Source organism: Vibrio sp. 1-2 (7-a), assembly GCF_013048515.1.
GTDB lineage: Bacteria > Pseudomonadota > Gammaproteobacteria > Enterobacterales > Vibrionaceae > Vibrio > Vibrio diabolicus.
Map to the genome: position 1 here is coordinate 519,044 of NZ_VHSQ01000002.1, position 57,671 is coordinate 576,714.

Genomic DNA, 57,671 nt, shown 5'->3' on the forward strand with positions numbered 1-57,671 from the left:
TGAACGCCTCTCTCGCGACTGCTCGCTCCAAAAAGCCAATTTTTCCGCCCAGAGCCAGCAAGGTCACGATGGCAAACGTCATTAAACCTAGGCCACCACATTGAATCAGGAAAGCAATAACCACTTGCCCAAAAGGCGTAAACGCCGTACCCGTGTCCACCACAACTAATCCCGTCACCGTAATAGCCGATGTCGCAGTAAACAAGCTTTGAATCCAAGTGATGGGCTCAGTGGTGGCAATCGGCAGTTTGAGTAAGACTGTGCCGAGAATGATCAAGCAGGCAAAGCTGAGGCTAAGTATCAGCGGCGGTGCGCCCAACAGTTTTTTGCCCGCTTTGGGTTTTCGCTCGATTGGGATAATAGAAGGATGCCACAAAACCATGTTACACCAACCTTGGAGCGACGTATTTCAGCTCAGCGCGACTACCGCAAAGCAACAGCGTGTCGAACTCATTAAGCACAAACTCATCATTGATATTGGTGTAGACGGCTTCTTCGCGCTTCACCAATATCGGCTGAATGTTGTAACTGCCTCGGCTGATCAACTTAGAAAGCGGCGTATCGTGCAGATTGGATTTAACGTGGATTTCCACCACATACAAACCATGCCCCATTTCCAAATAGTTGTTCACCATCGGATAGTTGAGTGCCTGCGCGACTCTTACGCCCATCTCCTCTTCCGGATGAATAATGCGTTGTACACCCAGCTTAGATACGATGGTGTGGTGTGCTTTGGTGCTCGCTTTGACCCAAATAGATTTCACGCCTAAATTTTTCAGCGCCAGCGTACACAACAAACTGGCTTGCATGTCTTCGCCAATCGCCACCAACACCACATCACTGTTCGCTAACGCTAACTCTCTGAGTGCGCCTTCGTCTGTTGCGTCACATATGACCGCTTGCGTTAACTCTTCGACGTATTTTTCGACGATTTTCGGGTCGCTATCCACCCCCGTTACGGTGTGTCCAAGATGAATAAGTTCTAAGCTGGCGGCAACGCCAAATCGCCCTAAACCAATTACTGTAAAGTGAGCCATATCAATCCCTAACTGTGTTTTATGTATAGAAAATGCTAATGCGTTAAGGGTTAGACTGATTTTCCGTCACGGAAAATAGGCAACACGAATCCTGTTCGAGTGCCGATAACCAGCACTAAACCTTGGCATTAACGTTGATTAAATTTGGAATTTAGTGGTGCTTGGACGTCTCAAGCACTAAACGATAACCCAGCCCCGGCTCGGTTTTTAAAAGTCGCTGTTCGTCAGCACTATCGTTCAGTTTTTTGCGTAGTTGACTCACTAGCACGCGTAAGTAGTGAGTATCTTCGACATGACTTTTTCCCCAAATCACCACTAGTAAATGAGTTTGCTCAATGAGTTTTCCCGGCTTGAGAATCAACTGTTCAATGAAAGAAAACTCTTTCTTGGTGAGTGGAATTTCCCTCTGATCCAACCAAAATTGGTGAGTACTTTTGATGATTTTGACTCTGCCAGCCACCAGCTCATCAGCGACGGTTTGCTCATCCACCAAATCTCGAACCAGCACTTTGATGCGCGCAATGAGCTCTTTTACGCCAAAAGGTTTGCTCAAGTAATCATTCGCGCCCGCTTCTAAAAGGCAAATTTTTTCCTCTTCTTGATCACGAGCTGTCAGCACTAACACTGGCGTTTTATACGTCTGACGAAGCGTAGTGAGGAACTCCGTCCCATCGCCGTCGGGCAAGCCTAAATCTAGCAGAATGACGTGCGGCGAATGCGCTTCGAAACACGCTTTGGCTTCTGCAATGGTACTCGCGCCAATGTAATCAAACCCTTCAGCAGACAGCGAAATTCGAATAAAGGTATGAATGCGAGGCTCATCGTCCACGACTAAAACTTTGTAACTCACGCCTGCTCTGCTCCTTGATTGAGTGGAAGTCGAATGCGGATCAGCGTCCCTTTTGATACTGGCATAGATTGAATCTCACCTTGGTGTGCGGTGATGATGCCTTTGGCAACCGCGAGTCCCATTCCGGTGCCTGAATCGGCCGATTTGTTGTTCGCGCCAGAATAGAAAAGGCTGAATATTTTTTCCGCATCTTCAGCTTTGATGCCAATCCCCTTGTCCCGAACATCAATCACGCACGACGAATCCTGCTTAGAAAGAGAAACCTCAACAGATTCATTCTCTGGTGAAAATCGCATGGCATTATCCAGCACATTAAAAATCGCTTGTTCGATGAGCGAACGACTTACTGACAAATAGCCAACGGCATCATCCATATTCATGGATACTTTCTCGGTGTAATTCGGCAAACGAGAAACCGCATCCCGCACAATATTCGCAATAGGCTCATCTTTTTTGGTAATTTTTAATGTGCCGTGTTGGAGCTTAGTCGCCTGTAAGAGGTTCTCTATATATTGATGCAAGCGGTGGCTTTCTGAAGTCGCACTGTCGAGCAATTCTTTCCGCTCTAAGTCATTGAGCTTGGGCATGTACTCGTTGAGAGTGGTCAGTGTTCCAATAATGGTTGCCAGCGGCGTGCGTAGGTCATGGGACACCGATAGGAGGATGCTGTTTTGCAGCTTGGTTTGTTTTAACTCGCCCTGCTGGCGACGATAGAGATCCGCAAAGGTGCTGGTGATAAATGCCACCACCATAAACACGACTAGATTAAAAATGTCTTCCGGACGAAGCATCTGCAAAGAGTAACGAGGCGTCGTGAAAAAGAAGTTGAAGCTCAACGCTTCGATCACCGCCGCCGCATAAGCGAATCGCGAGTTGCATTGAAACGCCACCACCACAACTGCTAACTGCAAAATCAGCAGGACCGCAGCTGTAGAGCCAAACAATTGGTCCAACAGCCATGAGGCCACAACCGCGCCAACAATCACGATGGCAGAAAAGAGAAATGTGTTATCTCGCCAATGAGCAAACATAAAGTACATCAACCAAAATTCGATGCAGAAACTTTAGCAAAAGCCCATTCGGAGTTCGCGTAAAAAAAGCGTAAAAAATGCAAGAACGACAGTGAGTTATAGACATAACCATCATTAAGTTGGCCTAACTTAATGAATAATCACAAGTAAACGTCACCCATTGACGCCTACTCACTCGGTATAAACGGCAGACATAAAAAAGAGGAGCATTTGCTCCTCTTTCGTGTAGCGTCATATTAGATGACTTGCAGTTGAGCATCACCTTGCTCAGACAAAAAGCCGCCGGTTTGATGCTTCCACAACTGAGCGTAAACACCACCCAATTGCAGCAGCTCGTAATGCGAGCCTTGCTCAATGATTTTGCCGTCATCCATCACAATCAAACGATCCATCGCGGCAATCGTTGATAAACGGTGAGCAATCGCAATCACAGTTTTTCCTTCCATCAGAACTTCAAGGTTTTCTTGAATTGCCGATTCTACTTCTGAATCAAGTGCAGACGTTGCTTCATCCATGATCAAAATTGGCGCGTTTTTCAGCAGTACGCGAGCAATCGCCACACGTTGACGCTGACCACCAGACAGCTTCACACCGCGTTCACCCACTTCAACGTCATAGCCAACGTTACCTTGCTCGTCTCGTAGAGATTGAATGAAATCATGAGCATGTGCTTTCTCAGCAGCTGCGATAACGGCATCCATTGAAGCATCTGGATCACCGTAAAGAATGTTTTCCTTAATTGAGCGATGTAGCAAAGAGGTGTCTTGCGTGATCATACCGATGTGTTGGCGCAGCGACTCTTGTTCGACTTGAGAAATATCCTGTCCATCAATACAAATTTTCCCCGTATTTACGTCGTAAAAACGCAGCAACAGGTTAACCAACGTGGATTTGCCTGCCCCAGAACGACCGACAATACCGACTTTTTCGCCCGGTTTGATGGTCAGATTCAAGTTCTCAAATACCGCCTTTTCATCACTGTAGTTAAAACCTACGTGATCAAAGCAGATCTCACCTTGAGAGATTTGCAGAGGCTTGGCATTTGGTATGTCTTTCACTTCAACTTCGTTTGAAATCGTATTAATACCGTCCACTACCGTACCGATGTTTTCAAACAATGCGCTAACTTCCCACATGATCCACTTCGACATTCCTTGTACGCGCAACGCAATACTAATGGCAATCGCAATAGCACCAATTGTTACAGCGTGATCTAGCCATAGATAAACCGAAATGGCACTGATAGACATCAGCAGTAAATAGTTGATGGCATCGACACTAAACAGCAAACAAGTCACCATGCGCATTTGGCGGTAAACCGTCACCAAAAATTGCTTCATGCTGCTTTCTGCGTATTCCAACTCTCGCTGTGAATGAGCGAATAGTTTTACGGTAGAAATGTTGGTGTAAGAATCGACAATGCGTCCAGTCATTACAGAGCGAGCATCCGCTTGCTCTGTCGCTACTTGTTTCATTTTAGGGATAAAGTAGAACTGGATAACCGCGTACATTCCTATCCAAATCACAATAGGCAACATCAGCAAACCATCGGCCTCGCCCATCATCCAAAGCATCGAAAGAAAATAAACGCTGATATAAACCAGTACATCCACCAACTTCATGACCGTTTCTCGTACCGCTAACGCACTTTGCATCACTTTGGTCGCAACTCGGCCTGCAAAGTCACGTTGGAAAAATCCAACCGCTTGTTTTAGCAAGTAACGGTGAATCAACCAACGGATAGACATCGGGTAGTTACCCAATAACGTTTGGTGCATCACCATTGAGTGGACAAAACCGAGAACTGGCATCACAACCGCCACTAAGAACAGCATCATTAGCATGCGATCACCCTGGTCTTGCCAGAATGTTGCGCGATCTTGATTAGAGAGAATATCGACGAGCTCACCCATATAACGCAACAGCGTTACCTCAGTAATGGCAATAAGCGCACTGAACACAGCCATAACAAGTAAAGGGGCTTCAAAGCCACGAGTGTAAAAGCGACAGAAGCCAAAAAGTGTCTTCGGTGGCTTTTCGGTTTCCATCTGGGGAAAGGGTTGGGTCAGTTTTTCAAACCAATTGAACATAACAACGACTTTAAGTACCGCGAATGAATTTGCGAACGTTTTACTATCTTTTGATACAAAAGTCAGTAAAATACCGAAACAAAAGTTCAAATGATAATAATTACAATTAAGCTTAGCGTTAATCATAATTGTCGGGAATATATTTATGACAAAGAATAACTTACTGACCATCGCGATCCGTAACGCGTTGGTCTGTGCTTTGGCACCAACAGCAGCAGTGGTTGCATTCACAGCACAAGCTCAACAAGACGTTGTACAAGATGACATTATTGCAATGGAGACCATTACGGTCACCGCGCAAGCACTTAAAGTAGAAACCCCTGCGGCAGAAACACCACGCAGCGTTTCTATTATCTCTGAAGACGAGCTTCGCGTTCGTGCACCGCAAAAGTTGGACGAAGCATTACGCTACACATCTGGCGTAACCGCTCAGCCTTATGGCGCAGACAACGACACTGATTGGTTCAAAGTTCGTGGATTTGATGCAGCGACTTACCTAAACGGCAACCGCCTATTCCGCGATGGTTACTACACATGGTTGGTCGAACCTTACGGCCTAGAACGTGTGGAAGTGGTTAAAGGCCCATCAGCTATTCTGTTTGGTGAATCGGCACCAGGCGGTATCGTGAATGCTGTACAGAAAAAACCAACGTTTACGCCTCAAGGCGAAGTAAAAGTCGAAGTAGGCAACAACCAACACCAGTCTGTAGGTTTTGACATTGCTGATGAAGCAAACGACGCTGGCACAATCCGCTACCGTTTGGTTGGCCTGATGACAAGCCAAGATGGCGAACTGGACGGCACTAACAACGAGCGTTTTTATCTAGCGCCAAGCGTCGAGTTCGACATTTCTGACCGCACAATGCTGACCGTTTTGGCCACTTACCTTCGTGATGACGGTGTGCCAACCAACCCATTTTTCCCAGCGGCAGGCACTCTGATTGGTTCTAACTTTGGCAAAATCGATCCTTCGACTAACCTTGGTCAGCCAAACTACGATAAATACGAACGCACGCAGTTCTCTCTAGGTTATTTGCTAGAGCACGACATCAATGACACGTGGTCATTCTCTCAAAACCTCAACTACGGCTCCAATGAGTTGTACTTGCGCAGCTCTTACGCATTCTCAAACAACGATCCTGCGAAAGAAGAATTAGCGCAAGGCATCGTATTCCGTGACGGCAAAAACCAGAGCATCACATTCGACAATAACGCTGTCGGCAACTGGATGACTGACAACGCAGAGCACACGGTGCTTGTCGGTATGGATCTGCAATTCCACAAAACCGATGGCGACGAGCAGGACAACTACGCGTTTGGCACCATCAACCCGTGGAACCCAGTTTACGGCAACTTCACCCCTCTTGATCCTGCCAACAACGTGAAACGTGAGATTGAGAAATCTCAAGCAAGTGTCTACTCACAATACCAATTGAAACTGCATGAACAGTGGATTGGTAACATCGGTGCTCGTTACGACTGGGTGAAAACAGAAAACTCTGGCAAAGGCGCAGGCGTTGATCAAAACGAATCTCGTGATGATGGTCAGTTGTCTCTCAGCGCGGGTGTTATGTTCCTTGCAAACAATGGTCTGTCACCTTACGCAAACTACTCTCAGTCGTTTGAAGTGATCAGTACAATTGATACAGCAACCAATGAACTATACAAACCGCTAGAAGGCGAACAAGTAGAAGTAGGTGTGAAGTATGAGCCAGGCTTTATGGATGGCTTTATCAACCTTGCATGGTTCGACATTACGCAAAAGAACGCGTTGGTGACTAACCCTTCAACATGGATCGCGACACAAACGGGGGAAGTGACTTCTCAAGGTATTGAGCTTGAAAGCACGGCGCAGCTAACCGACGATCTAAAACTGATGGCAAGCTACACCTACACTAAAGCGAAAACAGATGAGAGTTTTGGCCAAGGTAAAAAACAAGCCGCACTTATTCCTGAACACCAAGCTTCAGCATGGGTAGACTACAGCGCCTACAGCCTGATTCCAGGCCTCAATATCGGTACTGGTGTGCGCTACGTAGGTGAGTCAAAAGATAACCCTAAGAGCTCGAACCTAACTGTTCCTTCAGTCACTCTTTGGGATGCGTCAGTCACTTACGACATCACTTCACAGTGGCAAGCACAGCTAAACGTTAACAACATTCTGGATAAAGAGTTTGTTTCAGGTTGCGATTACTGGTGTTACTACGGCCAGTCTCGCTCTGTCATGCTAAACGCAAACTACCGCTGGTAATTGAACTTTCTACTCCCCTCTCTTGAGGGGAGTTTTCTCCTAAGAGTCATCCATGTTTCAACTGTCTAATATTGAGATCGTTCGAGGTGGACGTCAGATCCTCGGCATCGACCAACTAAACATCCCAACGAATGAACTAACTGTCGTTTTGGGCCATAACGGTTCAGGCAAATCGACACTGGTGAACCTGCTTTCTGGTCAAATGTCACCAGATAAAGGCACGGTAGCATTAAACGACACTTCCCTTTCATCACTCAAAACCAAAGAGCTGGCAAAGCAGATCGCCTATTTGCCACAAAAGCTGCCCTCCTCGGCTGGTTTAACAGTAGAAGAGCTAGTGCGCTTAGGTCGCTTTCCGTGGCGTGGCGCACTTGGTCGCTGGAAACCTGAAGACAAACAGATCATCGCAGAAGCCATGGCTCTCACTGGCGTAGCTCCGTTTGCTCAAGCATTAGCGGACGATTTATCGGGCGGTGAGCGACAACGCGCTTGGGTGTCTATGCTGTTGGCTCAACAATCACCGATTTTGATCCTAGACGAACCGACCTCCGCGCTCGATGTTCACCATCAATTTCAACTGATGGCGCTACTTGCAGAGCTAAATAGAACCGAGAACGTAGGCATTATCGTGATCCTGCACGATTTGAACTTAGCACTGCGCTATGCAACCCACATTGTTGCGCTCAAGAAAGGTCAAATTGCGTTCGAAGGCAACGCCGACATGTTGCTAGATGAGGAGCGCCTTTCTGAGTTGTATGAGTCACCGATTAAGCTCATTGATCATCCAACTCCAGCCAACACATTGGCGAGCCAAAAGGTGGCTGTTGTATGCGCATAATAGCTCGTTTACTTACTGTGGTTACACAATCTGCTTTTCTGTTGGCATTTTTTATGACTAATGCAAATGCAGTCATCACCGTTACCGATGAATATGGTGAGCATAGTTTTGAGCAAGCGCCACAACGCGTTGTTGCCTTAAACTGGGACATCTTAGAACAAGTTTTGGCGCTAAACGTAGAACCAATCGCAGCCCCAAATTTACCAGGCTACCGCCAATGGGTGGTTAATCCAACTGCACCAGAGTCAATTGAAGATATTGGAACCCGAGCAGAACCCAACTTAGAAAAAATAGCCAGTTTGAAACCAGATGTCATCCTTGCTGCGTCTCCACAGCAAGACTTGATTCCGTTACTCAAACAAATTGCTCCTGTAATCTATTTACCTAATTTTTCTGAAAGTGAGGCCGCAGCTGAAACGGCAATTCGTCACTTTCGTACGCTCGGCAAGCTATTCAATAAAGAGGCGCTTGCTGAACAGAAACTGGCAGAATTAGATGCTTCATTTGCGCAGATGCGCCAGCGAATTAGCCACTATTACTCTGAGCCGCTCAGTGTTCTGGTGATGCGTTTTTCAACCCCGAATACGGTGTTTCTTGCAACCGAAAATTCCACCACAGACTACGTGGTCAGAAAGCTGGGATTACAGACTCCAATTAAAGAGGCTCCGCGTGCGTGGGGGGTAAAGCAAGATCGGATTAATCGACTTCAAAACCTTCACAACAGCTACGTTCTCTACGTACAACCTTTCCCAGAAGAACGCAAACTGAAAGATTCGCCACTTTGGCAAGCGATGCCGTTTGTAAAGAAGCAGCGGGTAAATTCAGTCAGAGCAGTGTGGGCGTATGGCGGTGCTATGTCTTTGCAATACACCGCTGAAGCGATTACCGACAGTCTAATAGAGTTGGCACCAAAGCAATGAGAACGAAACATTATATTGGTTATCTGGCGCTGATTACGTTACTTAGCGTCTTTAGTCTACAAATTGACACTAATTTATCACTCTTCGAACAGTGGCAATTATTAACAAAACCAGAGGTAGCGAGCGAATTTCGTGACGTATTTTTTACGCAAGCTCAGCTTCCTAGGTTAAGTATTACTCTGCTTGTTGGTGCCATGCTTGGTCTCACTGGCAGCTTAATGCAGCAGTTAACGCAGAATAACCTCACCTCGCCGTTGACTCTTGGCACCTCTTCTGGGGCTTGGCTTGCATTAGTTGTGGTAAATATTTGGTTCGTCGATTGGGTAGCCGATTACTCTGCATTAGCCGCAATGGCGGGGGCTTTAGTGGCGTTTGGCCTGATCGTATCAATTGCCGGTGTGCGTAATATGACAGGTTTGCCGTTGGTCGTTTCGGGGATGGTGATCAATATCTTGCTCGGTTCTATCGCCACAGCCATTATTATTTTAAACGCTCAGTTTGCACAGAATATTTTTATGTGGGGAGCAGGAGACCTTTCTCAATACAGCTGGGATTGGTTTGAGTGGTTATTGCCTCGCTGCGCTATCGCAATCGTAATTTTAATCGTCGCACCACGTATTCTGACTCTAATGAAACTAGGGCAAGAAGGCGCAGCAGCCCGAGGCTTAGCGGTATTACCTGCTTTTGGCACGTTAATGGTGATGGGTATTTGGCTGGTATCTGCCTCAATCACCGCAGTTGGCATTATCAGCTTCATCGGATTACTGACACCCAATATTGCCAGAGCGATGGGGGCAAGAACGCCACGTGACGAATTGATCAGCAGCATGCTAATGGGCGCAATGCTATTAATCATCACCGACTCTGCCGCCATCTCGCTAAGCTTATGGTTAGAGGAAACCATTCCTAGCGGCGTAGCGGCTGCAGCTATTGGCGCTCCCGCTTTAATTTGGTTTACTCGTAAAAAGCTGACGGCAACCGATCAACTTAACCTTTCAATGAGCCAAGGAAAAACGGCGCTTTCTAAGCGCGCAGTTTGTAGCATAGTGATAATGAGCATCGTCGGGGTTCTGGTTTACTCATTCGTTACCCATGGTATAAACGGGATCCAATGGTCCGTGCCAGGGGAGTTCCAATGGCAATTACGCTGGCCGCGAATGCTAACCGCACTTTCTGTCGGTATTGCGCTATCCGTTGCCGGAATCATTTTGCAACGCATTGTTTACAACCCTCTGGCAAGTCCCGATATTCTCGGTGTGTCTTCCGGAGCCACGTTTGCCATTATTACGACAGGAGTCATCGCTGGGTCACTTCTCTCCGCATTTAACTGGGGGATCGCTTTTTTCGGAAGTATGTCCGTATTGATGTTATTGCTGATTATCGGTAAACGAAGCCATTTTAATCCATCTAACTTCGTGTTGTCCGGCATCGCACTAACGGCACTATTAGAAGCCCTTGTTCAATTTTCGCTAGCTCAAGGTTCTGGTGACAGTTACAAAATTTTATTGTGGCTAACTGGTTCAATTTATCGAGTCACAGCCGACACCGCACTGATGCTATGTTTGGCAATAATGGTTCTGCTTACCGCTGTATTCGCGATTTCTCGCTGGCTAACATTAATTTCCATCGGACGACAATTCTCAAATGCACGAGGACTTAACCCCACCGTAGCCAATACGCTAATGCTCACCATCGTTGCTTTATTATGCGCCTTTTCTACCGCTACAGTTGGTCCGATATCTTTTGTTGGCTTGGTCGCTCCCCATATGGCGATGATGTTAGGAGCAAGAAAAGTGAAAGAGCAACTAAGTGTCGGAGCCTTAATTGGTGCAACCCTAATGTTGTGGGCAGATTGGCTGGGACAAATCGCTATTTATCCAAGTCAGGTGGCAGCTGGCACATTGGTCGCTATTTTAGGCAGTACTTACTTTCTGTTTTTAATGCTGAAAAGTAAATTCAGCTAAGTATTCAGGGAATATAGTTAGAGCTGGAAATACCGTTAGAAAAACAAACCCCGCTATGTTTGATAGCGGGGTTTGTTTTAACTAGCGTACGACACTTCTCTATTTTTCAATCACCACAGGAAAGCGCTGCTCATAAAGTTCCATAAAGTCTTTACGAATCAAATGCTCCAAGTGGTTAGCTTTATCGGTCGGGCAGAAAATCATAACATGCAAAATCTGCTCACCATTGATATTGCTAGAAATATGCATATGTGGCTCTGCACCGGGAAGATCGACCCCAGCGTGTTTTTCAATCATCGCATTGTAGCGATGTGCAACATCACTGAAGTAGCTACAATGCTCTTCAATCTTGTCGGTCAAGATTGGTAACAGAGGATACAAATTAACGAAGTCTTTCACCACGATAGAGAAATTGTGGTAGACGTAGCGCTTCATAAAATTGAGGTTCTTTACTGGGTAAGTAAAAAACATACTATTGGGTAAGGTCGCGGTTTTTCCGGTGTAGTGATATTGCCCATGGTGCAGGTCGATCTCTTGAATCACCGTCGCCATCATATTGTGCTCGATCACTTCGCCGCACAGTTTACCGACCTCAATCCAGTCACCGACACGAAAAGAACGTGAGCTTGCTCTTTGAATCGAGCCTGTAAAACACAAAATTATCTCTTTGGATGCCACAACAATGGCAACCGCTATCGCCGTGACACTTAGAGCAAACTCGTTTATTTCTGATTGCCATAAAATAAATAAAATCAGTAATGTAACGGCAAAGGTGCCGTTCTTAGTTCTGGACATCCAGCTGCGCTGATCTTCAGAAAGAAAGGCATGATCACCACGAATCATCGATAAAATCGTACGACGAATTAACCACATAATCACAAAGATCAGTGCGGTAAAAATCAGTTTATGAGTGAGAAGAAAATCGACGACCGACTGCACTTTCTCCATTCCACGGCTCCCTTAGAATTAAAATACGGCCTAGTAACGGGTAACCATAACAAATTATTTTGTCAGTTGTCCGTGTTCACTCAAGTACTTTTGAGATTACTCCTCTCTAAAGGCGCGATTCATGCTTTCAGTGATTGGCTTTATTAAATAACTTAAAGGCGTTCGCGGTTCAGATAAAATAAGCACTTCCGCGTTCATTCCTGAAGTTAAGCGGTGTTTGGCTACATCTTCTTGCGAAATTGCAATTCTAGCGAGGTAAAAATCCTCTTGGTTTTCTTGTGAAAGCTTATCCGCAGAAATCGTTAACACCGTGCCGTCTAATGGTGCCAACGTTCTAGCATTCAGAGCGGTCAGACGAACATGCGCCTGCTGACCTGGGTTAACTAGATCGATATCCTGAGGATTCACGCGAGCCTCGACTAACAACTTATCGTCTTGAGGAACCAACTCCAATAGCGTTTCACCCGAACCAATCACACCTTTTTCAGTAAACACCTGCATGTTGACCACACGGCCTGCAATAGGTGCATTGATGGTTGTTCTCGCTACAATATCTTGTGCTGAGCGATACTCTTCACGAATGGCGACGATTTCCTTTTTGGTGTTTCGTAGCTCCTCGACAATCTCATTCAGTCTTTCAAGCTTCAACTCTTCAATTTGCGCTTGGTTTTCATCCAACCTTTTGCTTACTGTGAGTGATTGTCTATCTAACTGACTTAAGGTACTCCGCACTTCCGCCGCAAGACGTTTGAGTTGAAGCAAGGTGGATTTACCCGAAAAGCCTTTTTGAACTAGAGCTTGGTTACTGTCTATTTCTTCGGCGATAAAATTGAGTCTTTCTCTCTCAATTACTTTGGTTTGCTGGAGGTTTTCCAGCTCCAAATTTGCCCCAGAAATACTCTGCTCAATGATGCTCAGCTTACTATCAAAGAATCGCTTTCTCGCTTCAAAGATCTTGTTTTGAACCAGTTGAGCTTCTTGGACGATATCGACGCGAGGAATACTTTCAAGATCATCAGACCATACGATCGTTGGCAATTCATCTAGTTCTGCACTTAGACGGTTTTCCTTCGCTAGAGTATGAATAAACTGACCACTTAATGAATCCAACTTCGCCATAGCTTGTCGCTTAGAGAGTTGAATTAATAATTGACCTTTTTCAACTAAGTCCCCCTCCTGCACGTACAGCTTTTCAATAATGCCGCCTTCTAGATGTTGAATTTCTTGGCGCTTAGTGAGAACAGACAAATCGCCATAAGCAATCGCAGCACTCTCTAATTTCGCTGTCGCAGCCCAGTAGCCTAGACCGCCAAGAAAAACACTTAGCGTCACCACACCAAGTAAAATTGGCTTTCGAAAGCTTAGTTTCGCTTGCGGACTAAAACGATAAACGGTTTCAGACGGATGCTGATTAACGGCTGGCAGTTGATTGCTCATTTCTTACCCTTGGAATATCTGTTCTTTCTTCGCCCATCAAGCGTTTTAATACTTCATCTTTATCACCGTATAATTTGACTCGACCTTCAGCCAAATACAGCAATCTATCCATTTGTCGTAATGTACTCGGATTATGGGCAATGACGATAATCGTTGATCCTTGCGCCTTTAAATGGGCAATCAAACGTTGATATGCAGCCTCTCCTTCACCATCAAGGTTGGCATTAGCTTCATCGAAAATCACAATAGATGGATCGCCATAAACGGCTCTTGCAAGTGCGATTCTCTGCCTTTCTCCTCCAGATAAACCACGGCCATTTTCGCCAATAACGAAATCATAGCCTTTGTTTTTCTTGAGTATTAATTCATGACATCCTGCTAGTTGCGCCGCCTTAATGACTTTAGCGGGGTCTTCTTCTTTGAAGCGCGCGATGTTCTCCCGAATTGTGCCAGGAAACAACTCTACTTCTTGAGCGAGATAACCAAAATGGGCGCCGCGATCTTCCGATGCCCAAGTAGACACTTCCATACCATCAAGCGTAACCTTACCTGCTAATGGCTTGATCGTACCTAATAACAACCGAGCAAACGTCGATTTACCAGTACCAGAAGGGCCAATAACTCCGACAGCGACTCCGGGAGGCATAGATAAGTTGATCGATGAGAGTACAGGCTCTGCTGTGCCAGGATGGCGATAAGCAAGTCCAGTAAGTTCATAGTGCCCTTTTGGCTTTGGCAGTGGCATATTCGATTCATCTTGGCGCACGATTGCGTCGATTTCTTTTAGTCGTTTATACGCGCCTTTAGCAGACATAGCACTTCGCCATGTTCCAATCGCCTGCTCCATCGGCGAGAGTGCCCGACTCATTAAAATGGAACTCGCGATCATCGCTCCCGCAGTAATCTCATGTTGGATCACTAACCATGCTCCGCCTCCCAACAAAAAGATCTGTAGTGAACCACGTACAAACTTAGAAAAGTTAGCCATGTAAATGGACTTACCTGCCACTCGCTCTTCGAGCACATTGACTTCATTCACGCGCGACTGCCATTTCTCTAAAAACGCGTTCATCATCCCCATCGCAAGAATTGAATTGGCATTTTGCGTGGCTAGCTCGGCGTTGTTGATATGAGAGATCGCCCTAACTTCACTTTCTTGCATGGTTTTACGCGTCATTAGCTCATTGAGTAGCCCGAGACTAAACAATACGATAGACCCGAGTAACGCGATGTGACCCAATACTGGGTGCAATAAATATACGAACAAAATAAACAGCGGTGTCCAAGGCGCATCCAATAGTGGATAGGGTGCTTGGCTGCTCAAAAAGCTTTTGATGTTCTGAATATCTCGCAGCGTTTGCGAGGTGTAACTCTTCCCTGTGTGCGATTGGTATTGAATGCTGCGCTTAAGCATAAAAGTGGACAGTTTGGTGTCCATCCAATAACCAAATGATTTACTCATTTGCGCGCGAGCGATATCAATAATCGACATGGTTAGTAACGCGACAATCACGATAATAGTGAGCAAAAGTAGAGTATCGGTTGAATAGGAGGATATCACTCGGTTGTACACTTGAAGCATGTACAAGGGAATCGAGAGGACTAGTATGTTGATAAAAAGGCTAAAAGCGATTAGCAAGCCCGCAAGCGTGCATAGTTTTTGTCTCACTTCTTTGAAAACCGTTTTTTGCACGACTATTTCCGTTTAAATTGAAAATGTAGGCGCCAGCAAAAGCTAGCACCTAACTTAAGACAGTCTCAAATACACTCTAGAATGACCGAGTTAGTTCACCTCAGCGTGACAGAGCCACACAAACTAATCCCATTCTGAGTGATTTAAGTCATTTAGATTGCAAATAAATCCGCACCGTAAGTATTGATGTCAGTTTCGGTAACGCCAATGAGTTTCACGGTTAGATCAGCACCATCGGTAAACACGGCATTACCTACAGCATCATAGCTAAAGCTTAAATCACCGAAGTCTGTGACCGAGTCGCTAATAATGTGCAACGAATCTTCACCAATGGTGAAATCCACAACTTTTGCTTCACCATGGCCACCAAACTTATCCGTGAACACAAACTTATCGCCATTGCTGCCGCCAACTAGAACATTATCACCAGAACCAGCTACAAGAATATCTTCACCGACGCCGCCATTTAGTTTGTTGTCACCCAACAAACCCAAAAGCAAATCATTACCTGTACCACCGCCGAGGTAATCGTTTCCTGTACCAGCCCTTAGGATGTCATCACCAGCACCACCAGTTAGGCGATCATCACCGTCGCCGCCGATCACATAATCGTTACCGCCACCGCCAACAAACGAATCATTACCACCAAAACCAATAAACAAGTCATCGCCGCCATCGAAATCAGCAAATTGGTTATTTACACCTGCATCGCCTAGATACGTGTCATTGTCACTTGTGCTCATTTTTATTCCCTCTTGTCTTAATAATTGAATAGACCTTTTATTCTATGTCTGAGTAGATTTGTAACAGACATGAGAAGTCTAATAGTCAACCGAATAGGAATAAGTTTGAATATGGGATGATATTTCAGACTGACATTTTAATAATAAATATAAAACTTAGTACTTTATAGAGTATTTTCTTTTTATTACAGTAAGTTAATACTAGTACTACAGATTTCGCCTAGCCCAACTTGTTGCTTGCGTACGGTTCTTTACTTCTAACTTTCTAAAAATATTGTATAGATGTGATTTAATAGTATGCTCACTGATAAATAAAGAATCAGCAATTTCCATATTTGAACCTCCTTCTTTCAACATTTTTAAAACTTGAATTTCACGCCGAGTAAGCTCAACCTCGATAGCAGGCTCAATAATGCTATTCGCTTCTTTTCCTCGATAATAATTAACCAGCTGATCCAGTAATCTTCGAGACAGCCAATTATCTCCTTTTATTATTGCTTTTAACCCCTGACACACCCTGTCCATGGAGTCTCCCGGACCGAATATACCCTTTACATGCGGCCATGAGGCGAGTTCTTCTGTGTCTAAGTCATAACCTAAATTAAGCATTATGGTTCCTAGCACTTTATTACTATCTTTTAAATAAACTAAAGTTTCGGATGGAATCTCAACTGAAAAATCAACAAGCAAAAAGTAGCGTTCCGGAATGAGTTCGTGATAACTAGGGTTTTTAGTATCTATGATCGTTATTTTAGTTTCTATATTTTTAGAAAGCATTTCCTTAAAGTTTTCACTCTGTAAACTTTGTTGAGTGAGCATTAGGACTTCAGGCTTTTCCATATACTGTTCCATAATGTTTCTCATACTTTCAGTGACTTAACATTCTTAAATTAGTCGTTAATCGTCCGCACTTAGTGTGATATGTAAGTGCTAGTCCACAGAGTAAAGTTATTTGCTACTTTTTTAAATTCCAAAGTTATTAAAAAGAGAATCAAAAAAAGTGTTTCTCATAAAAGAAACACTTTTAACACATTTAGGTCACAGCAATGATTAAGAATTCACTAAATTAAATAACGTAATATTTCAAGGAGATTACACTGTTAACGAGTTATCCGAAATATTTTCTTTCGCCCAAATAAGTGCTTGGACTCTATTTTTTACTTCAATCTTCTTGAAAATATTGTGTAAATGAGTCTTTACCGTATTCTCGCTCACAAATAGTTGTTCGGCAATTTGTTGATTGGAAGCCCCCATAGAGAGAAAGGTAATTATTTGTTGCTCTCGTTTGGTCAAAATAGCGGGAACATTCTTATTTATAGGTTTGCAGTGGCGACGAAGGTGAGTAATGTATTGCTGAGAAAACTTACGGCTGAACCACATATCCCCCTGAAGCACCTTACCAATCCCAACTTGCAGCGTTTTTATATCATCAGAGGTATAGAAAATACCTGCTAGAGTACGCCAAGCAAAAAGATCTTCAGTCGAAATGGATTGATCACAATTAATTAAGATTTCGAGCGTATCTTTCTGTTGCGATTCTTTAAATTCCGAATAACGCCGAAATATTTCATCAGTGATCACGCTGCAATCAACAACAATGGCTGACGCTAAAGGCAAATCTAACGCTCCTTTAATAAGAGAGTCTGGTGTGATTAGAGCAACACTAATACCGAGTTTGGTCTCCAATACATCTTTCAGCAGAGATGACTGCAGACTGCCCTCCGTGATTAAAATGACATTTCTTGTTTTTTGTTGCTCCATCCTGATCGCATTCCCTTGGTCGCTTTTATTGAAATACGCAATAGATTTAGATAGAGCAGTAGTATTGTCAAGTATGAAAATAACTAGTACTAATTAATAACTCATTGAAGTGTCAATAATTTTTAAGTGGCAAGTATGTAAGAGGTATTAGCATTTTTCAGGCATTAAAAAAGGGAGCATACACTCCCTTTTTTGTATTTGAGTTGGTGATTTTGTCGCGCCCGTTAGAACCGAAACCTCACCCTAGCTTAGTGAACTGGAACAGAGTTTTTTTGGTTAAATTTACCAAAGTGTTGCTCTAACACTTCTGGCGTCAACTTACCTTCTGCTTCCAGCTTTTTTAGCTCAGCGACGATCGCTTTTTGCTCTTCTAGCGACGGCAGTTTTACTTCTGGCTCCTGAGCGGCTTCCTGAGAAATCTGCTCTAGTTCTTTTTCGAAGTCATTCATAGTACTTCCCTAAATTTAGTTAGTGAACTTTTAAACTTCGGCTATTCTATCCAACTCTATAGCTTGAAGCTACCAACCATCTTGTCCAGACGTGAAGAGAGCGCTTGAAGATCACGACTTGCATCCGCCAGCTCTTCTGCCGTTGCCGTTGTCATTTCATTGATCGCGTTGATTTCTTCAATGTTTTGGTTAATGGTATGCACCACTGTGGATTGCTCTTCCGTCGCCGTCGCAACTTGCGTATTACGATCAGAGATGTCTGTAATTCGCTCAGAAATATTGACTAACACTTCCACGGCTTCATCGGTTGAAGCGACCCCTTCAATAGTGACCGCTTTACCCGCTTCCATCGCACTTACTGCGTCTTGTGCGTCACTTTGAAGTTGGTTGATCATCCGTTGGATCTCTTCTGTTGAGTCAGCTGTGCGTGACGCTAGGTTTCTGACTTCGTCAGCAACCACCGCAAAACCACGACCTTGCTCTCCAGCACGTGCAGCCTCAATCGCGGCGTTCAACGCAAGCAAGTTGGTTTGTTCTGATATGTCACGAATTACGCCCAGAATCGAGCCAATATCTTTAGTTGTCGATGCCAGCTGCGTGACGACAATATTGGTCGTTTCTACGTCATCAGCTAGGCGGCTAATCACCTCTTTGGCTTTCATAACCACTTCACGACCCGTTTGAGTATTATCAGAAGCCTGATTTGCCGTATCAGCAGCAGTAGCCGCGTTCGATGCAATTTCGCTGATGGTCGCACCCATCTGGTTAATCGCCGCAACAACTTGAATGGTTTGATCACGTTGCTCTTGGCTGTTGTCATGTGTGGATGTTGCTTTCGTCGAAACACTTTCTGCCGCTTGACTTAATGAGCCACTGGTTAAAGCAACTTCTTTCATTGTGGCGTGGATCTTCTCAATAAATCCGTTGAAGCCTTTTGAAAGCTGAGCAATTTCATCATTACCCTGAATTTCAATGCGCTGCGCCAAGTCGCCTTCACCTTGCCCAAGATCGGTAAAACGATCAGCAATCAGTCGAATTGGTTTAGTAATACTATTTGCCAACCATACGCCCATAAGGATGAATACAACGGCAACAATGATGGTCGTAAACAGCATTTTTTGCGCAGTAGCATTTAGGTCCGCGAAGACTTCATCGACAGGAACTACACCAATGACAAACCAGTTCATTGAAGGAACATACAAACTGGAAACAAACGTGTCCTGCCCTTCAAAGTCCACATTAATCAAATTGAAGCTGTTTTTATTCAGCAGTGCACTCGCATCACTACCAAATAGCTTGGTGATAGAAGTTTGGTTTTTACCTTGTTGACGATGTATTTGAATCTCACCCTGTTCGTTAGTGAGGAACACATAACCCGTATCTTCAATTTTAAACCCATTGAGCAGCGCAACCATGTCGTCCATCGACTTTGAAAGACCTGACATTGATGTACCATTTAAGTCTTGGTAGTTGGCAAACATTTTTACTTCGCCGTTTGCCTCTTGGAAAACGCTCACTGACGTTTCTTGACCAGAAGACGTAAAGCCAAAGAACCAAGCATCTTGAGTTCGATTCAGCTGACGCAAAAACCCGTTTTGATTCCAGTAATATGCCGTTTGACGATTGGCTACCGACGCATCATTAAGTCCGTACTGGGATTTAACGTTATTGAGCTGCTGAACTAACTGAACTTCTACCGACGGGTCGCGGTCTGTATTAGATAGGGCTTCGACAATAAACTCGTTTGTTGCGAGCTGTTTTGCGGCTTGTTGCATCTCTACAACTTCGCGGTCAATTTCTGTATTGATTTGCTGCAGCATCGCAGGTAGTTCGATATCAATAAGACGGTGGCTCAACACATCTCTTGCATGACGCTGAGCCATAACACCAACGATAATTGTTGATGCTAAAACAGCAAACGTAATACCAAGTACAACCTTCTGTTTGATGCTCAAGGAATGAAGTTTCAACATATTCGGACCTTTTAAAAGAATCACTTGTTATTGGCCCCATAAGGGGAATCTGGTGCATATCTCATGACACGCACATCACAGAAACTTTATCGGCTCACATATACAAAACTAGAGGCATTTCTCACTATATTATGAAAAATAAATGTAACGCTCTGTCAGATAAGAACTTTCAGTGATAGCAAGTACTTGCAATTCTCTGCAGAGTCCCAATATTGAAAAGATAAATTGCGAAAGCGCATTGGAACTTTTTCCATCTGGAAAATGACCAATACTCAACACAAAAATCAAATGGATATCGAGAGTCCAAAGCATGCATAAATCTAACTTCGAAACTCTTCAGCAATACCTAGAGTCGCAGATCATTGGTCAGCAAGATCTAGTTAAACAACTGCTTGTTGCCCTTTTAGCAGATGGACATATTTTGGTTGAGGGCCCTCCTGGGCTGGCAAAAACCCGTGCAGTAAAATCGCTCTCAGATTGTGTTGAAGGAGACTTCCACCGAATTCAGTTTACCCCTGACTTGCTGCCAGCCGATTTAACCGGCACTGATATCTTCCGCCCTGAAACCGGAGAGTTCACTTTCCAATCTGGTCCTATCTTCAATTCTCTTATTCTTGCGGATGAGATAAACCGTGCACCGGCCAAAGTACAAGCGGCGATGCTTGAAGCAATGGCAGAGAAACAAGTAACAGCAGGTCGTCATACCTACCCGTTGCCAGAGTTGTTTTTGGTCATGGCGACTCAAAATCCGATTGAACAAGAAGGGACTTATCCACTACCTGAAGCGCAGCTAGATCGCTTTTTATTACATTTAGAAGTGGAATACCCAGATGCGGAACATGAGCTATCTATCTTGCGTATTAACCGCGGTGAAGCAAAAGGCGAAACTACCGTCGAGCGCCCAATGTTAAGCCAACAAGATATATTCACTGCGCGTAAAGAAGTGTTGGATATTCATATGGCAGAAACGATAGAGCAGTACATCGTCCGTTTAGTTATGGCAACACGTCGAGCCAGCGAATATGACACTGAGCTGGATAAGTGGTTGTCAATGGGCGTTAGTCCGCGTGCCACCATCGCTCTGGATCGTTGTGCCCGTGCGCACGCTTGGCTTGCAGGTCGTGATTTTGTGTCCCCAGAAGATGTTCAAACCATGGCTTATCCGGTTTTGCGCCACCGTTTATTACTGAGTTACCACGCTCAAGCGGAAGGCATTACGGCAAACCAAGTCATTGATAAGCTGCTAAACCTCGTTGGCAGTGCATAAGACGAGGGAGTGATATGTCCACAACGCATCCACTGCCACCTCATGCGAATGGGGTGACATTAACCCTTGAAGAGCTGCTGCAATACCGCACTCAATCTGTACGTTGGTTGCCACCAGCACAAAGTATCTGGTCGCAAATGAGCGGTAACCATACCAGCCGCCAAAAAGGGCGAGGCATGGATTTTATGGAAGTACGCCAATACCAACCTGGCGATGATATCCGCAGTATTGATTGGCGGGTAACTGCTCGTACAGGGAAAGCGCACACAAAGTTATTTGCAGAAGACAAAGAGCAAGCTGTGATTCTTTACCTTGACCTGAGTTCTAGCCTGCATTTTGGGTCTAAGTATATGCTGAAGTCGGTTCAATTGGCCCACTTTGCCAGCGTGTTGATTTGGCTCACTTTGGCTAAAAAGGATCGCATCGGTGCGGTGATTGACGATGGACATCAATGTTTTGAGTTTCGCCCTTCCTCTCTACAAAAACAGGGGCTGCGGATTCTTAATGCTATCGTCGATACACATAACGCGCAGGTGGCTCGTACTGCCAACAACGAGGCTCGTACACTGCCGTATACTCAGGTGTTAGAAACACTTCATACACTGACACCTAAGGGCAGCGAACTGATTATGCTCAGCGACTTTGCCCACATAAACGCGGCAGAGTTGACGCAGTTACGTCGACTAAAACAGCACAACAGTGTGAGAGCTATTCAGTTTTATGATCCTTTAGAAAGAGGTGAAACAAACTTTAGAGGTCAAGTAAAAGCCTCGGATGGACAACGTAGTCAATGGTTCAACTTTGGCTCCAAGGGCCAAAGAAAGGAACTCGAAACACACTTTACTCAACACCAAGAAACCATTAAACAGCAATGCCATTCGATGGCGATTCCATTTAACACGCTATCAAGTGGTTGGCCCTTGATTTCACAATTAAGCTAACAAACTGTACAAGCAGCATTTATTAAGCAGTAATAATAATGACAACAAACAACCAAAGCCTAGACCTTGAACCTCTGATTTTACCAAACGCTCCGGATTGGTTTCCGCTCGCTTGGGGATGGTGGGCAGTGCTTGCGGCCACCGTACTTTTCGTTTTCAGCATTTATCTTTATACGAAATGGCGTAAAAAACGCCTACGCGCGCAAAAGGCAGCCTTAAAACTTTTAACTCAATCTGTCACACCTCATACCCCTTCCTCTGCTCTAGAAATATTGCGTCAGGCGGCATTGAGTTACTTTCCGCGTGAAGAAATCGCACCATTAACTGGAATCGCTTGGTATGAGTTTCTCGATAGCCATACCAAAGAAACTCGATTCGTAGACAAACAACATCAGTGGCAAGAAGCGCTGTATCAGAAATCCTCTCAAGAAAATCATCAAAGCTTGGTCGATGATTGTGTCTTTTGGATAACTCACGCTTTGCCACCAAAGAAAAAGGCAAATAACCGTGACTGAGCAAACACTCATAACCGAACTTGCCCAATGGCTAAACATTGAATTTGTCTGGTGGTGGGCACTATTTTTGCTGCCTGTCCCCTGGCTGGTATACAAGCTCCTGCCACAAGAGTCTCAACAAGCCGAGATCAAATTGGCGTACTTACCAACTAATGAGAATGGCAGCAAGCCTAGGCAAGCCCTGCAAAAATCACTATCAATGGCGATCTGGGTTCTTCTTATCATTGCTTGTGCGCGTCCAGTTTGGTTTGGTGATCCAGTTGAGTTCCAACCCAAATATCGGGACTTGATGTTAGTCGTCGACCTATCTGGCTCGATGCAGCAAGAAGACATGGAGCTCAACGGCGAATACATTGACCGCCTCACCGCTGTCAAAAAAGTTCTATCGGATTTCGTGGCAAAAAGAAAAGGTGACCGTCTCGGGGTTGTTTTGTTTGGCGATCACGCGTATTTGCAAACGCCACTCACTGCAGACCGTAAAACCGTCATGCAGCAGATTAATCAAACCGTCATCGGCTTGGTTGGTCAACGAACCGCCATTGGTGATGGCATTGGTCTAGGCACGAAAACCTTTGTAGACAGTGATGCTCCGCAACGAGTCATGATTTTGCTTAGTGACGGCAGCAATACCGCCGGTGTGCTCGAACCGCTCGAAGCAGCGGAAATCGCAAAAAAATACAATGCGACCATTTACACCGTAGGCATAGGTGCTGGTGAAATGATGGTGAAAGAGTTTTTCATGACTCGCAAGGTTAACACCGCAGCCGACTTGGATGAGCAAACACTAACTAAAGTGGCAGAGATGACTGGTGGACAATATTTTCGGGCGCGAGATACTGATCAGCTCGAAAAGATCTACGACACCATCAACCAGCTCGAGCCCGTGTCAAGCGACACGCAAACTTGGCGTCCGCAGTCAGAATGGTTCCCATACCCATTAAGCGCTGCATTCGTACTGTCGGTATTGTTATTCCTACTGAGGAGAAAGCATGGCTGAGTTTATTTTCCTTAACCCTTCTTGGCTTTGGGGGCTCATCGCAATCCCTATTGCGCTCTTGCTCAATCACAAATTTAGAGCAAAAAAATCGACACTGATTGCCCCCCACCTAGCTAAAGTGCTCGGACAAAATACGCAGTCCAAACACTATTTTATTCTCTGGGGCGTAGCTTGGGCGGTTGCCTGTATTGCGCTAGCGGGACCAAGCTGGCAATCCAACGCTCGCCCAAGCTTTGAGTTAAACCAAAACCGCATTTTAGTGCTTGATATGTCTCGCTCGATGTTCGCTACGGACATCAAGCCTAATCGACTCGCGCAAACACGTTATAAGGCGCTGGACTTACTTCCTAAATGGAAAGAAGGGGCTACGGGTCTTATTGCTTACGCTGGCGATGCCTATAACTTAAGTCCACTGACGACTGATTCCAGTACGCTTGCCGGCATTATCGAGAATTTGTCACCAGAGCTAATGCCTTTTCAAGGGGCAAACCTGCCTTCCGCAATTGAATTAGCGCTCAACCAGTTCTCTCAAGCAGGTGTGCAACAAGGCGACATCATCGTGTTAGCTGATGACCTTGATGAGTCAGAACTGTCTCGGACGTTGAATTTGGTCGAAGGTAAAAACATTCGCATCTCAGTTCTCGCAGTAGGAACCGCTAATGGCGCTCCCATCGCCCTACCCGATGGTTCTCTTTTAAAAACTGCACAAGGCACAACAGTCGTAGCGAAAACAAATCTGAAGAATTTACAAATACTAGCAAAGAAAACAGGTGGAATTTTTGTTCCTATTCAGCACACCAATCGCGATGTTGAGAACATTTCAGCCTTTACGAACAACGTTGGCAGTCAACTTTCGGCCAAGCAGAGTGAAGAAGTGAGCACTGACTCTCGCTTAAACGGTGGCTTTTGGTTGCTTCCGCTGTTACTTCTGCCTGCAGCTTTACTGTTCCGACGCGGCCTGATTTGGATGTTTGTGGCAACAATAATACCGATGACTTGGACACAACACGCCGAAGCAAATCCGTTCTTAAATGCCGACCAACGAGGAGCGGAACTCTACAAGCAAGGTGAGTATGAACAGGCGCAAAACCTATTTACAAACCCAAGCTGGAAAGGAGCCACCAGTTACCAAAAAGGTGACTACGAAGCCGCTATCGAAGCATTTTCTCATGACGCCTCTCCTAACGGCCGCTATAACCTTGCCAACTCTCTGGCGCAAAATGGTCAATTAGAAGAAGCAGCAGAGCTTTATAAAAAACTGCTTGAAGAAAAGCCCAACTTTGAAGCTGCAAAGAAAAACTTGTCGGTTGTGGAACAGAAGCTGAAACAGCAACAGCAACAGCAACAGCAACAGCAACAGCAACAGCAACAGCAACAGCAACAGCAACAGCAACAGCAACAGCAACAGCAACAGCAACAGCAACAGCAACAGCAACAGCAACAGCAACAGCAACAAAAGTCTCAAAACGGTGAGAAGGAAGAGCAAGGACAACAGTCACAAAATCAGCAAGAATCTGAAAATAAAACAGAAAAGCAAAAAATAGAGCAACATCGACCAAAACGAGGTGAAAAGCAGGCTCAGGAACAAGGTGAACCAATGCAGGCTCAAGTGCAGCCAAAAAACACGCATCGGAATGATCCTGAATTCCGTCGTCTAGAAGCAGTCGAAAGCGCTCGCGATCCAAGCTTTTTGATTCGTGCACAAATGCAGCTTCAAGCTCAACAAAAACAACCTCCACAACAATCTCAAAAGGAGTGGTAAGCCCGTGATGAACAAAGGCGTACAACTGATCTTTATTCTTGTGGCCAGCCTATTATCCAGCTTCTCGGTGATGGCACAGACGCTTCAAGCAAGCGTCAATAAAACACAAGTTGCTAAGAATGAAGTGATCAACCTCAGAATCATGGCAGATACTGAGCTCAGCTCAGATGCAATTGACTTTAATGTACTTGAGAACGACTTTTTCTTGGGTCAACCTCGTTATGGGCGCTCCAGCAATAACATTAACGGAAGAAAATCTGTACGTACTGAGTGGAGTATCTCGATTGCGCCGATGAAAGAAGGTGTTCTGACTATTCCGAGCTTTTCCGCAGATGGTATGAGAACGGAGCCAATAAAGCTTCGTGTCACCGCAAGCCAAGCTGAACCCAATCTCGATGACCTATTTAGCTTTAATATCAGTGTCGACAACAGCACGCTGTACCCTCAGCAATCTGCGACATTACGTATGCAGCTTTTGATCAAAGCAGATACCCGCCGTCTTGATAACCCACAAATTGTGCCTCCACAGATTGAAGGCATGAAGCTTGAAGCTATTGGTGGCTTACAGCAGGGACAAAAGATCTTAAATGGATTAGAAGTAGCGGTCATTGAACAGTCGTTTCGCTTAACGGCGAATCAGCCGGGTACTTACACCTTGATAGGTCCTAGACTGACAGGCTCTTACATTTATGGCGACAGCTTGACGGGCTCTACCAAGATCATGCCAATCAACACCAAAGCTGAGCAAATGCCTATCGAGGTAAAACCAATTCCAAGTGAATTTGAAGGGGAATGGCTTCCAGCTTCAGCGTTAGAAATGACGCAGAGCTGGCAAGACGATCAAGGTAATCCACTGTCGGTTAATGCGCTCAACACTGTCAAACAGGGCTCTTCACTCACTCGAACCATTCAAATTAAAGCTCGCGGAACACAAGCCGAATACCTTCCACGAGTAAGTATTGATTATCCAAGTTCGCTGCGGGTCTACCCAGAACAGCCTCAATTCGACAGCGCGAGAGATGGCACCGTTATCATGACAGTGAAGCAAGTCATTATCCCCACTGAGGCTGGGTCATATACCTTGCCGGGATACCATTTGAACTGGTGGGACAGCCAAAATGATGAAGCGAAAAAAGCGACGTTACCAGAGCTACAATTAGAAATAGAGCAAAGTGACACCGGGCTTATCACGTTGCCGGAGTCGCCTCTGCCAACACCACCTGAGTCATCCATCAGTCCCGAACCAAACGGTGGAGTGAGCAGTCTCTGGCAAACCCTGACCTTTGTTTTCGCTGGACTTTGGGTGGCGACGTTAGGAGTCGCGATTTGGGCATGGAAGAAGCGTCCTATGACGGCGAGTAAAACGGTTTCGAATACCGAGCAACCTCTTTGCGTTGATGCGTTGAAAAAAGTCATCAATGAAGGGGACGCTGCTAAAATTGAACGCTCAGTAAACGAGTATCTAAACACTCACCGAGACAGGTTAAGCCCTGGTGATGCGCAAGCCGTAAAACAAGAGCTTGACGCCATGAACCAAGCGCGTTTTAGTGCCAATCAACAACCTTGGCGTCCAGACTCGCTACTGGCAAAAATTCAAAACCTTGGCAAAGCAAACGTAACGAAAACCGACCACCAGCTAGAAAAACTATAAAGAAAAATGGCAGCTCAAGTGAGCTGCCATTTTTCTTGTGCGGACCAAACTCACTTTAGCAGTTTTATCTAAAAATCAACCAAACTGTCTCAGTAACTTTGATGTTATGAGCATCACTTATTCAACAAAAGCTTGATGCTCGTACTCATATCGCCTTACGCAATTTCGACCATGACTCTTCGCTTGATAGAGAGCCTTATCCGACAACTGGTAAAGATGGTCGAAATTAAAGTCTTTGCCTTTCGTTTTGTAACAAGAATAACCGACTGACACGGTGAGCAGCTCACCTTCTGGGTTGTGTTGGTGTTTGATGCCTTCATCTTCAATGCATTGACGAATACGTTCTGCTCTCTGCTTTACCGCCTCTTGATCAGAGCCGATCATTAGTAACACAAACTCTTCTCCACCAATGCGACAGAAAACCTCGTCTTCACCTTTGGTATGATGATCCAAGATATGACCCACGCGCATTAGTGCGATATCCCCTTCGAGATGGCCATAGTGATTGTTAAATAACCCAAAGTGATCAATATCAATCAGGATAAGACCAAAGGACATCGCTTCCTCACACTCTAGCGCGCAATATTTCTGCATCACATGTTCTAACATACGGCGATTGCCAAGACGTGTCAGAGGGTCAAGTTTAGAAAGCACCTCAAGCTGTCGGTTGGCTTCTTCCAACTCTTTGGTTCGGTTTTGTACTTCTAACTCCAGGTTTTCGTTTAATCCGCGAATCGCCTCTTGCGCTTGAGTGCGCTGCAAAACCTCCGCTAGACTGGAAGCGAACATACGAATCACTTCACGTAGCTGAGAAGTCAGCGGCGCGCGCGTCAATAAGTTATCAACAGCAATAAAGGCGATGGGCCCGCTGCTGTTCGAAGTCAAAACCGTCATCGCAGCCCAGCCAAAGCCGACAATATTACAGTCATGATAAATAGGAACGGATTCCTCAAATGCAACTTCACTAGGTACGGCGCGAGCTAAATTGATCAACGAAAAGTCTTGTGTCTCACCAAAGAAATAAGACTCATCCACCACATTGCCTTGAATGTCAGTCCCCCAAGTACCTTGCATGTATGAGCAGTTTTCATCGGTCAAAAACACCGCCATCCGATCAATACCAAGATTTTTGATGGCAAAAGTGACGGCCGATTTACATACATCACTGACGGTTGTACAGCGTGATAGCTCAACCATGCTTGAATGCAACATACGCACGTTCTGCTCTTGGCGCTTTCGAATGTAAATTTGTGAGAAAAGGGAGCCAAACGAGTCCAACATCTGTTTTTGATACGCTGTTATCGGCTTGCGATGAATAAAGTTATCAAGCGCGAACCAACCAAATGGCTCATTGCCATCACGTAGAATCAACATCGCGTTCCACCCCTGCCCAACCACTTTACCAGCTGTGTATATCGGCGCATCTTCCACGATCACTAGGTTGCTCTCAAGGCTTGACAGCGCAGCGATGTATTCTTCGCTCAGTTGGTGTAAATCGTATTGCGTGTGGAACTCATCAATGGTGATGCCTGATTCATCCGTGCCGTATGTTCCACTGAAACTGCGCTTTTTCATATCTAGAAGCATCAGTGTGGAGCGATCAAACCCCAACCGTTGACGTAGCGCTTCGACGGCTTTGTAATACAAATCTTTTAAGGAATCAGGGTTGGAGATCTCGAGAGCAACTTGCTGAACTAACTTCATGTTCTCGATAAAGCGCTCGCGTTGGTTAATTTCATCGACATATTGCGCTTCACGAATATCTCTGTGTCTCATCTCTTGCGACGCATTTTTCTCGGCGCGAATGCACTGCCAACGCGCCGCTGCAAGCTGCATTGCATCATAGCTTTCTTCATAGATATTGTGTGCCGTGCGAGCATGAACAGATTGAATCAGTAGGTAGGTGCGTTTGATAGGCGTGTTATCGAGCATCATTATGTAACTATCTCCACCTAAATCTTGGGTGTGATTCCAGTTACAAGTATTGATCGCCAGAGGAATGATGCTTTCAGAAGTGTCAAACTGACTTGCCCACTCCCAGAAGCTGTCAGGATAGCTTTGGATTGGGTAAAGCTCCCCGCGAGAGAAACTCACAGAATAACGGGGATTGATTGAAGGATCTTCAAAAATGGCTAAGGCTTGAGGGGAGAACAAACTCTCTAAATGATCAAATATCGCCTCCGCTAATAAGCGATGATCCCTCGTTGAAGACACTTTTCTTGTAAAACTTCTTAAACTCACCCTACCAACCTAATCTACTTTTTTATTCTCGATAAAAAACTACTTAGGCCATCATATGCAATCAATACAATCAAATTTGAGCTGTTAAGTCATTCGCAAAATTATCAGACTTAGTTTCACATTCGAGAGCTCTTCAGCACTTTTATAACCGTATTTCACATAAGTTACATGTTCTATAAAAAGGGGGGGTATTTGTGCTTCCTTGCAAGAATTATTGGTATAGGTTGGTGTTATAAATGTGCAGCTTGAAAAGAAAAAGGCCCCTCAAAAAGAGGGGCAAAGTTACCATCGCTTATAGTTATTTAGTTATGCTTGTAAATATGGCGAATTAACCGAAATCACCATTTACGTAGCCTTGAGTACGGTCATCTTGAGGGTTACTGAAGATCACTTGAGTATCGTTATGCTCAACCAGTTCACCCATTAGGAAGAACGCAGTACGGTCAGAGATACGACGCGCCTGTTGCATTGAGTGAGTCACGATAACGATGGTGTAGTTCTTCTTCAGCTCTTCCATCAATTCTTCGATTTTATGTGTCGCAATTGGGTCAAGTGCCGAAGTTGGTTCATCCATCAGAATCACATCCGGTTCCATCGCGATCGTACGTGCGATACAAAGACGCTGTTGCTGACCACCCGATAGACCAAATGCGTGTGACTTCAGACGATCTTTCACTTCGTCCCAAAGTGCTGCGCCGCGTAGTGAACGCTCTACCACTTCGTCAATGTGTTTCTTGTCTTTGATACCTTGAGCACGTAGGCCGTAAGCCACGTTTTCGTAGATGCTCATCGGGAATGGGTTTGGCTTCTGGAACACCATGCCAACCTTGATGCGAAGATCCGCGACATCAATGTTGCCGTAAATGTCTTCGCCGTCCATCGCCAGTTTACCCGTGATTTTCACGCCTTCGATTAGATCGTTCATGCGGTTCAAACAACGTAGAAGCGTTGATTTACCACAACCTGACGGGCCGATAAGCGCCGTTACTTGGCGAACTGGAATTGGTAGGTTGATCGATTTCAGTGCTTGGTTTTCACCGTAGAATAAGTCTAGGTTTTCAATATCAAATTTGTTCATTTTCTTAATCTCTTAAATCTTGAATTCGTGTCTTTTAACGTGCGTTCTTAATTAGTGTTGTTAGTAAGTTGCGGTGTTAAAACGTCTAGCAATCAGTTTCGTTACCATGTTGATCAGAAGAACAACCACGATAAGCACTGTTGCGGTACCGTAAGCCTGATTCCATTCTTCAACGGTAAACAGTTCGGTAGTCAGTTTGTATAGGTGAACGGTTAATGTACGACCGGAGTCCAACAGAGAATCTGGAATACGAGCAACCATGCCTGCTGTCAGAAATACAGGAGCAGACTCACCAATGACACGACCAATACTTAGAATGACCGAGGTTAAGATACCTGGCATTGCGCTCGGAAGAATCAAACGCCAGATAGTGTAAATTTTTGAAGCGCCAAGGCCGTAAGAGCCTTCACGATACGTTTGAGGCACTGCCATTAGTGCTTCTTCCGTAGTACGGATGATCACTGGCAGAATAAGAATACTTAGAGTCAGTGCACCCGACAGAATCGAGAAGCCCAGACCAAGAATTGCCACGAAGAACGTCATACCGAATAGACCGAAGATGATCGACGGGATACCCGCCAACGACTCAGTACAGAATCGGATAATTTTTACCAATCGGCTACCGACTTTCGCGTATTCGGTTAAGTAGATTGCCGTCATGATACCCAGTGGCGCCGCTACCGCGATGGATGCGATAACCATGTAGATGGTCGAGACGATCATCGGGAAGATACCGTGCTCTTCACCAGTACGTGTGTAGTTATCAGTAATGAAGTTCCAATCTACGTGTTGTAGACCATTTGATAGGATGTACCAGATAATCCAGAACAAAAAACCTACCGTTAGTGCTGCCGAAATCCAAACCAAAGCGTTAAAGACGTTATCTTTGAACTGGCGAGCTTGTTTTAGTTTTGCGCGATCCATAATAGTCACCTTTAACGAGCGATTACTTCGCTTTTTCTCGGTTTAGGTAAAGAAGTACAGCGTTCAACGACATGATGAAGACCAGAAGTACAACACCAGTGGCGTAAAGAGCGTTGGCGTGAATACCACTTGCGTAAGACATTTCAATCGCGATGTTTGCGGTTAGCGTACGTGCCGAATCTAGAATGCCTTCTGGCATAGCAGGTGCATTACCCATCACCATGATGATCGCCATTGTCTCACCTAGAGCACGGCCAATACCCAAAATCACACCCGTCATGATCCCTGAACGAGCCGCTGGAACGAGCAATTTGAAGATTGTGTAGATTTTCGAAGCGCCAAGTGCCAAAGAGCCTTCTTTGTATGCACGAGGCACAGCTCGAATAGACGTTTCAGATACCGTGATTACGGTCGGTAGAATCATCACCCCAAGCACGATGATACCTGCCAAAATCGTGTTACCCGCAGGGACATTAAAGATGTTTTGAATCAGCGGTACGATGATAACCAAACCAAAGAAACCATAAACCACAGACGGGATACCTGCCAAAAGCTCAACTGCAGGACGAATAATATCCGCAAGACGCTTTGGTGCAATTTCGGCAATAAAGATAGCCGTCAGCACACCAATTGGTACACCGACGATTACCGCACCTGCCGTCGATACAATAGATGCCACAATCATTGTCGCAACACCGTAAAGTGCAGGCGGTAGCCAGTTTTGTCCAAGAACGATGCCCGATACACCAGCTTCTTGGAATGCTGGGATACTCTCTCGAACAATGAAGTATGCAATAACGGCTAATGAGACGATGCCGATAACGGCACTGGTTAGGAACAAGCCGTGGAAGATACGCTCTTTCCAGTCTACGCGACGTTTCTCGCGCAGGCCGGGCTTGCTGATAGCTTTAGCGTCAGTATTCATAAGCTTTTCACTATTTGTTGCGATGGTCATTTAAAAAATCTCACGGTTCTGGGCGTTTTGCCGGTGAACACTATGGATAGAAAAGGCTCAGCCCTAAATGGTGGGCTGAGCAAACTTAAGAGTCCCGATAAAATTAGTTAACTGAGATGTAACCGTTTTGGTCAACTAGCTTTTGCGCATCTTCAGTTAGCATCCAGTCTAGGAATTTTTGCGTTTCAGCTGATGGCTTGCCTTCTTTGTAAAGCACAAGGAATGGACGAGCTACTTTGTAAGAACCGTTTTTCACGTTAGCTACCGTTGCATCAACGCCGTCGATTGCTAGAGCATTAACAGTGTTGTCTACAGTACCAAGAGAAATGTAGCCGATTGCGTATGGGTTAGATGCAACCATTGTTTTGAGTGCGCCGTTACCATTTGCAACTTGAGCACGTTGAGAGATAGCTGATACCTTCTTACCAGAAATCTTCATTTTAAGAGACATGATGTCTTCAAATGCGCCACGAGTACCTGAAGCCGTGTCACGAGTAATTGCTACGATTGGCTTGTCTGCACCACCGACTTCTTTCCAGTTTGATACTTCGCCTTTGTAGATTGCAGTCACTTGCTCTGCTGTTAGGCCAGGCAGTTTGTTTTGTGGGTTAACAACCACTGCGATACCATCACGAGCAACCACTTCTTCGATTAGTGTTGATTCTTTTTCAGAGTCTTTTAGATTACGAGAAGACATACCAAGGTCTGCTGAACCATTTTTTGCTGCTTTAACACCAGCTGAAGAACCAGGGCCTTGAACTTCGATAAATACGTTAGGGTTCTTCTTCATGTACGTTTCAGAGAAAACTTCCATCAGTGGAGTTACGCTGCTAGAACCCACTGCAGAGATAGTTTCTTTAGCAGAAACAGGAGTCACTGCCATTGCGCCTAGAAGTGCGATTGCACCGATTACTGTCTTTTTCATCACAATTTCCTTAAGTGGCTTTATTGCCGTTGTGTTTCACTTGAACGGTGCTCACTTTAGAATTTGAATATGACAGTTGTGTTTCACTTAGTTGAACCCTCTATGACACGTTGTCATTTCTAACTATTAATTCCGCGACTTATCCCTCTCTCAATTTGAACGTAACGTTTTTATAAGTTGCCTCATGTTCAAGATGATAACCCCATCGATTTTGGTACATTTCATAACAATTAGATATGAGTAACTCATTGATTTGACGAATGTGGCAATTAAAATCGAGATGCTTATTTATAAAAAAGATAATAATCAAACCGATAGAGGGTCAATCATGCGTCAATTTCTTAGTACGCTTTCTATTAAACTTCAGGTCTTTTTACCTGTTCTATTCACCGTTGTATTACTCGTCATTGGATTGAGCGTCGGAATCGGCAAGCTCGACCAAGCATTCAATAAGGTTTCCACTTCCACCAACAAGCTGATCATTCATAAAGAGGAACTCAGCGCCATCGTAGACAACACCTACGCCATGCGCATCAAAGCCATTTACAGTCTATTTAGAGCCGAAGATGTCCAATCTCTCAACCAAGAACTGTCTGAACGACAAAACAAAAACCGCGATTTTCTGAATTCCATCGATAGCCTCCCAGGCGTTCAAACCGAAGTGCATACTATGCGCAAAGCCATGGATCACTATGTTGATTTCACGCGCGTCACCATGACACCTCTGCTCACCACCAAACACTCTTCTGGCTACACCACATCCGATTTCAATCAAAAGTACGAATCTGCGATGGCAGAATATCGATTGGCTGGCGAAGCAATGATCAACGCCATCGACAACCTGTCTAAACAATTGAATCAAATCGTCACCGATGAAGTGGAAGCGAATGGCGAACAGCATTCAACCACGCTCACTTACAGTGCGGTTTCACTTGCAGTGATCTTGATTGCTGCTTCGCTTATTAGTTGGATACTAGCCAGCTATATCGTTGCACCGATTCGTAACCTTCAAGGAACCATGCAAGAAGTCGCGAAGGGAAATCTATTGGTTAAAGCCGAAGCCATCGGAAAAAACGAAGTGTCGCAACTGGCTCAGGATGTAAACCAAACCATCGACAAACTGCGTGAAACCGTGAGTGCATTAGTTCGAATTAGTGAAGATGTGGCATCAGCATCGACCGAGCTAGCGACTGTTATGACTCAAAGCAGCGTTAACTCAGATCAAGAAAAGCAAGAAGTTGAGCAAGTGGCTTCGGCAATCAACCAACTAGAATCGACTGCAGCTGAAGTGTCGACCAATGCACAAGAAGCCGATAGCGCATCAAATCAAGCACGCATGCTTACCTCACAAAGTCTGAGCATGTTTGAGGAAAGCACTCGCGCAAGCGAAAAAATGGCAGAACAACTCAACGAAGCCGCAGCCGTCGTGACATCGCTGAAAGATCAATCAGAACACATTGGTCGCGTGATCGAAGTGATTGAAGGCATTTCTGAGCAAACCAATTTGCTTGCACTGAATGCAGCGATCGAGGCTGCACGAGCGGGCGAAAGTGGCCGAGGCTTTGCGGTAGTCGCCGATGAAGTACGTATGTTAGCGGCGCGAACTCAGGAATCGACAAAAGAGATCCAGACCATCATTGAAGAGCTTCAACAGCAATCTGGTCACGCGAATGAAAGCATGCACTCTAGCTTAGCCATGTTGTCAGACAACCAAACTCTGGCACAAGAAGTTAGCCAATCACTTGTTAATATCAGTAACGCTATCGCCGATCTGAACTCAATCAACACGCAAGTGGCGACCGCATCAGAAGAGCAGAAACAGGTCACGGCTGATATCAACAACAACTTAACGAACATCTATGAGCTGGTGAGCCAGAACGTAACTGGCATTACGCAATCCGCCGCTGCCGCTCAAGAACTGTCTGGTTTAGCAGAAAACCAAAAACATCAGCTTAAGCAGTTCCAAGTTTAAACATTCTGCTCAACACGATAAGTGCCAAAGGTTAGAAAAGAAAAAAGCTCCGCACTGGCGGAGCTTTTTATAAAGGCAAAGCTATCAATCTTTATTAACGTAATAAGTATTATTCATCTGTCACTAACAAGAGAGAGCTTTTGAAACTTGAGTCTAATGGATCTCTATTGAAAACCTCACCATTAGTCGTATCAAGAGTAGCAACATGCTTACCGTCACCATTAGGTGTGTTACTCCAGATATTACGTCCTAAAATATCGTCCTTGTCTGTCAGTGTATAACCGCTCGCAAAGCCTGTACCATTCATCGCTGGGCTATAGCAAGCTTGCTCCGTTAACGATACCAACTCTTTAATGTTTGCTAGTCGCCAATTCTTTTTGCCAGCAAAGTTGTGTAGAGGGTGGTTACCGGACGGATTACGAATTTGTTGGGCCGTAGACAGCGCGAATTGCCATGACATCGTAGCTCGCGTTCCGGTGCATTCTTCGTTTGCTGCATTCCATGTCATACCGACTGGACAGCGCATCCATGTAAGACCTGTTTTTAAGTCAGTTACAGTTCCCTTATCTGAATAAGTGTAACGTGTATTAGGTGCTGTTTTAGCAAACTCAGTCGAACACTCTTGTGCTGCCATTGCTACTTGAGAAGCCAACACAAGAGATAGCGCGGTCATTAGTTTCTTCATCTTATTGTCCCTTAACTGCTACTAGACGGATTGGGAATTGGTAGGAATCATAGGCATCTTCACTTGTACTGCTTGAGCGAATCTCAACGAATGAAGTGGCCCCTCTATCTGCGCCCCGAGAGACAATTGCGGGGAAATAAATCTCACCATCCATGAGCTGTGATGATGTTTCCGTAAACCTAAAACCATCATGCCAAAACGCACCTTTTTCTAAATAAGGGCTGCCTAAAGTTTGCTGTGGGAAGTATTTGACATTAAAACCATACACATTGTTCGGTTCATATTCTGTGCTCGGCGCAAATAGTGTCTTTTCACCGAAATCTAGTAAGTCATAAGTTTCACGGTAAGTAGGCAGGCGCCAACCAGTGATTCCACATAACGATTGTTTGTTTATGTACTCAACGTATTGGCTCGTAGTACAAATTTCATCGCCCACCTCTTTACAGCCCGCAAGATCTACATCTTTGCTAAATGGCTTAAATGTTTCAGACTCAAACGCAAATAGGCGGTCTTTAAATTGAATAGAGCTCGCATCCGCACTCTTGTTTTCCCAAACAAGACCAGTACGCTCATCCAAAGTGCAAGCCCACTCAGTGGCATCTGCAGCTAAAGCAGCGCCTTGTGAATCTAGCTTAACGAACTTAAAGCCCGCGCCTGTCGACGTTTGCTTGTCCTGTTTGTCGAAGCCGTATTCCGCATCTTGACCAGGGTAAGAAGCTTGGACCTCTGCAACGTCTGCAGCGCCATCAGCAAAGTGAAGAATGGCACCCGTATCGTTACTACCAACCGTTTGTTCAGCAACCGCTGCAATTTCTTCAGCAAATGCACTCACTTCCGCTTCAGACAGAAGATCAGAGGCTAGCGATTTACCTTGGAAGCTAAGACTTTGAGCAAGCAGCGCTACGCCTTTGGTCATTTGTTGTGGTTGCATCGCAGCTAATAGTGCAACCGTGTTTTGCTCTAGTTTGTCTAGCTCGCTGGCTTCTGCGTTAGACATTACCGTACCAGATAGAGAAACGCCGGCATCCGTGAGTTGCGCTTTAACAATCTCTTCAGCTTGAGCAACGGTTTTACCGTCAACCACAAGACCTGCGAGCAATGTTGTTACACCATTTACTGTGTTACCCGTGGCTAAGTTTTGGCCTGGAGCTGCAAGACGCAACGTTTGGTTTGAGCCTTGATCAACTTGAGCAAGAATCGTGCTAGTCAAAATGTTCTTGTCGCTTGACGTCAGGGAGAACTTACCAGCATTATCCGTTTTAGCACTCGGTTCAGTAGTATCACAAACGTAGTTCTGGTTTAAATCGATACATACTGGCGTATCAAGAAGTGTACCTGCAGAAACGATGGTGCCAGCTACATTATAGGTCGGTGTTGACGTGTCACCACCAGAACCACCGCCACAACCAGCTAGGGCTAGTGACATAGCAACGAAAGAATATTGAAACTTCATAAATTTTGTCTTCTTTAGATTTTAATTAACGAGAACGAATCACTCTCACCATTGAAAGCAGGAAAAGTCCTAACAAGGTCCAAGGCGAACCACTGCCACCTGAACCACCACCACTGCTTTCTTTAGTGGTATCAGCACTACACTGATACTGAGCAAAGTGACTAACCCCCCACTCTTTCAACACCCCAGAGTTCCCTGACACGCGGTCAGATACTTCGAGACGCCAAGTACCCCAACTCGGTTGACCGACAAGTGCTTGTAACTCCTCGTCATACTGAGCGGTGAAGTAACCTTCAAACCCATTGGTATTGCTTGATTGATGGCTAAGTAGCACAACCGATTTACCTTGTGGAGACACAAGCGTCACTTGCAGATCCTGCAGTGAGTCATGTTCGATGTTCAGGTAAACCGCAAACGAATCATCAATCGTGCGTGACTTGTCCGATAGCGTCTGAGAGAACAATCTGTCACCCTGCTCCGGCAAAGCGGAGTTCACTGGTTGAGGCTGGATATCGAGCTCTGGCGTACCATTAACCAGCATCACTTTTTCGCTCCACTGGTGAGTCTTTAATCCTTCAGCAAATTGGTAATCCAATGAAATAGAGGAATCGAATTGCGTGCCACATGTCAGACCGCTTGGTAACGCCACCTTCATTGAGGTCGAGTCAGAAAGCGTTTCATCAAAATCGAAAACGGATTCGTTGCTTAGCTGCCATTGCCCTTTGATGCTCGCTTCACGGCCAGTTTGGCTCAGGCTCACACCAACGTCTTGACCTTGTGCGATGTATCGAGCGTCATAGCGAACGCGAAGAGGCGCTTTAAGTAAGTTGTGTTTGTTGAAGCTGTCCGTCAGGAATTGGGCATAGTCTTTATTTGGGAACAAAGTGTTTGCGGCAAACACGGTCGATTCCGCCAGATCATGCATTTTCACGCCACGACCAATGCCATACATGCCTTCAAGGACAATGGCGTCAAACTCGCGGAACACGCTATCGGTGTCATCACCGTATCGTTCAACCGACGCTTTAAGTGCTTGGAACAGTGGCGTTGACCACAGCTCATCGCCTAGTTCACCGCCCACACTAACGTGCGCTGGATACTCTGAGCTCTCGAAGTAACGCGCTCTTTGGTTCCATAAGCTACGAGTTGTTTTGCGTGTTCCGAACATACCGTCCCAGTTGAACACCGTATCTAACTCGAATTCTTGGCCACGGCGAGCTGCGTCTAAATACTGTGTTCGGTAGCTCGCGCTGCCCGCCCAGTAATCACCAACACCTTCTCCAATCGCGCCAGTATGTCCATACGCCCAATCAGGAACGATTTGATAGTGAATACCGTGTCCTAGCTCGTGCAAAATCACATCTGCATCTGCAGCATCTGGAGATACTCCGCCAACGCCTAACATCAGCGCACGCGAACCTGTGTAGTAAGAAGAGTTGTCGAGCGCTAAACCACGCCCATCAAAACGAAGCGGCTCTTCAAATAAGTCATAGCTCAAGCTCGATAAGTACTGCAGTGAGCTATCAAGATGGTAAAACGCCATCAACTGCAAAAAGGCATTGTCGCCAAGTTGAGCGCTTTGCATCGCTTTTACATCCGCAAAAGATTGAACCCCCTCAGGCGGCAAAATACTGCTTGTATCACGCACAGGCTCAGCACCTACCGCAGGTGAAGACAGTAATGCAAGTGCATCCACCTGTTTAACGCGCTCGTTAGCTAGGTAGAACTTGCCACCGGACTGCAAAACTTGAATCTGCTTCTCAACATATTGAAGTGGCTGCGGATAATCCTCTAACGAATTCCACGCAGAATCAGGCGCAGCTTGTTGTTGCATTGTACGTAAATCAGGATCAAAGAGTGAGACGGGAACCGTTACTAACTCACCAGAGCTCAATGCTGGCGGCTCGGTCACTTCCAAGCGAACAGGCAGTTCCAGTTCTCCGGCTGGCATCGCCTCACCATTACGAATCACCGTATCTTCAAGGCTTTTGAAAATACGCTCAACTTGACTGTCTTGGTTAGTCGACAGCACAATGGTGCGTTGCGGTTGATACTGCCCATCGACCCACACATCAAAGTTGTAATGATCTCCGAGCTGAGAACGAGTTTGATAGCGAAACTTAAGTTCGCCAGCACTAGCGTAATTGGCTTGTAAGTAGCGCAGCGCTTCGGCTTGGTTCGTGACCGTAATAGCCGCGCTAGGGTAATCCCACTCGGCAGCGTTCGTCACTTGAACGCCTGCCAACGCAAGAGAAAGCGCTAAAAGTTTGAGTTTCATGCAGGGCTCCTACTAAAAGACGTATTTCGCGTTAACCGTAAAGTAACGACCAGGTTCCGTTGAGTAGCGTTTGCTCTCATCTGCTATGCCAGCAACGTCTTGGTAGCGAATGTATTCTTTGTCGAACAGGTTGATGATGGTCGCACTCAAACGAAAATCTTTGGTGATTTGGTAACTTGCCCCCAAATCGAGCGTGTTCCATGCCTCTGTTTGTGCGCATTCGGTTTTTTGTCCGAGCGACGTTTGGCAACTCGGCACACGATCCATCGAACCAGCCCAATTCCACGTCGCGAACGCATTAAAGTCTTGCTGCTGATAGTTCAGCCCAACATTGCCCTCGAAAGGTGTGATGCTACGAACGTACTCGCCTTCGGCGTCCTTTCCGTCAACATAACCAAGCTTGGTACTTAGCTTCCAAGACGAAGTGAAAGCGTACGCGGCAGAAAGCTCGGCGCCGTAGGTTTCAACGCCGTGTAAGTTTTGGTATTGCTTGATGTAGTTACCGAAGTTATCTTGCCCTGTGGTAACAACATCGATGAAGTTTTGGAACTTGTTGTAAAACGCAGAAACGTAAAGTTGCGCGCGGCCATTATCGAATTTGTTACCGATTTCAAAGGAGTCCGAAGTTTCAGCCTCTAGGTCCATGTTCGGTGCAATGACAAACGGCGTTAGCGGCACAAAGTCATGGTTTACGAAGCCATACGCTTTGTCGTATTCCGGAGCACGATAACCGTGGTTATAAGATACATAAGCGATGTTATTGGCAAACACTTCACGAGAAATCGATAGGCTTGGAGATACCTCTGAGCTATCCATGTCTTTTAATGGGAAGCCGCCCACTTCACCCTCACCGTCCGGTGTTAGACGATGCGCATCAAAGCGCAGGCCGCCTGTAATGGTCCATTTATCCAGCTCCACCATGTCTCGAACGTACAGACCAATGTTATAAGCGCGAGCAGGAGCGAAAGGTTGTTTGGTCGAAGGCGTTACCCCGTTCCAATCAATCTTGGAATCGCTATCTGTGCGTTCATAATAGTCAGTAGAAAGCTCGATACCGTAAGCCAATTGGTGCTCAGCATTTGCAGCATAAATCGTATTGGTGAAATCACCACGGAAGCCAATTGTTTCGTCAATGAAGGTTTTGTGTTCTAGCTCGCGACGTCTAACAGTCAAACCATTGTGGTCAACTTGTCTCATTAAACGATTCGTGTCTTCCACCACTTCGGTGTGGCGCCAGTAGACCTTTGTATCTAACTCTTCGAACCAAGTTGGATTAATCGGTGTAACCTCTGCACCAATATAAGCGCTGTACTCTTTTGTCGATTCATCTTCTGCGAAGTCTTCGATATGCCATTTGCCATCCTTCTGTATAGATGGCGACCCTTCCAGGCGTTGTTGGTCTTGCCGATAAAGTTCGGCACGCGCTTTGACCATCACTTCATCATTGAAGAAATGATTGATGGCGTATGACGCGCTGTAACCATCCAAATCGCGGTTGTACAAATCTTGGCTGAAGTTACGCGTCTCTTCACCTTGCCAATACGCCGCGTTGACTAAGCTTTCCGTGTCGCCAGAACGAAACGCCAGATTGCTCGCGCCTTTGTATTTATTGCTGATCCCCGTGTAAGTGCCCGTGGCATCAACATAAAAGTCACGATCTTTTAAAAACTCGCCCGGCTGTTTGGATTTTAGAATCACAGCGCCACCGATAGCACCAGAACCTAAGACTGAGGAGCTCGCCCCTTTCACTACTTCTAATGATTCCAAATTAGAAAGATCAAACGTATCGCGGCCCACTTTGTCATTGCTGTCATTCGCACCAAAACCGTCTGCTGAGCGAATGCCGTCACGAATGATCATAATGCGGTTACCCGTCATGCCTCGAATCGTGATGTTTTGTGGACGCCCAGCGCCACCCGACACACTTAACCCAGGTTCATGACGCAGCGCATCATAAAGCTCTGTTTCGCCCTTTTGTTCAATCTCTTCGCTAGTGACAACTGCGACGCTGCCTGCTAATTCAGACATTGGTTGTTCAATCCGATTCGCCGTCACCACGACCTCTTCCATAGAGAAAACGTCAGATTTGGCGTGCACTTGGCTGGCAGCTAGTACCGAAAGTACTGCCGCTGACACTGGGGTAAGCTTCATTTACTGCTCCGCTTTAGATGTTTTAATTAGTGATAAAAGAAAGGCGTATTCTTTTGCTTGTTGTTCTTGCGCTTGTCGTGGGTCCATTTGGTGGCCCGAATTAAAATCGGTCTGCAACAAGTACGGCCCGTCGCGCTCACTTAGCGCGGAAACCTTGGCGAGATACTTGGCACCTTCCCAGTAAGGCACGCGCTGGTCGATCAAACCGACTTGAACCAGCATGGGTGGGTAAGCGTCTTTATGAATGTTAAGAATTGGATCGTACGCTTTCATTAGCGCCAGTTGCTCAGATTTGGTTGGGTTACCCCATTCGCCATACTGCTGTGTGGTCAGCGGAAGTGAGGTGTCCGACATGCTTGCTACCACATCAACAAAAGGTACTTTAAGCACGACACCTGAAAACAATTTAGGGTCTTGATTAACCGCTCCCGCGACCAACGTGCCACCAGCACTTGAGCCGATGGCAAAAACCTCTCTATTGCCACGTTCGAATGTTTGCAGCGCCTTAGCCGCCGCAACAAAGTCTCCAATAGAATTGGCTTTGCGCACACTACGGCCCTGCTCGTGCCACTCATCGCCAAAGTACCCACCACCGCGAACATGAGCGATAGCGTAAATCACGCCTTGGTCGAGCAAGCTTATGACTTGAGGCATAAAGTACGGTTTCATCGTAAAACCATATGCGCCATAGCCGTAAATCATCACAGGTGATTGCGCGTGTAATTTGTCTTTGCGATACGCTAAAGAGACCGGGACAGAAACACCATCGTGCTTGATAAAAATGCGTTGGGAGACATAACGTTGGCTATCAAAATCTTGGTAAGCATCTTGAGAATACAAGGTTTTAGTCAGCGTTTTTACATCGAACTCTTCCCACTGAGGAGGCGTAGTCATCGACATACTTCGTATACGAATTTTGTTTGATTCAAAATCGCCCAACGTGCTCAACCAAGCGACATTCCCATCCTGTTCCAATGGCAGTATCACTTTTTCCTGACCTTGGTATGAATACACCGTCAATGTCGCTACGTTGTTCGGCTTACTGAGTGCCACAACTCCTGCATCATAAAGGTAGAACTGGTCAAGCGGTTCACGAGGGGTAGTAAAGCGTTGCCATGTTGCTCTAAGAGGTGCTAGATCGGTTTGATAAAGTGCAAATGTACCTTCAAGATTGCTGTTGACGTAAACGCGCCCTTTCGCCACATCCGCGTAATATTCCACGCCCGCTTCCGGCACTCTCAGTGAATCGCTTACGGTGCCCGTTTCTAGATCAACAAGCTTCTGCTCTGTGGTTGACTCGTTGTTGCTTTGCAGCACCACGTAACGGCTATCTGCCGCACGATAGAAAGAAAGTAACCAATCTGATTTGTATTCGTGCCATACAACTGTTTTAGCCAAAGATTCAGTGGAGATGCGTAGGATCTGATGAGGTCGCTGTGTACGCATTTCCTTCGAAACGAGGTAAGCCATCTTACCATCAGGTGAAAGCAATACACCGCTATCGACGTGCGTTGCCAGCTCCGTAGATTGGCCAGAGAGTAAATCAACAACCACGGCGCGATATTGCTCGCTTCCATCAATATCTTCAGTGAAAAGCAACGTGTCTCCGCTTACTTGCCACTGCCCTACCTGATAATACGGATATGCAGATTGACGTTCAGAGAAATCAAATACTGTGTTCTCTTGTGCATACTGGTTCGAACGTGATAGCAACACATAACCACCGTCACGACGCGTTAACGTCCATTCGCGTCCATTTACGATCGACCATGGTTTATCACCTTTATCTGCCACCATGGCTTCCCACTGCACGAGCAGATCTTGCGTCAACGTCTGATATTTTTTTTGATGCTGTTCAGTCTTACGGTTCTGCTCTGTTAGGTAGGTAAGAACTCGCTCATCTTTACGAGCGTCATCTCGCAACCAATTAAAATCATTAACGGCAAAGCAAGAACTAGAGGTAATTATGAGCCCTAAAAAAACATGAGTAAATTTCATATAGAGAGCAAATTCATTTATAGGATTAATACAATGGCGCGTATTTTGCCCTTAAATAAAAATGAGATCAATTATCATTTTCATAATCATGTGAGATTTTTATCTAGTATGTGCGGAAAAACGTTTGCTTGGACCGAGGAGATAAAACTTAATACCTCTCTAAATTAGCGATCTATGCTGTTTATATAAAACCAGACAAATATAAAAGCCTAGCAAACACGTTAGTACAGAAAGACATCATTTCGCCTGGAGATAAGCATAAAAAAACCCGAGTGCGAACACTCGGGTTTTGAAAAACTAAAATCAGTTGAAAACTGGAGCGACTTTTACTCTTCAGAGTTTGGTGCCGCTGGCTTTTTCTTCGGGATGAACACATCATCACCCACTGATACGTTTTTGTAGAAACTCTTGTCACGTTTAACAGGTTTCTTAGCCGACTTCTTCGCTTGAGGGCGTGATTTCTTCGCTGTCGCTTTCTTGTTACGGAAATCTGGCTTAGGTGGCTTCAGGCCTTTGAACTTGCCTTTCAGATCTTCGAATACTGAAAACTCAAGATCTTGTTGTAGGTAAGCTTCTACACGTTTAAAGCTATCCCAGTCTTTTGGACCAACAAGAGAAATCGCATCACCCTTGTTACCAGCACGGCCCGTACGGCCAACACGATGTACATATTCTTCAGTATGCTTTGGCATATCGAAGTTAATGACGTGTGTCACTGTCGCAATATCCAAGCCACGAGAAGCAACATCTGTTGTCACTAGGATCTTGAATACCGCTCGCTCAAACTGGCTCATGATCGTATTGCGTTGAGTCTGGTTCAAGTTGCCACTCAGTGCAACGGCCTTCAGTTTCTTCTCGTTTAGCTTCGCTGTTAGGCGCTCTGTATCATCGCGCGTCGCCGTAAAGATGATAACTTGGCGATATTCTGCTTCTGAAAGTACGCGATCTAGAATCGCCTCTTTATGATCAAGATGATCACACAAGTAGAATTTTTGCGTGATATCTTTGTGTTCTTCGTTAGAAACACCGATAGCAATACGTTTCGGAGCATTGAGCATTTCAGCCGCAATGTCATTTACGTCGGCGTGATCCAACGTTGCAGAGAACATTAATGTTTGACGGCGACGATGCTTAGCTGCTTTATGGATACGACGAAGCTCTGGTGCAAAGCCCAAATCCAGCATACGGTCTGCTTCATCAAGGATCAGCGTTTCCAAACCTTCAAGGTAAAGCGAGCGGTGCTCTAAGTGGTCAGCCAGACGTCCTGGTGTCGCCACGATGAATTTCGGGTAACGGCGCAGTGCTTTCACTTGATCATTAAAGTTCTCACCACCCAAAATCAATGCAGCTTCATAAGATAGGCCAGCAAGCATAGAGCGAAGCTCACCATACACTTGTTTCGCTAGCTCACGAGTGGGAGCAAGAATAACTGCGCGAGGGTCTTTGGCAGAAAACGATTTTGTCTTTAAAGACTTGTGAAGCATTGGTAATACAAACGCCAAAGTCTTGCCCGAACCCGTTTTCGAAGATGCCAATAAATCCTTGCCTGCAATCGCAACAGGAATAGCCTGCTTTTGAATGTCAGTTGGTTTTTTAAAATCGTAGTGTTTTAGGTTCTTCAACAATCGGTTGTCTAGGCCTAGATCTTTAAATTGCAAAGTATTCTCCAATAAATCAGTCAGCGTCTGAGCGCTCTGTAATGTCGTTTCCGCTCTAACGCAGCAAAAAAATAAAGCTCGGTATAATACCGCAAATCATAGGAGTATAGATAGAGATCACACAAACTAATTCCCACGGATGAAAACAAAACATCCTTTGCGGCTCAATTAAGAACATACCCTGGCTTTGTTGGTCAGCTGCTTTGCTTAAGATTTAGAGAAAAGCAAGCTCAAGGTGCGCCTCTCGTTCTCCAATAAAACTGCGTAAATGGCAGTTATTTGCGCCGAGAAACTTTCATTTGTGTCAATATCGTCTAAATTATTGATATCAGGAACGTGGCAAAAACACCTGCTATGAGAACTGTTGTGGGAATAAGGGAGAGGATAATTCACTCACCTTTGTTAAGCTCAGGTAAAAGTTGACGTCAGGTACTCCATGAAATTCTTGGGTTTTTTTGACTTTTGCTACATCATGTACTGATAAAATGTATCCACATTTAACCTCGCTGCTGTATAAAATAATAGTTGGTAGCGAGACTTTCACTATAAGCAAGGAGTTCTTATATGAACAAAACGTTGATCGCAGCTGCAGCAACTTCAGTACTTCTACTAGCAGGTTGTGCTTCTTCTGATGACGCAGCAACAGCAAATGCAGCAAAACTAGACGAACTAAGCAACCAAGTTAGCCAACTAAGCCAAGACGTACAAGCTCTTCAATCTGACGTTCAAAAATCAGGTGCAGCAGCAATGGCTGCTCAAGAAGAAGCTGAGCGTGCTAACGAGCGTATCGATAACATCGCTCAGTCTTACACTAAGTAAGATTTGATACCGCGTCTTAACGCCTGTTAAGGCGCGGTTATTTCGACAGGAACTCCATTCTGTGCGGCAATCGCTGCTTTAGCCTTCACATTTTTCAGTCCGAACTCATCCAGCCACCACTTTAACTCTTTTGGTACCTGTAGGTGATCTTTCTCACCATTGCTGCGAGTCAATGGCTCATGTGCCTCTAAAAATACACTTCTGTCCGGCTCTAGTGATACTTTCACTGGTTGGTTAATGATATTCACTTCTTCACCGTTACGAACTTTTTCAAACAACCATTCAATGTCGCTCGGGTCCATACGAATACAACCCGCGCTGACTCGCATACCGATGCCAAAGTCTTTGTTGGTACCGTGAATAAGGTATTCACCATTTCCGTAGGCTAAACGCAATGCAAACATGCCCAGCGGGTTGTCTGGACCGGCAGGTACAACGGTTGGCAAGTCAATGCCCTTCGCTTTGTACTCGGCACGAATCGAGGCTGGCGGCGTCCACGTAGGGTTTGGACGTTTTTGGCTAATACGCGTTGTCATCACCGGGGTGTCTCGCCCAATTCGCCCGATTCCCACGGGGAATACATGCACAATATCTTCTCCTTTCGGGAAGTAGTATAAGCGCAACTCCGCTAAATTAATGACAATGCCTTTGTGGGGTACATCTGGGAGGATCAGTTGTGTTGGAATAGTAAGAACGTGTCCCTCTTCTGGCAAGAAGGGATCCACGCCTTTATTTGCCGCCATTAAACCTAGCATCCCGACATCGTAGTGCTTGGCAATATTTGCCATGGTTTCGCCTTCTTGCACGACGTGGTTTTCAAGGCGACCAATTAAACGACTGCCATCCTCTGGTAGCTCGTACATTTTAGCGAATGACAAACCACTCGCTAAAGATAACGATACAGATAACAGCGTACGTTTTGCGAAACTCATTGATCGCTTTTTGCTAAGCATTTCACTTTATTCCTTGGCACTTTTAAAGAGCCGTAAGGTTATCTCTCTTTCTGTCTTGTGATCAACCATCGGCTTGTGATATTCCAGTAAAGAAAATCCCTCCCAAGTCCAAGGTTTATGGATGTATTTGTTTGGCACACTTTTGATTTCAGGCACCCAGTGGCGCACGAATTGGCCATCAGAATCAAACTTCTCACCTTGGCTTATCGGGTTGAAAATACGGAAGTACGGCTGCCCATCACAACCCGTCGATGCAGACCACTGCCAACCACCATTGTTTGCTGCGAAATCGCCGTCCACCAGCTTACTCATGAAGTACGCTTCGCCCCAACGCCAGTCAATGTGTAAATCCTTGGTGAGAAAGCTCGCGACAACCATACGAAGCCTGTTATGCATCCAGCCTGTTTGGTTGAGCTGACGCATTGCTGCATCGACGATCGGGTACCCTGTCGCTCCAGCCTTCCATCGCTCAAAAGCCTGCTCATCATAAGACCACTGAATTTTATCCTCCCAGTCGATAAAGCCTTTGCCTTTAACGAGCTTTGGTTCGAAAACCAACAGGTGCTGATAAAACTCACGCCAAATGATCTCACTCAACCAAGTTGCTTTCCCTTCTGTTAGGTCATTTTGTTGGTTTTCAGCATACAAGCGAGCAATACATTGCCTTGGTGACAATGCACCAATCGCAAGATAGGGAGACAGTTGACTGGTGCCATCAATAGCCGGAAAATCTCGATCTTCCTTGTAAGCATCACTGCGCTCACGAGCAAATTCCCTAAGCTGCTTTAAAACATCATTGGTCGAAGTAAACCAATTCTCGCTGGACTCTCGAGGATAGCTAAACGTGAAGTCTGAACTAAATCGAATCGGCTCTAATTGTTCCAATATTTTGCTGCTTAGCGGCGCTTGTTCTTGAGGTTTTGTTACCGTTGGCATTTGAAACTGCGTCAACCAAGCACGTTTGAATGGTGTAAATACCTTAAAATACTCACCTTGCTTATTGAGAACCGTCGTTGGTGGGTGCACACATTTGTCGTGAAACAGTTCAAAATCGATATCATGGGAAGCTAGCGCCTCACTCACTTGTGCATCGAGATCTCGTTCATTCACTTCATATTGAATATTCGCCATAACAGACGTTGCTTCAAGTGTTTTCGCCCATTCACTAATCACTTCGGTACAATCAGAAAACGACGGCACCTCTTTATATAAAAAAGGCACATTCAGGCTTTCCAACTCGTCGTTGAGATACTCTAAACGACGAGCAATGAGATCCGCCTGCATCGGCGCCATGTGGTGTTCTCGCCACTGCTCTGGCGTCGCGATAAAACAAGCGACAACAGGCTGACCTGAATCTAATGCCGCCTTAAGTGCGGTGTGGTCTAACGTTCGTAAATCACGTCGAAACCATACTAAGATCATGGTGTCTCCTTCGTTTCGTCTACTCTGTTAGGTGCAGTTTCTCAATCACTTCAGAACATCCAATACGTTCTCCAAAACGTGTTTGAAGCATTTTGATGGACTCCACTTGCTTAGCTGCCAGCGCTTTATTGGAAAACAGGTAAATGAGCGAGTAGCTATCAACAACTTCGTGCTCCAGTAAACCAGAGACATCATCAACTTTGTCGATCAACGTCGTGTGATACCCTTGCTCACACAACTTCGCCGCTTGAATCCAGCTCTCTGCTTCCCTATGTTGTTCAAAGCTGATAAGCAAGCACTTCCCTTTGGAAGCGGCTTTGTTTTCAGAGTCGATAACAAGGGCAAGACGAGTGATCAAACAAGTTTGAAATAACCCCATCTGCAACGATCTCAGCGATCCTTTGACCATCTCCAGCGCGTCAAATACAGGGTCAATAAATTGTTCAATAACCAAGTTCAATGGATACTCTTTGAGAACAGATGCAAGCAAGCTCTCCGCTTTGCCTCGATTCAGTTTCGAAAGTGCTGATAACATGGTTTCTACTTCTTCGAGAGTACGAACTTCATTGTTGACTTCTACGTCAGCACTTTTTCCCAAAAGTCCCTTTACTTTACCGATGGCAATCCCCTTCGCGAGCCAACTCTGGACTTCACGAATCGTATCGAGATCTTGCTGTCGATAAAGTCTGTGCCCTTTTTCTGTTCGCTGAGGCTGGATCAAATTGTATCTTCTCTGCCAAGCTCTTAGCGTAACTGGTTTCACACCCGTGATTTCTGCGACATCTCGGATCGCGTATAGTTTTTCTTCTGAACTACAAACCATAGCGTAATCTCATCTCCTGCGGATACGGTTCTAAAAACTTCTGTTTTGCTAAATACTCATCTGGGTAAGTGTTTAAGTAGTGCTTAATCAATGTCAACGGTGCTAATAATGGCAATGTACCAGTGCGGTAGTCATGAATTACTGTTGCTAATTCTTCTTTTTCGTCTTTAGTTAAAGCGCGCTTAAAATACCCTTGTAAATGCATTAGTACGTTAGTGTTATTTTTTCGGCTAGCACGATTCGCAAGTGCCTTCATAAGACCTAAGCGATACTCTTGATAGAATTCTTCGATTTCATAGCTAGCGACATCGGCAACTAAACGACCAAGAGAGCGGTATGACTCAGGGTGATGCGCCATCAAGGTCAACTTATAGCGCGAATGAAAATCGATAATTTTGCCTCGAGTTGGCTCTCCGTCCATCGAGTCATAAAAGTCGTTCAGGCAAAATACTCGGGTAATAAAGTTTTCTTTTAATACAGGATCGTTGAGTCGGCCATCCTCCTCGACGGGCAACCAAGGCATTTTTTTCATCAGCGTTTGTGTGTACAAGCCAACGCCCTCTTTCGCTGCGTTATTTTTGCTATAAACCTTGACGCGCTCCATACCGCAAGTTGGAGACTTGGCACAGACGATGTAACCGCAAAGTTGCTCGCTTTGTAGCTCCTCCACTTTGTTAGCAGAGTAAGCAAGCATATTATCGGTATGGTCATTTTCTGGATTTTTAGTTTCTACCAGCGCCACACGCTCTTCTTCGGAAATCAAACGAATTGTTGGTCGCGGCACTGGCATTCCGACACCCACTTCGGGGCATACCGAAACAAAGTCAAAATATGGGCTGAGCTCTTTAGTCACAAAGTTACTTACTTTATGACCAGAGTCAAAACGAACTCGTTCACCCAAAACACAAGAACTAATACCTACTTTGATTGAAGATTCCATGATGACGCATCCCTATACAAAATGTTTTGTTGTATAACTTATAGCAAGGCTTTTTAGATTGTACAAGAAAATAAATTGTACAATTTAATCGTTTTACTCTTCTCAAGAGCATTTCGATCAGCGCTTTCTCAAAAGTTTTTGATGTTCTCAGAGTCCATTTTGTGCGCGCAATCGACAAATCGCTCAAAAGCGAATCGATTGCTCTTTTGCTTTCAACAGATTTAGTTATCAATGATGTTCATGGTTTCTAAAAGCGTGGTTTTTGTGACTAAGCTCTCAAGGGGCCACTGTACGTCCCGATATTATTGCTTCAACGAAAACGAACAAGTTCAACAGAATTGGTAATAGCGTTCTATACTAGAGGCGTTTTATCAAAACAAAACTTTGGAGAGCACTTATGGCAACCCCACACATCAATGCACAACCAGGTGATTTCGCTGAAACGGTTCTAATGCCAGGCGACCCTTTACGTGCTAAATACATCGCAGAAACGTTTCTTGAAGATGTGAAGCAAGTTTGTGACGTTCGTAACATGTTCGGCTTTACTGGCACTTACAAAGGCAAAAAAGTGTCTGTTATGGGTCACGGCATGGGTATCCCTTCTTGCTGTATCTACGTACACGAGCTAATCGCAGAATACGGCGTGAAAAACGTAATCCGTGTAGGTAGCTGTGGTGCGGTACGTGATGACGTTAACCTAATGGACGTTGTTATCGGTATGGGTGCTTCTACAGACTCTAAAGTAAACCGTATCCGTTTCAACAACCACGACTTCGCTGCAATCGCTGACTACGGCCTTCTAGAAGAAGCGGTAAACCAAGCGCGTGCTCAACAAGTACCAGTGAAAGTTGGTAACGTATTCTCTGCAGACCTGTTCTACACACCAGAAGCTGACATCTTCGAGAAGATGGAAAAACTAGGCATCCTAGGTGTAGACATGGAAGCGGCTGGTATCTACGGTGTTGCTGCAGACCTAGGTGCGAAGGCGTTAACTATCCTAACGGTTTCTGACCACATCATCCGTGGCGAAAAACTAAGCTCAGAAGAGCGTCAAAAGTCGTTCAACGACATGATGAAAGTTGCGCTAGAAACCGCAATCAACATCTAAGAACAAGTAGTAAGTAATAATTTGCAGCCAGAGTTATTGCTGGCTGCCCGAATTATCCCGAGGGGGCGATTGTGTCTAACGGCGAACTGCCAAAAGACGCAGATGGGTTACAACTCAACTTTTGTAAAACATTGGCGTGTGACAACTTTGGATTGAGTGATGCAAAGCGTTACGTTCTGCAACATGCTAACCCTAAACGTCCGGCGATGGTATGCCGTGAATGTGGAGCTTTCCCCCCCTTACTTAACAATAGCGATGTCGTGAACGAACTTCATCGCCTGCGACACGTCCACAGTGACGGGTTGCCTGCGTGCCGCAATGATGATTGCGAGAACTTTGGACTATCCGTCCACACACATAAACACCTCTACCACGCTTTCGGTTACAGTGGTGATCGTCAACGTTACCGTTGTAAAGCGTGTCAAAGTACCTTTGTTGATAAATGGTCAGGCGCGAACAAAAAGCTACAATTCCAAGAGAATTTAATGGGCTTATTGTTTACTGGTTACTCTGTACGCGAGATCTGCCGAAAACTCAGTATCAACCCGAAAACCTTTTACGACCATGTTGATCATATTGCGAGTCGCTGTCGCCGTAAATTAGCCACTATTGATGCTCGTTGGGTAAACCACGCAACGCACTATGAATTGGCCTCAAACTATGTTGCATTGCAGCCAAACAGCAATAATGGTGTCTACTGGATTGTTTCCGGTGAAGCCCACTCAGGCTATATTCTTTGTCAACATGTGAACTATTCTGCTGATGAAGAGCCAATCGCCACGCTAGACCATAACCCGTACGACGAGGTCTCTCGTTTTGTTTCCCAAGAGTACACAGCGGAAGCAAGTGAACCGCCAGCGGAACCTTCGAACCTCCTGCGTGAGCGTATTGACCAAAAATACCAAACCATTTTGGCTCGCGGTAACGTGGAAGATCCTCTTGGTAATCTTTCCGTATTCCATTACCCATCTAAAGGGGCATTAGTTCGTCCGCCTTACACATCATACGCTCATTACCTGCATGTACTTGATATGTGTTGCCCCAACAAACGTGTATCTCTATATATGCCTCAAGACCCCCTACTACGTTCGGCAGCACTGAGCGTTTGTTTGTCTCGAATTAAAGAGAAAAATGTCGACTTGATGTACGTAGAAGAAGACGCAAATTGGGACATGAGCACACCTTTTGGCAAGGTCGATATCGCCTATATGAGCTGGTGGCGAGATCGCTGGGCGATCTCCACTCAAGACGAAAGCCACAAAGGCATTTGCTACCTTGCAGGTGATAGAAATGAGCCCGAGAAATGGTTTAACGTTGCAACAACTCGCCATGTGCAGTTCTATCAAAATCGCTTCCAGATCCTTTTCGAAAGCTTCATTAACGAGCCACGTCGCAAATTACGACCTGCTGGAATTTTACCTCTTTTAGATATATTCAGAGCTTGGCATAATTTGTGCTATCAGGATAAGCAGGGTCTTACCGCCGCACAAAGGCTAGAAGTCACTGATGCTCCTTTGACCATCAAACAGCTCCTATCGTAACTATTGGCATTTAGATGTAGTAATTAGGGGCTGTGACAGTATACATTACGGCACCTAATCGTTTACCAAAGCGTTATCCGCATCGTTTTGGTAATAAAACATGCATCTAAACACTTAATATTAGGTGTGAATTCCAGTTCGATAGTCATGGATGTGAACGTTGGATAAAAACCAAATTCAGCTAGAAGATGAGCTCAAAAAGCTTAAAGGCCAGATAAAAACGGCCCCTGAACACACCTTCAGTATTGCGCAGCAATACCGTATCCGCGCGGAGCAAATTTTATTTGTGGATGGTGAAATCAGAGCATTGCTGATAATGGCGCAGTGCTGTTGGTGCCTAATGGATTACCGACAAGGCTTAAAGCTAGTCAAAGACGCCTACAGCAAGCAAACCCAACTTGAAACCGACGACCACCTGCCCGAAATTCTTCATTTGTTTGCTCTTCAATATTGGGGACAAGCAAAGTATTACTCAGCCCAACAATATTGGATTAATGCACTTGAACAATCCGCCCTCGTTGATGATATTGAAATTCAAATCGAATCTCTAATTGGGCTTGGCAACGTATGGCGCATCACAAATGAGCATCAACTTGCCGCTTCCACTCATGAGTTGGCGGTTAAAGTGGCAAACAACGTCCGTATTGCTTGGTTGGAAGGCAAAGCTCGTATCCTGTTGGCTTGGGACTATTACTTACTGAATAAGTTTGTCGAAATGCTCACTGTGCTGGATGGTGCAACCGAAGTACTAAAAGATCATGATGACAGCACATGGCAAGCCGAGATCTGGGACTTTAAAGGCTTAGCGCTACTTGGGCTAGAACGCCTTGATGCCGCAGAAGAAGCCACACAAAAGGCCCATAAACTCGCTATTGAACATGATCTAATTTGGATGAAGGCACACTCGTTTATTAGCCGCGCAAGGCTCGAACTCTTGCGCAAAAATACGGATAGTGCAGCAAAGTTACTACTCGCAGCAGAAGAGTCCGCGCTTAGTTTTGACAACGGCGAGCTACTAAGTCAGATCTGCTTTCAGCAATCTCGAGTCGCTGAAGAGCAAGGTGATTTTGAATCAGCGTTTAACGCGTTTAAAAAATACCGTAAACATGCACTCAAAATGCTCAAAGAACAGACTCATCGAGTCAGTATGGATAAAGCACGCGGCTCAAAACGCCAGCTAGAGCAACGAGCGCGTAAGCTGATTAATCGTATCCGTTCCCAACATGAATATGACCCTGAAAAACAGTTTTCTAATGTTGTGTCCGAGACCTACTGGTGGGAACAGTTAGTTCTGTTTAAAACAGAGCTCAAACGCTCCAACCACGCGATCATTATGATTCAGCATGCAAACCCCGAATTTCTCGATGTTTGTACTGAGCTAGTTCATGCATTGACGACCTCAAGTGATCTCATCTCACGAATTTCCAGTGACAGACTAGCTATGTTAATTGCAGAGAAAGGTCAAGCAGCAGAAGATGTCTATCGCACGGTTCAGGCAATGTTAGACATCTATCCATGGAAACGTCGCGGGCTAAAAGGTCCCAAACCGATACTGTATTTGCAAGATATCCTGACCTTCCCATTCACTTTAGAGCAACTCGAAGAAAGCTATATTGAGGTAATGAAGCATGGAACAACTGCTTAGCAAGGTTACTGACGCAGGCATCGATCCTTCTTCCGTCTCTGGTGAAGAAGCGATTACGCTGTGGGAGCACATCGGGTTACATATTGCATCCACGAACCGAGAAAAAGCACATTGCTATATCATTAGTGCCGAGTATCGACGAGAAATTAAGCAGCTCAACGACAGCATCGAAGAACTACGACAAGCCCTTGAATTGCTCGTTTTACCCGACGATGTAGAAGATATTCTGTCTGTAAAAGCAAGCTTGAGTGATCGTTTAGTAGAAGTAGGTGACTACAACGCAGCATTAACCGAGTATGTTGCTGCAACGAATATCGCCGTCGAATATGGCTATATTGATGAGTACGTACTGGCTATTATTGGAATGGGCAATTTGTGCGATGCCTATGGGGATCACCATCGCGCCTTGCGTTATTACCAAAAAATCGATGCGATCGATCACGCCATTAGCAGTCGCTCCCTACGTCTGCGCTACAAACTTTACATGCTTGCCTGTTACATCAGTTTGAACCGTACCGCAGATGCACAAGAATTATTGAGTGAGTGTGAAGAGCTAAGTATCCTCGTCAGTGATAAAAACCTTGCTGCGCAAATTCATCTCTACCGAGCCAAACTGCATCGTTTGCAAGAGGATTACCCTAACGCATTGCTTGCTATCTCGAATGTTCAGTATACGACGGGCAGTGCTACCACGTACTGGTTGTCCACAATGGTCAAAATCGAGACCGCATATTGTCTAAACGGTGTCGGACACATCTCTTTAGCCAACTTAGTGTTGGACTCTATCGGTAAACGAATTCAGAAGCACTCTTCTCCTCTTGTCGCTCAGCATTTTTACAACGCAATGAGTCAAGTTTACGCTTCTCAAGGGTTATTTCAGAAAGCATTAAACTGTGAAAAAAAAGCGTTTCGCATTGAATCTGACCTTGTCAAACACATTCCAATTGGTGAATTGGGTTCTACTCAATTACGTCGACTTTCTCGTTTTGAGCTACAGCTCAAACTCATTTTGTCAGAACTTGAAAACAAAGAACTCAAGGAAACCACCAAACAACATAAGAATACGGTCGCTCAACTACAGCAAGATGTCTTTACTGACCCGCTAACCTCTTTGCACAACCGACGTTGGTTAGAAGTCAAACTCAAAGACCTGCTTTTGCACGATACTGAATTTGCGTTGATGGTCATCGATATTGACCACTTTAAGTCCATCAATGACGAGCTCAGTCACCTTGTTGGAGACAAAGCGATTAAACGTGTGTCTCAAGAATTAGCAGGATACTTCAAATTTAAAGGCGCTTCTTGCGTTCGCTTTGGCGGTGAAGAGTTTCTTGTCATTCTAGAGAATAGCAATCTAGAGCGGGCAGAAATGCATGCCGAGAATTACCGCGAACGCATTTATCAATATGGTTGGGACGATATTCTTGGCGAGCGGGGGTTGACCGTATCGATCGGGATTACCTTACATCGAGAAGGAGAGAATACCCAACGTACCTTCTATCGCGCCGACAAAGCCTTGTACCGCGCCAAAGCCAATGGCCGAAACCAAGTCTGTACCGAACTTTAAACCGTGCCCCAACCTTCACTTGGGGCATAACCGTGGCTTTTATTCTCTATTCCTTCCTTTATTACTACTTAGTTTGAATATAGTCGCCTTCACTTCTTATTGTCCCCGAATAGCAATCGATACGGATATCGCATAAACATAATTCAAGTACAAAATAACTTGATTGAACGATAGTTAAGACAAATACTTAAACTGTTCATTTACGTAAGATTTTCCATTAGGTAACAAGCACAGGCAGGTAAGATGTTTCTAGACTATTTTGCACTTGGGTTACTCATCTTCGTTGCTTTGGTGATCTTCTACGGGATTATCGTTATTCACGATATTCCGTATGAAATTGCTAAAGAACGCGAACACCCTCATCAAGACGCAATTCATTACGCAGGCTGGGTTAGCCTTTTCACTTTACATGCACTGTGGCCATTTTTATGGATATGGGCAACATTGTGGCGCAAGGAGCGAGGCTGGGGCTTCAAACAACTTGAGCAAGAAACTCACGACATTCATCACCGTCTTGAAGATCTCATCGACGAAGTCAACGAACTCAAAAACGAAGTATCGATGTTGAAACAACAAAAGATTCAGCAAAGGCCTTTGACTGAACAAAGTAAAGAGGACGAATAATGGATTTATTGCTGATTCTGACTTATACAGCCCTTTGTATCGCCATTTTTAAAGTCTTTAATATTCCTTTGAACAAATGGACCGTACCTACAGCCGTACTTGGCGGCGTAGTGTTGGTGGGCACACTCGTCCTTCTTATGAACTACAACCACCCATTTACTCAGTTAGGTAACCAAGTGTTCCCAACTACGCCTATCGTCTCTGGTGTACGTGGCCGCGTTGTGGAAGTGCCCGTTCAAGCGAACCAACCGCTCAAAACCGGCGATATTCTGTTCAAAATCGACCCTGTGCCTTTTGAAGCGGAAGTCGCACGCCTTGAAGCGAAAGTGAAAGAAGCAAGCCAAGGCGCGTTGAGTTTAGAGTCTGACTTGAGAGAGGCAGAAGCGGCAGTTTTGAAAGCACAAGCCGATAGAGATAAAGCGCAAAGAGAATTTAGCCGATATCAAAGGGGCTTTGATCGCGGCGCGTTTACAGAACAAGATCTAGATACTCGACGCCAAGCGTACAAAGCGGCAGAAGCCATGCTAGACGTTGCCATTTTGCAGCAAGAGCAAGCACAGATCGCATTAGAGTCGGAAATCGGCGGTGAGAATACCCAAGTCGCGCAACTACTCGCTGAGCTACGTAAAGCAGAGTTCAACCTTGAACAAACCGTCGTTCGTGCGCCAACCGATGGTTACGTTACGCAATTGGCTTTGCGCCCTGGTGTGATGGCTGTGCCGTTGCCGCTTGCCCCTGCAATGACCTTCGTGCATACCGAAGACATTACGTACACCGCGGCGTTCAGACAAAA

The 57,671-nt window shown here is 45.3% G+C and carries 46 protein-coding genes (2 of these 46 running past the window's edge); 18 read left to right on the plus strand and 28 right to left on the minus strand.

What is annotated here, in order from left to right; all coding sequences use genetic code 11:
• The 5 genes from FKN08_RS09975 to FKN08_RS09995 all read right to left on the minus strand — a co-directional run.
• Positions 1–382 carry the beginning of a TrkH family potassium uptake protein gene (locus FKN08_RS09975; RefSeq protein WP_005499707.1) on the minus strand. 983 nt of this gene lie to the left of the window's left edge, so the window shows 382 of its 1,365 coding nt (coding positions 1–382); its start codon is at positions 380–382; the stop codon falls past the left edge of the window.
• 1 nt (position 383) lies between these two features.
• Positions 384–1,037, minus strand: coding sequence for a TrkA family potassium uptake protein (locus FKN08_RS09980; protein ID WP_005375180.1), 654 nt, complete (start codon positions 1,035–1,037; stop codon positions 384–386).
• A gap of 151 nt (positions 1,038–1,188) precedes the next feature.
• On the minus strand, positions 1,189–1,887 hold the full coding sequence (locus FKN08_RS09985) for a response regulator transcription factor (RefSeq protein ID WP_170892013.1): 699 nt from the start codon (positions 1,885–1,887) through the stop codon (positions 1,189–1,191).
• Complete coding sequence (locus tag FKN08_RS09990; protein WP_170892014.1) at positions 1,884–2,918, minus strand: ATP-binding protein; 1,035 nt, start codon at positions 2,916–2,918, stop codon at positions 1,884–1,886. Before FKN08_RS09990 ends, FKN08_RS09985 begins: the two co-directional genes overlap by 4 nt.
• A 236-nt stretch (positions 2,919–3,154) precedes the next feature.
• Positions 3,155–5,008, minus strand: a complete 1,854-nt coding sequence (locus tag FKN08_RS09995; protein WP_170892015.1) for an ABC transporter ATP-binding protein — start codon at positions 5,006–5,008, stop codon at positions 3,155–3,157.
• 145 nt (positions 5,009–5,153) lie between these two features.
• Here FKN08_RS09995 and FKN08_RS10000 point away from each other — a divergent pair, with 145 nt between their 5' ends.
• Genes FKN08_RS10000 through fhuB form a run of 4 tightly spaced genes read left to right on the plus strand, consistent with a single transcriptional unit; the run spans position 5,154 to position 10,981 of the window.
• Positions 5,154–7,259, plus strand: coding sequence for a TonB-dependent siderophore receptor (locus FKN08_RS10000; RefSeq protein WP_170892016.1), 2,106 nt, complete (start codon positions 5,154–5,156; stop codon positions 7,257–7,259).
• Between the two features lie 52 nt (positions 7,260–7,311).
• On the plus strand, positions 7,312–8,097 hold the full coding sequence (locus tag FKN08_RS10005) for an ABC transporter ATP-binding protein (RefSeq protein WP_170892017.1): 786 nt from the start codon (positions 7,312–7,314) through the stop codon (positions 8,095–8,097).
• Positions 8,088–9,017: an iron-siderophore ABC transporter substrate-binding protein gene (locus FKN08_RS10010; RefSeq protein WP_170892018.1), complete on the plus strand. Its 930-nt coding sequence runs from the start codon at positions 8,088–8,090 to the stop codon at positions 9,015–9,017. Before FKN08_RS10005 ends, FKN08_RS10010 begins: the two co-directional genes overlap by 10 nt.
• Positions 9,014–10,981 carry a Fe(3+)-hydroxamate ABC transporter permease FhuB gene (fhuB, locus tag FKN08_RS10015; protein ID WP_170892019.1) on the plus strand — a complete coding sequence of 656 codons (1,968 nt, stop codon included), beginning with the start codon at positions 9,014–9,016 and terminating at the stop codon, positions 10,979–10,981. The genes FKN08_RS10010 and fhuB overlap by 4 nt, the downstream gene beginning before the upstream one ends.
• Before the next feature lie 99 nt (positions 10,982–11,080).
• Here the strand turns inward: fhuB and FKN08_RS10020 are convergent, their stop codons facing one another.
• The 8 genes from FKN08_RS10020 to FKN08_RS10055 all read right to left on the minus strand — a co-directional run bounded on the left by FKN08_RS10020 (position 11,081) and on the right by FKN08_RS10055 (position 19,985).
• Positions 11,081–11,929, minus strand: a complete 849-nt coding sequence (locus FKN08_RS10020; protein WP_170892020.1) for a mechanosensitive ion channel family protein — start codon at positions 11,927–11,929, stop codon at positions 11,081–11,083.
• A 96-nt stretch (positions 11,930–12,025) separates the two neighbouring features.
• Complete coding sequence (locus tag FKN08_RS10025; protein WP_047008476.1) at positions 12,026–13,366, minus strand: HlyD family type I secretion periplasmic adaptor subunit; 1,341 nt, start codon at positions 13,364–13,366, stop codon at positions 12,026–12,028.
• A complete protein-coding gene (locus FKN08_RS10030) occupies positions 13,341–15,059 on the minus strand; it encodes a type I secretion system permease/ATPase (protein ID WP_104970486.1) in 1,719 nt (572 codons plus the stop codon). The genes FKN08_RS10025 and FKN08_RS10030 overlap by 26 nt, the downstream gene beginning before the upstream one ends.
• Before the next feature lie 152 nt (positions 15,060–15,211).
• The gene (locus FKN08_RS10035) at positions 15,212–15,802 is read right to left on the minus strand and encodes a calcium-binding protein (RefSeq protein ID WP_005392412.1); all 591 of its coding nucleotides are present in this window, start codon (positions 15,800–15,802) and stop codon (positions 15,212–15,214) included.
• Positions 15,803–16,009: 207 nt separating this feature from the next.
• Positions 16,010–16,666 carry a LuxR C-terminal-related transcriptional regulator gene (locus tag FKN08_RS10040; protein WP_170892021.1) on the minus strand — a complete coding sequence of 219 codons (657 nt, stop codon included), beginning with the start codon at positions 16,664–16,666 and terminating at the stop codon, positions 16,010–16,012.
• Positions 16,667–16,894: 228 nt separating this feature from the next.
• Complete coding sequence (locus tag FKN08_RS10045) at positions 16,895–17,563, minus strand: LuxR C-terminal-related transcriptional regulator (RefSeq protein WP_074190419.1); 669 nt, start codon at positions 17,561–17,563, stop codon at positions 16,895–16,897.
• A 248-nt stretch (positions 17,564–17,811) separates the two neighbouring features.
• Positions 17,812–18,012, minus strand: a complete 201-nt coding sequence (locus tag FKN08_RS10050) for a restriction endonuclease subunit S (RefSeq protein WP_005392406.1) — start codon at positions 18,010–18,012, stop codon at positions 17,812–17,814.
• A 56-nt stretch (positions 18,013–18,068) separates the two neighbouring features.
• Entirely contained in the window at positions 18,069–19,985 is a 1,917-nt protein-coding gene (locus tag FKN08_RS10055; RefSeq protein WP_005392399.1) for a methyl-accepting chemotaxis protein, read from the minus strand.
• A gap of 310 nt (positions 19,986–20,295) precedes the next feature.
• On the opposite strand from FKN08_RS10055, the gene FKN08_RS10060 reads away from it, so the two are divergent.
• From FKN08_RS10060 to FKN08_RS10085, 6 genes are read left to right on the plus strand one after another with little or no spacing between them, the layout of a single operon-like run.
• Entirely contained in the window at positions 20,296–21,252 is a 957-nt protein-coding gene (locus tag FKN08_RS10060) for a MoxR family ATPase (protein WP_005392397.1), read from the plus strand.
• A 14-nt stretch (positions 21,253–21,266) separates the two neighbouring features.
• Positions 21,267–22,193 (plus strand): DUF58 domain-containing protein, encoded by a 927-nt coding sequence (locus FKN08_RS10065; RefSeq protein ID WP_104972885.1) that lies wholly within the window; start codon positions 21,267–21,269, stop codon positions 22,191–22,193.
• Positions 22,194–22,231: 38 nt separating this feature from the next.
• The gene (locus FKN08_RS10070; RefSeq protein ID WP_047008481.1) at positions 22,232–22,708 is read left to right on the plus strand and encodes a DUF4381 domain-containing protein; all 477 of its coding nucleotides are present in this window, start codon (positions 22,232–22,234) and stop codon (positions 22,706–22,708) included.
• Positions 22,701–23,705, plus strand: a complete 1,005-nt coding sequence (locus tag FKN08_RS10075; RefSeq protein ID WP_047008482.1) for a VWA domain-containing protein — start codon at positions 22,701–22,703, stop codon at positions 23,703–23,705. The genes FKN08_RS10070 and FKN08_RS10075 overlap by 8 nt, the downstream gene beginning before the upstream one ends.
• Complete coding sequence (locus FKN08_RS10080; protein WP_170892022.1) at positions 23,698–25,467, plus strand: VWA domain-containing protein; 1,770 nt, start codon at positions 23,698–23,700, stop codon at positions 25,465–25,467. The genes FKN08_RS10075 and FKN08_RS10080 overlap by 8 nt, the downstream gene beginning before the upstream one ends.
• A 4-nt stretch (positions 25,468–25,471) precedes the next feature.
• Positions 25,472–27,118 (plus strand): BatD family protein, encoded by a 1,647-nt coding sequence (locus FKN08_RS10085; RefSeq protein ID WP_170892023.1) that lies wholly within the window; start codon positions 25,472–25,474, stop codon positions 27,116–27,118.
• A 117-nt stretch (positions 27,119–27,235) separates the two neighbouring features.
• Here FKN08_RS10085 and FKN08_RS10090 read toward each other — a convergent pair whose 3' ends face one another.
• The 5 genes from FKN08_RS10090 to FKN08_RS10110 form a co-directional block, all read right to left on the minus strand.
• Positions 27,236–29,359 (minus strand): GGDEF domain-containing protein, encoded by a 2,124-nt coding sequence (locus FKN08_RS10090; RefSeq protein WP_006741920.1) that lies wholly within the window; start codon positions 29,357–29,359, stop codon positions 27,236–27,238.
• A gap of 328 nt (positions 29,360–29,687) precedes the next feature.
• Positions 29,688–30,437, minus strand: coding sequence for a phosphate ABC transporter ATP-binding protein PstB (gene pstB / locus FKN08_RS10095; RefSeq protein WP_005397884.1), 750 nt, complete (start codon positions 30,435–30,437; stop codon positions 29,688–29,690).
• A gap of 60 nt (positions 30,438–30,497) precedes the next feature.
• Entirely contained in the window at positions 30,498–31,361 is an 864-nt protein-coding gene (pstA, locus tag FKN08_RS10100) for a phosphate ABC transporter permease PstA (protein WP_005397882.1), read from the minus strand.
• A 22-nt stretch (positions 31,362–31,383) separates the two neighbouring features.
• Positions 31,384–32,316: a phosphate ABC transporter permease subunit PstC gene (gene pstC / locus FKN08_RS10105; protein ID WP_006741921.1), complete on the minus strand. Its 933-nt coding sequence runs from the start codon at positions 32,314–32,316 to the stop codon at positions 31,384–31,386.
• A gap of 103 nt (positions 32,317–32,419) precedes the next feature.
• A complete protein-coding gene (locus FKN08_RS10110) occupies positions 32,420–33,241 on the minus strand; it encodes a phosphate ABC transporter substrate-binding protein (protein WP_006741922.1) in 822 nt (273 codons plus the stop codon).
• A gap of 328 nt (positions 33,242–33,569) precedes the next feature.
• Between FKN08_RS10110 and FKN08_RS10115 the strand changes: the two genes are divergently transcribed.
• Complete coding sequence (locus FKN08_RS10115) at positions 33,570–35,213, plus strand: methyl-accepting chemotaxis protein (RefSeq protein ID WP_170892024.1); 1,644 nt, start codon at positions 33,570–33,572, stop codon at positions 35,211–35,213.
• A 109-nt stretch (positions 35,214–35,322) separates the two neighbouring features.
• On the opposite strand, the gene FKN08_RS10120 is transcribed toward FKN08_RS10115, so the two are convergent.
• The 6 genes from FKN08_RS10120 to FKN08_RS10145 form a co-directional block, all read right to left on the minus strand.
• On the minus strand, positions 35,323–35,898 hold the full coding sequence (locus FKN08_RS10120) for a DUF1566 domain-containing protein (protein WP_053808314.1): 576 nt from the start codon (positions 35,896–35,898) through the stop codon (positions 35,323–35,325).
• A gap of 1 nt (position 35,899) precedes the next feature.
• Complete coding sequence (locus tag FKN08_RS10125; RefSeq protein ID WP_170892025.1) at positions 35,900–37,351, minus strand: DUF1566 domain-containing protein; 1,452 nt, start codon at positions 37,349–37,351, stop codon at positions 35,900–35,902.
• Positions 37,352–37,376: 25 nt separating this feature from the next.
• Positions 37,377–39,629, minus strand: a complete 2,253-nt coding sequence (locus FKN08_RS10130) for a proprotein convertase P-domain-containing protein (protein ID WP_170892026.1) — start codon at positions 39,627–39,629, stop codon at positions 37,377–37,379.
• Positions 39,630–39,641: 12 nt separating this feature from the next.
• Positions 39,642–41,780, minus strand: coding sequence for a TonB-dependent hemoglobin/transferrin/lactoferrin family receptor (locus FKN08_RS10135; RefSeq protein WP_170892027.1), 2,139 nt, complete (start codon positions 41,778–41,780; stop codon positions 39,642–39,644).
• The gene (locus tag FKN08_RS10140) at positions 41,781–43,778 is read right to left on the minus strand and encodes a prolyl oligopeptidase family serine peptidase (protein WP_170892028.1); all 1,998 of its coding nucleotides are present in this window, start codon (positions 43,776–43,778) and stop codon (positions 41,781–41,783) included.
• A gap of 326 nt (positions 43,779–44,104) precedes the next feature.
• Positions 44,105–45,448: a DEAD/DEAH box helicase gene (locus FKN08_RS10145; protein ID WP_047009779.1), complete on the minus strand. Its 1,344-nt coding sequence runs from the start codon at positions 45,446–45,448 to the stop codon at positions 44,105–44,107.
• Between the two features lie 552 nt (positions 45,449–46,000).
• Here FKN08_RS10145 and FKN08_RS10150 point away from each other — a divergent pair.
• Positions 46,001–46,255, plus strand: a complete 255-nt coding sequence (locus FKN08_RS10150; protein WP_005375145.1) for an Lpp/OprI family alanine-zipper lipoprotein — start codon at positions 46,001–46,003, stop codon at positions 46,253–46,255.
• A 26-nt stretch (positions 46,256–46,281) separates the two neighbouring features.
• On the opposite strand, the gene FKN08_RS10155 is transcribed toward FKN08_RS10150, so the two are convergent.
• Genes FKN08_RS10155 through FKN08_RS10170 form a run of 4 tightly spaced genes read right to left on the minus strand, consistent with a single transcriptional unit; the run spans position 46,282 to position 50,393 of the window.
• Positions 46,282–47,208 (minus strand): L,D-transpeptidase family protein, encoded by a 927-nt coding sequence (locus tag FKN08_RS10155; RefSeq protein WP_005394922.1) that lies wholly within the window; start codon positions 47,206–47,208, stop codon positions 46,282–46,284.
• 6 nt (positions 47,209–47,214) lie between these two features.
• Positions 47,215–48,630 (minus strand): deoxyribodipyrimidine photo-lyase, encoded by a 1,416-nt coding sequence (gene phrB / locus FKN08_RS10160; RefSeq protein WP_170892029.1) that lies wholly within the window; start codon positions 48,628–48,630, stop codon positions 47,215–47,217.
• Between the two features lie 19 nt (positions 48,631–48,649).
• The gene (locus tag FKN08_RS10165) at positions 48,650–49,453 is read right to left on the minus strand and encodes a MerR family transcriptional regulator (protein ID WP_047009571.1); all 804 of its coding nucleotides are present in this window, start codon (positions 49,451–49,453) and stop codon (positions 48,650–48,652) included.
• Positions 49,443–50,393, minus strand: a complete 951-nt coding sequence (locus FKN08_RS10170) for a DUF523 and DUF1722 domain-containing protein (RefSeq protein ID WP_046875782.1) — start codon at positions 50,391–50,393, stop codon at positions 49,443–49,445. The genes FKN08_RS10165 and FKN08_RS10170 overlap by 11 nt, the downstream gene beginning before the upstream one ends.
• 397 nt (positions 50,394–50,790) lie before the next feature.
• Between FKN08_RS10170 and deoD the strand changes: the two genes are divergently transcribed.
• From deoD to FKN08_RS10200, 6 genes are all read left to right on the plus strand, one after another.
• Entirely contained in the window at positions 50,791–51,501 is a 711-nt protein-coding gene (gene deoD / locus FKN08_RS10175) for a purine-nucleoside phosphorylase (RefSeq protein WP_005394915.1), read from the plus strand.
• Positions 51,502–51,572: 71 nt separating this feature from the next.
• Complete coding sequence (locus FKN08_RS10180; protein ID WP_170892030.1) at positions 51,573–53,042, plus strand: IS1 family transposase; 1,470 nt, start codon at positions 51,573–51,575, stop codon at positions 53,040–53,042.
• A gap of 160 nt (positions 53,043–53,202) precedes the next feature.
• On the plus strand, positions 53,203–54,687 hold the full coding sequence (locus tag FKN08_RS10185; RefSeq protein WP_047009573.1) for a hypothetical protein: 1,485 nt from the start codon (positions 53,203–53,205) through the stop codon (positions 54,685–54,687).
• On the plus strand, positions 54,671–56,254 hold the full coding sequence (locus tag FKN08_RS10190) for a diguanylate cyclase (protein WP_006741935.1): 1,584 nt from the start codon (positions 54,671–54,673) through the stop codon (positions 56,252–56,254). The genes FKN08_RS10185 and FKN08_RS10190 overlap by 17 nt, the downstream gene beginning before the upstream one ends.
• A gap of 243 nt (positions 56,255–56,497) precedes the next feature.
• Entirely contained in the window at positions 56,498–56,878 is a 381-nt protein-coding gene (locus FKN08_RS10195) for a DUF3302 domain-containing protein (RefSeq protein WP_047009575.1), read from the plus strand.
• Positions 56,878–57,671, plus strand: partial view of an HlyD family secretion protein gene (locus FKN08_RS10200; RefSeq protein ID WP_047009576.1) — the 5' portion only. It continues 337 nt past the right edge of the window; the window shows 794 of its 1,131 coding nt (coding positions 1–794); the start codon lies at positions 56,878–56,880; its stop codon lies beyond the right edge, outside the window. Before FKN08_RS10195 ends, FKN08_RS10200 begins: the two co-directional genes overlap by 1 nt.

Bases quoted from the DNA above. Each gene is read 5' to 3' on its own strand.
- FKN08_RS09980 (WP_005375180.1), bottom strand. From the start codon at position 1,037: ATGGCTCACTTTACAGTAATTGGTTTAGGGCGATTTGGCGTTGCCGCC.
- FKN08_RS09990 (WP_170892014.1), bottom strand. From the start codon at position 2,918: ATGTTTGCTCATTGGCGAGATAACACATTTCTCTTTTCTGCCATCGTG.
- FKN08_RS09995 (WP_170892015.1), bottom strand. From the start codon at position 5,008: ATGTTCAATTGGTTTGAAAAACTGACCCAACCCTTTCCCCAGATGGAA.
- FKN08_RS10000 (WP_170892016.1), top strand. From the start codon at position 5,154: ATGACAAAGAATAACTTACTGACCATCGCGATCCGTAACGCGTTGGTC.
- FKN08_RS10005 (WP_170892017.1), top strand. From the start codon at position 7,312: ATGTTTCAACTGTCTAATATTGAGATCGTTCGAGGTGGACGTCAGATC.
- FKN08_RS10010 (WP_170892018.1), top strand. From the start codon at position 8,088: ATGCGCATAATAGCTCGTTTACTTACTGTGGTTACACAATCTGCTTTT.
- fhuB (WP_170892019.1), top strand. From the start codon at position 9,014: ATGAGAACGAAACATTATATTGGTTATCTGGCGCTGATTACGTTACTT.
- FKN08_RS10020 (WP_170892020.1), bottom strand. From the start codon at position 11,929: ATGGAGAAAGTGCAGTCGGTCGTCGATTTTCTTCTCACTCATAAACTG.
- FKN08_RS10025 (WP_047008476.1), bottom strand. From the start codon at position 13,366: ATGAGCAATCAACTGCCAGCCGTTAATCAGCATCCGTCTGAAACCGTT.
- FKN08_RS10035 (WP_005392412.1), bottom strand. From the start codon at position 15,802: ATGAGCACAAGTGACAATGACACGTATCTAGGCGATGCAGGTGTAAAT.
- FKN08_RS10040 (WP_170892021.1), bottom strand. From the start codon at position 16,666: ATGAGAAACATTATGGAACAGTATATGGAAAAGCCTGAAGTCCTAATG.
- FKN08_RS10045 (WP_074190419.1), bottom strand. From the start codon at position 17,563: ATGGAGCAACAAAAAACAAGAAATGTCATTTTAATCACGGAGGGCAGT.
- FKN08_RS10050 (WP_005392406.1), bottom strand. From the start codon at position 18,012: ATGAATGACTTCGAAAAAGAACTAGAGCAGATTTCTCAGGAAGCCGCT.
- FKN08_RS10055 (WP_005392399.1), bottom strand. From the start codon at position 19,985: ATGTTGAAACTTCATTCCTTGAGCATCAAACAGAAGGTTGTACTTGGT.
- FKN08_RS10060 (WP_005392397.1), top strand. From the start codon at position 20,296: ATGCATAAATCTAACTTCGAAACTCTTCAGCAATACCTAGAGTCGCAG.
- FKN08_RS10065 (WP_104972885.1), top strand. From the start codon at position 21,267: ATGTCCACAACGCATCCACTGCCACCTCATGCGAATGGGGTGACATTA.
- FKN08_RS10070 (WP_047008481.1), top strand. From the start codon at position 22,232: ATGACAACAAACAACCAAAGCCTAGACCTTGAACCTCTGATTTTACCA.
- FKN08_RS10080 (WP_170892022.1), top strand. From the start codon at position 23,698: ATGGCTGAGTTTATTTTCCTTAACCCTTCTTGGCTTTGGGGGCTCATC.
- pstB (WP_005397884.1), bottom strand. From the start codon at position 30,437: ATGAACAAATTTGATATTGAAAACCTAGACTTATTCTACGGTGAAAAC.
- pstA (WP_005397882.1), bottom strand. From the start codon at position 31,361: ATGGATCGCGCAAAACTAAAACAAGCTCGCCAGTTCAAAGATAACGTC.
- pstC (WP_006741921.1), bottom strand. From the start codon at position 32,316: ATGACCATCGCAACAAATAGTGAAAAGCTTATGAATACTGACGCTAAA.
- FKN08_RS10110 (WP_006741922.1), bottom strand. From the start codon at position 33,241: ATGAAAAAGACAGTAATCGGTGCAATCGCACTTCTAGGCGCAATGGCA.
- FKN08_RS10115 (WP_170892024.1), top strand. From the start codon at position 33,570: ATGCGTCAATTTCTTAGTACGCTTTCTATTAAACTTCAGGTCTTTTTA.
- FKN08_RS10120 (WP_053808314.1), bottom strand. From the start codon at position 35,898: ATGAAGAAACTAATGACCGCGCTATCTCTTGTGTTGGCTTCTCAAGTA.
- FKN08_RS10125 (WP_170892025.1), bottom strand. From the start codon at position 37,351: ATGAAGTTTCAATATTCTTTCGTTGCTATGTCACTAGCCCTAGCTGGT.
- FKN08_RS10130 (WP_170892026.1), bottom strand. From the start codon at position 39,629: ATGAAACTCAAACTTTTAGCGCTTTCTCTTGCGTTGGCAGGCGTTCAA.
- FKN08_RS10135 (WP_170892027.1), bottom strand. From the start codon at position 41,780: ATGAAGCTTACCCCAGTGTCAGCGGCAGTACTTTCGGTACTAGCTGCC.
- FKN08_RS10140 (WP_170892028.1), bottom strand. From the start codon at position 43,778: ATGAAATTTACTCATGTTTTTTTAGGGCTCATAATTACCTCTAGTTCT.
- FKN08_RS10150 (WP_005375145.1), top strand. From the start codon at position 46,001: ATGAACAAAACGTTGATCGCAGCTGCAGCAACTTCAGTACTTCTACTA.
- FKN08_RS10155 (WP_005394922.1), bottom strand. From the start codon at position 47,208: ATGCTTAGCAAAAAGCGATCAATGAGTTTCGCAAAACGTACGCTGTTA.
- phrB (WP_170892029.1), bottom strand. From the start codon at position 48,630: ATGATCTTAGTATGGTTTCGACGTGATTTACGAACGTTAGACCACACC.
- FKN08_RS10165 (WP_047009571.1), bottom strand. From the start codon at position 49,453: ATGGTTTGTAGTTCAGAAGAAAAACTATACGCGATCCGAGATGTCGCA.
- FKN08_RS10170 (WP_046875782.1), bottom strand. From the start codon at position 50,393: ATGGAATCTTCAATCAAAGTAGGTATTAGTTCTTGTGTTTTGGGTGAA.
- deoD (WP_005394915.1), top strand. From the start codon at position 50,791: ATGGCAACCCCACACATCAATGCACAACCAGGTGATTTCGCTGAAACG.
- FKN08_RS10190 (WP_006741935.1), top strand. From the start codon at position 54,671: ATGGAACAACTGCTTAGCAAGGTTACTGACGCAGGCATCGATCCTTCT.
- FKN08_RS10195 (WP_047009575.1), top strand. From the start codon at position 56,498: ATGTTTCTAGACTATTTTGCACTTGGGTTACTCATCTTCGTTGCTTTG.